Origin of the sequence: Rhizobacter sp. LjRoot28 (assembly GCF_964253025.1) — a bacterium.
Taxonomy (GTDB): Bacteria; Pseudomonadota; Gammaproteobacteria; order Burkholderiales; family Burkholderiaceae_C; genus Rhizobacter.
The window spans coordinates 4,200,937-4,253,651 of record NZ_CAXUQC020000001.1 but is presented as its reverse complement, the minus strand read 5'-3'; the positions used below and the strand labels follow the sequence as shown (position 1 = coordinate 4,253,651).

Genomic DNA, 52,715 nt, shown 5'->3' with positions numbered 1-52,715 from the left:
CCCGCCCCCGCCACCCGGTGCGGGTTCAGGGGTCGGCCGATCCGCGCGGCAGGCGGTCGAATCCGCGCAGCACCCACGCCACGGCGATGGCCGCGACGGGACCTGCCGCGGGGTACAGGATGAAGGCGACGATCGGGACCACCAGGATCAATTGCCTCAGCCCCCAGGCGTAGAGGATGCCGGCCCGGCGCACGTAGGCGGATCCGGCGCTGAACCAGCGGCGCCGCGCCTCGGATCCCACAGGCATTCCGCCGACGAAGCCCGCGTGGTTGAAGTAGCGCACCGCCATCACGGAGGACACCAGCGAGGCGAACAGCAAGGCCAGCAGGATCAGCTCCATGGCGAGGCGCGGCGTGAAGCGCAGCCCCATGCCGCCCGCTGAAAAGCTGGCGTGCAGCGAGGGGGCGGCCAGTGACACGGTGCCCATCAGGGCGAGGACGGCGGTGGACGCCGTCATGGTGGCCGACATCAGCGAGTTGCGCAGCGTCTGCACGGCCAGCACCTCCGTGCCCGGGTGGGCCGAGATGGCGGCGAACCAGTCCTCGCGCAGCGTGGCATGGGCCGAGCGGGCCATTTCGTTCGGGCGTCGACGCTGCGCGATGGCCAGCGAGACCTCGTACGCGACGAGCACGGCCACCGTGGCGGCGGCGAAGATCCAGGCCAGTGCGTCCATGCGCCGACTCAGACTGCGCCCGGCGCGGCCAGCCGGCCCCGCCGCTCGAACCCTTCGAACGCGGCCATGCCGGCCAGCATCGCGGCCACGAAGACCACGGCCTTGCCCTGTCCCATCCCCAGGGCCACCAGGCCCGGACCGGGGCACACGCCCGCCAGACCCCAGCCGATGCCGAACACCAGGCTGCCGCCGATGAGCCGCCGATCCACGTCCCGCGCGGTGGGCAGGCGCATCTCGGCACCGAGCACCGACGCGGTGCGGCCGCGCGCCAGGGTGAAGGCGACCAGCCCGACCGCGATGGCGCCTGCCATCACGAACGCGAGGGACGGGTCCCATGGCCCGGCGAGGTCGAGGAAGCCCTGGACCTTCACCGGGTCGACCATGCCGGAGAGCAGCAGGCCGATCCCGAAGACCAGGCCGGAGAGGAAAGACGCCAAGGTGATCATGGAGACCTCACAAGCCAAGGACGTGCCGGAGCACGAACACCGTTGCGGCACCGGCCGCGATGAAGACCACCGTCGCTACGACGGATCGCGGTGACAGGCGGGAGATGCCGCACACCCCGTGGCCGCTCGTGCAGCCGGACCCATACCGCGTGCCGATGCCCACCAGCAAGCCGGCCAGCACGAGCATGCCGTTGCCCGCTTCGATGCGCGCGGCCGGCAAGGCGTTGAACAACTGGAACAGCAGCGGGGCGGCCACCAGTCCGGCGATGAAGGCGACCCGCCAGGCGATGTCGCGGTGGGCCGGCCGGAGCAGGCCGCCCAGCACACCGCTCACGCCGGCGATGCGCCCGTTGAGCAACACGAACATGGCCGCCGCGAGGCCGATGATGGCCCCGCCGGCGAGGGCGGTCCAGGGAGTGAAGGCATTCCAGTCGATCGTCACGTGTCACTCCTTCGGGCAATAGAGGCGGTACAGCACGGCCAGGATCTCGAGCAGTGCGGGGTCGGACACGCTGTAGTAGATGTTCTTGCCCTGGCGGCGGGTGGCGACCACGCCCTCGTTGCGCAGCACGCCCAGCTGCTGCGACAAGGTGGGCTGGTGGATGCCGAGGCGCGCCTCGAGCTCGCCGACCGAGGCCTCGCCGTGGGCCAGCTGACACAGCAGCAGCAAGCGCCCTTCGTTCGCCAGCACCTTCAGTGCGGCCACGGCGCGCGTGCTCGCGGCGCGCAAGGCTTCGGGGTCGATGAGTTCAGGAAGAGAGTGGGTGTCCATTGCATTCAGTATATGAACACATATAATGTCAGTCAATAGATTGATGAGCCGGAGACCCACCATGACCCCGTCCCCCCGTCCGAGCGCTCCGACCATCGAAGCCTTCTTCGACCCGAGGACCGGGACCGTCTCCTATGTGGTCGCCGACCCGTCGACGTCCCGCGCCGCGGTGATCGACCCAGTGCTCGACTTCGACTTCAAGTCCGGCCACACCGGCACGGCCAGCGTGGACCGCATCCAGACGCACCTCGCCGAACAGGGCCTGACGGTCGACTGGATCCTCGAGACGCATGCCCATGCCGACCACCTTTCCGGCGCGCGCCACCTGCAGGAGCGCGTCGGGGGGCGCATCGCGATCGGCGAGCACATCCGCGAGGTGCAGGCCACCTTCCAGCAGCTCTTCAACCTCGAGCGCGGCTTCTTGCCCGACGGCAGCCAGTTCGACCATCTCTTCAAGGACGGCGAGCGTTTCATGATCGGCGGCATCGAGGCCATGGCGCTGCTGGTGCCGGGGCACACACCCGCGGACATGGCCTATGTGGTGGCCGATGCCGTCTTCGTGGGCGACACGCTCTTCATGCCCGATGTAGGGACGGCACGCGCCGACTTCCCGGGCGGCAACGCGCACACCCTGTACCGGTCGATGCGGCGCCTGCTCGACCTGCCCACCGACACCCGCATCTTCGTGTGCCATGACTACCCGCCGGCCGGTCGCGAGCCGCGCTGGGAAACCACCGTGGCCGCGCAACGGCAGCACAACATCCACGTGCACGACGGCGTGGACGAGGCAAGCTTCGTCGCCATGCGGCAGGCGCGCGACGCCACCCTGGACGTGCCCACCCTGATCCTGCCCTCCATCCAGGTGAACGTCCGTGCCGGGCACATGCCTCCCGCCGAGGACAACGGCGTGGCCTACCTGAAGATTCCGCTGAACGCCTTGCCGGTGCGGCGCTGATCGAGGCGCTGGAGGAGCACCGCTCGGCCAACTCGCGGCGGCGTGCCGGAAACGAAGAAGCCACCTCGAAGGTGGCTTCAGTCGATGATGCGGTTGGCGCGTCCGGCTGGGATCGAACCAGCAACCCCTGCCTTCGGAGGGCAGTACTCTATCCATTGAGCTACGGACGCGAAGACCCGGATTCTATCAGCCTGCGGGCGAGGTTCTGAAGAAGCTGCTTCGAGCACTCTATAATCCCGCGGTTGTGCGCTTCCTTGCGCACGTTCCCCTGATGTCGAGGAATTCATGGCCGACGCCCACCAGACACCCGATCACGACAGCCCGCACGAAGGGCCCATCAAGACACCCAAGCAACTCGTCTGGGCCGTCGTATTCGCCTTCCTGGTGCCCATCATCGGCATCATCCTGTTGGCCAACTTCGTGGCGGCCGGCGACAAGCCGGCGGCCGGCAGCGACGGCATGAGCCCCGAGGCCGTGGCCAAGCGCATTGCGCCGGTTGCCGGCGCACCGGAAGTCAAGGACGCCTCCGACCTCACCACGCTGAAGAGCGGTGAACAGGTCTATACCGCCCAGTGCGCAGCCTGCCATGCCACCGGCGCTGCCGGCGCACCGAAGATCGGTGACGCCGCGGCCTGGGGTCCGCGCGTGGCGCAGGGTTTCGACGTTCTGCTGACCAGCGCCCTCAAGGGCAAGGGCGCCATGTCGCCCCAGGGCGGCGGTGACTTCAGCGATTTCGAGATCGCCCGCGCCGTGGTGCACCTGGCCAACCAGGGTGGTGCCAAGTTCGAAGAACCCAAGGCCCCTGCGGCCGCCGCGTCGGCCGCCCAGTGAGGCCGGGCCGCCTTGGCGGCCGGCCGCGGGGTTCAGCGGCCTGGCGCGTCGAGCGCCGCCCCGCCGGACGCTGAGCGCATGAAAAAAGCCGACCGTTCGCGGTCGGCTTTTTCATGGGCGCTTGCCGGTGGCGGACCGGCCGCGGGCGGTCAGCGATGGTTCATGCCGCAGTAGCCCGGGCGGCCTGCGGGCTGAGCACGTGGCTGAATCGCTCGGCCAGGGCATCGACGGTGCTGTGCTCGGGCGCCCAGTCGCCGTGTTCGACGGCGTCGGCCGCAGCCTCCATGTCCAGCGTGTGCACGATGCCGAGGCCCAGGTCGGTGGCGATGAAGAGCCGGTCGTGCTCGTCGAGCCAGGCCGACTCGAAGCGTGCCTCCCGGCCGGTGTGGCTGTGCAGCGTGGGCGCGGCACCGGCCTGGCCGACCTGCAGGCGCCACACCAATGGCGCTGCTTCGAGTTCGACGTAGACCCGCTGGGGTCCGTTCTGGAAGAACCAGCAGCCCGCCTCGTCGCGCTCATAGTTGCGCTCGATGAACTCGCGCAGTTTGTCGTGCTCGATGCGACTGCCCTTCACGCGCGGGAACGGCCCGGCGGCCTGGATGCGGTCATCACGCATGTACCAGTCGCCGCGCGCATCGAGCGCAAGCCAGCCGTAGCAGTCCGGCACGTTGGGCCACTTCTTCAACGCCGCCTTGACGATGTCGTCCATCACGAGCCTCCGGTCCTGGGGTCCCCATTCTGGCCCGCGGCAATAGCCATCCGGGCATGTCCGGTCATCCAGCCCATGACCTGCTCGGGCAGCGTGAGCACATGGCCCGGCCAACGCCCACGGGGAAAGCCGACGTGGCCGCCGTGCGGCGGCTGCCACAAGGTCACGAACGAGCCGACCTCATCCGGCTTCGGCAGCGAATGGCCCGGGACGAAGGGGTCGTTGCGGGCGTTCACGACCAGGGCCGGCACGCGGATGCAATGCAGGTGCGGCTTGGACGAACCGCGGGCCCAGTAGTCTTCGGTGCTGCGAAAACCGTGCAAGGGTGCGGTGAAGGCGTTGTCGAACTGGTACAGGTCACGCACGCGGCGCAATGCCGTGGCGTCCAGCAGCCCCGGGAACTGGGCGGCCTTGTTCAGCGCCTTCGGCAGCATCGACTTCAGGAACATGCGGGTGTAGATCTGCCGGTTGACGCCGCGCCCGATGGCCTCGCCGCCGGCCGCGAGGTCCAGCGGCGCCGAGACGGCGGCCACGGCCCGAACGCAGGCGCTGGCGGTGCCCCCCGCTTCCTCGGCCCAGCGCAGCAGCGCATTGCCGCCCAGCGACACGCCCACCGCAAGCAGAGGCCCGTCGTGCCGGGCGCGCATGCGTTGCAGGATCCAACCCACCTCTTCATGGTCGCCCGAATGGTAGGCACGTGGCGCGAGGTTCATTTCGCCCGAGCACCCGCGGAAGTGCGGCACGGCGTAGTGCCAGCCGTTCTCGCGCGCCCAGTTGGCAAAGGCCTGTGCATAGTGGCTGCGCGAGGACCCCTCGAGCCCATGGAACATCACCAGCAGCGGTCGCTGCTGCGGCAGTCCGCCTGGCGAGGCGGCTTCGGCCTCCTGCCAGTCGACGTCGATGAAGTCCTGGTCGGGCGTGGTCCAGCGCTCGCGGCGGTAGTGCGGCGCCGGGCCCTGGTAGCGGGCCGAAAAGAGCGCGGGCCAGATGGTCTGCAGGTGACCGCCGAGCGGGCCCTCACCGGCCAGCCAGCCCGGTGACCGGTAGCTCTCCATCAGTGCAGCACCGAGGGCGTGTCGCCGATCTCGGGCAGTTCCTCGGCGGTGCCGGGACTGGCGTGGTGCATGACCAGGCGCCAGCCCTGGGCGGTCTTCACGTAGACGTTGGTGGCGATGACCCAGGCCACCTGGGGCCCGTTCTCGGTCAGCGCCTGGATGCGCTCGACCACGCTGTGCACCGCGCTCGACGCCGTTTCCAGGCGGCGAACCTTCTCTGGCGTGACGTTCACCGAGCCGTTGCTGAACAAGGCCTCGAAGGCCGCGCGGATGGCGCCGGGGCCGATGACCCGCGGGCCGCCGGGGTGCACGCAGGCGATGTCGTCGTCGTCGGACCAGACGGCCATCAGGCGGTCGATGTCCCCGCGCTGCAGGGCCTCGTAGAACTGGTGCTCGATGTCGTCGGGCGAGGCCATCAGGGCGGCGTCGGGCGGCTTGGGTCGGGCCATGGGGGTCTGCCTTGGTTTGTCTTCAGTGGAAGACGACGGTCTTCTGGCCGTTGAGCAGCACGCGGTGCTCGACGTGCCAGCGCACCGCGCGTGCCAGGACCATGCACTCGACATCGCGGCCCACGGCCGTGATGTCTTGCGCGCTGAGCGAGTGATCCACGCGTGCCACGTCCTGCTCGATGATCGGCCCTTCGTCGAGGTCAGCCGTGACGTAGTGGGCCGTGGCCCCGATCAGCTTGACGCCGCGATCGTGGGCCTGGAAGTAGGGCTTGGCGCCCTTGAAGCTGGGCAGGAAGCTGTGGTGGATGTTGATGGCCCGCCCGCGCAGGAAGGCACAGAAGGCGGGGCTCAGGATTTGCATGTACCGGGCAAGCACCACCAGGTCGATCTCGTGCTCGTTCACCAGGGCCTCCACCTGCAGCTCCTGGGCGCGCTTGGCCTCGGCGCTCGCCCCGGCGGCCAGGGGCAGGTGGTGGAACGGGATGTCGTAGCGCTGGGCCAGGTCTTCGAAGGTCGGATGGTTCGACACGATGGCGGGGATGTCCACCTCGAGCTGCCCGGAGTGCCAGCGGTACAGCAGGTCGTTCAGGCAGTGCCCGTGCTGGCTCACCATCAGCAGCAGGCGCGGCCGGCGGGAGGCCGCGTGGAACTGCGCCATCAGGCCGAACTGCTCGCGCACGCTGGTGAAGAGCTTGTCGAGGGTGCCGACGTCGGCCAGATGAGGCGGCGCCTCGAAGTGCACGCGCATGAAGAACAGGCCCGTCGCGTTGCCGTCACCGTCGGTCGGAAGGTCGCCGAACTGCTGTGAGTCCAGGATGTTGCAGCCGGCCTGGTACAGCAGGCCGGACACCGCATAGACGATGCCCTTGGCATCGCGGCACGACAGGGTAAGGATGAATTCTTGCGCGCGGGACATGGTGGCTTTCAAGGAGAGGCCCGATTGTACGGAGGGGGTGGCGGCGGCGCGCCCCCCGCAACGGCGGGGCCCCGCGTCGCGCGCGGATTCAGGCCGCTGCGCCGTCTTGCAGCGCGTCGTCCAGAGCGGCACCCACCCGTTGCGGGCTCATGTCCACCAGGCAACGGGTGTGGCCATAGCGGCAGGTGCGCTCGAAGCACGGGGCGCAATCGAGTTGCAGTTCTTCCTTCAGCCACAGCACGCGCGCACGGGGGTTGAGCGGTGGCGTGTGCTCGGGGCTCGTGCTGCCGAAGGCAGCGACCTGCGGGATGCCGAAGGCCGCGGCGACGTGCATCAAACCCGAATCGTTGCTGACCACGCCCCGGGCCCCGGCGATGATGGCCATGGCGTCGATCAATCGGGTCTTGCCGGCCAGCGGCAGGCAGGCGCCCGGAGCGGCGAGCGCGATCTCCTCGCACAGGCTGGCCTCCTTGCCGGAACCCAGCAGCGCCACGGCAAGCCCGAAGCGCTCGTGCAGCGAACGGGCGAGCGTCGCGTAGTGCGATGCCGGCCAGCATTTGGCCGGCCCGTACTCGGCACCGGGTGCGAAAGCGAAGTACTGGCCCGGAGCGAGCCCCGCGCCGGCCGCGGCCTCTGCGATGCGGGATGGCTCGAAGTGGAGCTTCGGGCGTTCGCTCGCAGCTCCCGTTCCACCCGCGAGGGCACTGTAGAACGCCACCATGGGCGGGCGGCCGCCCGGGTTGGGGAGGCGGCGGTTCAGCAGCCAGGGACGGCCCTCGCCCTGGTAGCCGATGCGCTGCGGAATGCGGGCGAAGAAGGGGGTGAGGGCGGCCTTGATCGAGTTCGGCAGCACGTAGGCCACGTCGAAGCGGCCGCGCAAGGTGGCGGCCACCCGTCGCCGTGCCGACCAGTCGAGCCGGCCGTGTGCGAACGGCAGGTCGATCACCTCCTGCACCTGTGGCATCGCGTGGTAGACCGGCGCCACCCACGGCAGCGCCGCCACGGCGATGCGATCGCCGCGGGCTGCGAGGCGGGCGCACAGCGGCTCGGACATCACCGCGTCGCCGATCCACTGCGGCGCGATGATCAGCGTGCGAGCCATCCGGCGCTCAGTGGTGGCCGTGGACGACCTCGCCCGCCTTCAGGCGGTACAGCGTGCCGCAATAGGGGCACTTCACGCCGGCCGAGATGGCCACGTCGAGGTACACCTTGGGATGGTGGCTCCACAGCGGCATCTTGGGGTTCGGGCAGGCGACGACGCCGGGACCGTGCAGGTCGGACGCCAGCAGTTCGACCGCCTGGGTTGTTTTGGGATTGCTGCTCATGACGTGGGCGTTCCTTGTCAGACCTTGGTCAGCCACTCGGCGTACTTGGCGTTGCGGCCGTTCACGATGTCGAAGAAGGCCGACTGGATCTTCTCGGTGATCGGGCCACGCGAGCCCTGGCCGATCTCGATCCGGTCGAGTTCACGAATCGGCGTGACCTCGGCGGCCGTGCCGGTGAAGAAGGCCTCGTCCGCGATGTAGACCTCGTCGCGGGTGATGCGCTTTTCCACGAGCTTCAGGCCCAGGTCGTTGCAGATCGCGAGGATGGTGTTGCGCGTGATGCCGTTGAGCGCACCGGCCGACAGGTCGGGCGTGTACACGACACCGCCCTTGATGATGAAGATGTTCTCGCCCGCGCCTTCGCTCACGAAGCCGGCGGCGTCGAGCAGCAGGGCTTCGTCGTAGCCGTCGTCCGTGGCTTCCATGTTGGCCAGGATGGAGTTGGTGTAGTTGCTCACCGCCTTGGCCTGCGTCATCGTGATGTTGACGTGGTGGCGGGTGTAGCTGCTGGTCTTGACGCGGATGCCCCGCTTGAGGCCTTCTTCACCGAGGTACGCGCCCCACGACCAGGCCGCGACCATGAGGTGGATCTGGTTGCCCTTGGGGGAGACGCCGAGCTTTTCGGAGCCGATCCAGGTGAGGGGCCGCAGGTAGCAGCTCTCCAGCTTGTTCTCGCGCACCACGTCGAGCTGGGCCTGCATCACCTCCTCGAAGGAGAAGGGGATCTTCATGCGCAGGATCTTGGCGCTGTTGAAGAGCCGCTCGGTGTGCTCGCGCAGGCGGAAGATCGCCGTGCCGTTGACCGTGTTGTAGGCGCGCACGCCCTCGAACGCACCGCACCCATAGTGCAGCGTGTGAGTGAGCACATGGACCTTGGCGTCACGCCAGTCGACCAGTTGCCCGTCCATCCAGATTTTTCCGTCGCGATCGGCCATCGACATGGCAAGGCTCCTGTGGGATTCGGTGCAAAACCCGTGATTTTACGGACTTGGCGGGGCGGCGCCCAATTCTTCGCTGGAAGGCGCCGGCTCCGGTCGCGTCAGACGCCACGATTGGAGCCGGCCCGCGGGCATGTCGAGGGTCACGGTGCTGCCGCCCTCGTCGGTCCAGGTCCAGGTGTCGGTGCCGTCCAGCTGGCGGCCGAGGCTGCGGCTGTGCTGCAGCACCTCCAGCATGGTCATGCCGGGCTTGAGCCGGGCGTTGAGCATCACGGCGCTGGGCACCATGCCGACCGGCGAGCGGCCGGCGTTCTGCATCACGCGCATGGTGCGCCCGAACTGCAGCAGCAGCCAGAAGACCACGACGCTTGCAGCCATCACGATGCCCTGCCAGCCATACAGCTGCCAGCCGGCGGCCACGGCGAGCGCGGCGAGGATCCATCCCATGGTGCGGTTCATGACGGCGATGGTAGGGCGTGCCGGGCCGCGTCCGGCTACGGGGTCACCGCAGGATCAGCGGGGCTTGCGGACGAACTGGACGGGGCGGCTGCCGTCGGGCCGTGCGCCCGGGGGCGCGGCGGCGTCGCAGCCGTCGCAACCGCAACCGGGCGCCGAGCGGGCCAGCTTGCCGAGGCGGGCATGCCACGGCGCCGGCAAGGGCAGGTGCAGTGCGCGTGCGGCCAGCCGGCGGCGCCAGGCGGCCGGCATCAGTACCCAGGCTGCGTAGAAGGCGCAGCCCGCGACGATGAGTCCGACGATGAAGTCCTGCATGGAGTCCCTTTCAGCGTGCGCCGGCTCAGCCGGTGAGCCAGGCGGTGACGCGGTAGGTCACGAAGGAGGCGGCATAGGCCAGCCCGAACAGGTAGGCGGCCATGAGCACCGGGTAGCGCCACGAGTTCGTCTCCCGCCGGACCACGGCCAGCGTGGCGAGGCACTGCGGGGCGAAGACGAACCAGGCGATCAGGGCATAGGCGGTGGCCAGCGACCAGGTCTGGCTCACCACCTGCTGCAGCGACTGGGCCACCTCGTCCTCGTTGCCCGACAAGGCGTACACCGTGCCGAGCGCGCCGACGGCCACTTCCCGGGCCGCGAGGCCGGGCACGAGGGCGATGGAGATCTGCCAGTTGAAGCCGATCGGCTCGAACACAGTCTGCAGCGCCCGGCCCAGTTGCCCGGCGTAGCTCGACTGAATGGCCGTGCCGGGGTCGGCCCCGGGCGACTGCGGATAGCTGGCCAGGAACCACAACAGCACGGTCAGGGCGAAGATGATGCCGCCCACCCGACGCAGGAAGATGGTCGCCCGCTCCCACAGGCCGATCGCCAGGTTGCGCAGGTTCGGCCAGCGGTACGGCGGCAGTTCGAGCATCAACGGCTGGTAGTTGGACGCGCGCCAGATGCGCTTGAAGACCCACGCGACGGCCATGGCCGACACCACCCCGGCCACGTAGAGCCCGAACAGGGTCAGTCCCTGGAGGTTGAAGAGGCCCACGTCGCGCGCCGGCACGAAGGCGGAGATGAGCAGTGCATAGACCGGCAGGCGCGCCGAGCAGGTCATGAGCGGCGCGACCATGATGGTGGCCAGGCGGTCGCGCCAGTTCGGAATCGTGCGGGCCGCCATGATGCCCGGAATGGCGCAGGCGAAGCTCGACAGCAGCGGGATGAAGGCCCGACCCGACAGCCCGACCTTGCCCATCAGCGTGTCGAGGAGGAAGGCGGCGCGCGGCAGGTAGCCGGAGTCCTCGAGCAGCAGGATGAAGAAGAAGAGGATCAGGATCTGGGGCAGGAAGACCAGCACCCCGCCCGCGCCCGCCACCACGCCGTCCACCAGGAGGCTGCGCAGCGGGCCCTCGGCCATGTGCGCGGTGATCCATTCGCCGAGCCCGCCCATGGCGGCCTCGATGGCGTCCATCGGCACGGAGGCCCAGCTGAACACCGCCTGGAACATCAGGAACAACACCACTGCCAGAAGCAGGATGCCCCAGACCGGGTGCATGACGACTGCGTCGATGCGGTGATTGAAGCGCTTGAACTGGCGGGCGTTCGGCGCCACCAACGCCAGCAGCCGCCGCACTTCCGCCTGCAGTCCGGCCGGCGTGGCGGCCTCGGCGGTCGACGCCGGCGGCACCGGCCAGGCAGCCTGGCGTTCGAGTTGAGCCAGCAACGCATCGTGGCCCCGGCTCTTGACGGCCACGGTCTCGACCACGGGGACGCCCAGTTCGGCGGACAAGCGCGCCACGTCGATCGTCAGGCCGCGGCTGCGTGCCACGTCCATCATGTTGATGGAGACGATCATCGGGCGGCCCAGCCGGCGCAGCTCGAGCACGAGGCGCAGGTTCATCGCGAGGTTGGTGGCATCGACCACCGCCACGATGGCATCGGGCGCGGCTTCGCCGGCACGCTGGCCCATGACCATGTCGCGCGTCACCTGCTCATCGGGCGTGGCGGGCGTCAGGCTGTAGGCGCCGGGCAGGTCGATCACCGAGACCGTGCGGCCGTTGGCGAGCCGGGCGGTCCCGACCTTGCGTTCGACCGTCACCCCGGCGTAGTTGGCCACCTTCTGGCGTGCGCCGGTGAGAAGGTTGAAGAGGGCGGTCTTGCCGCAGTTCGGGTTGCCGACCAGGGCGATGCGCAAGGGCGGCGTGAGGGCTTCGGCGTTCATGTGGGCGTGACCTCCACGCACTGGGCTTCGACCAGGCGCAGGGCAAAGAGGCTCTCGCCGACCTGCACGGCGATGGGCTCGCGGCCCCCGGGGCCACGGCGCAACAGGCGCACCGGCTCTCCGGGAAGAAAGCCGAGTTCGGCGAGGCGGTAGAGGGTCAGGGGATCGATGCCGGGCGAGCCTGCACTCACGGCAAGCACGGTGCCCTCGGCACCGTTGGGCAGATCGGAAAGGCGGGGGCTGGACATGATGGCGCGGCGCCGCAGCTCAAGCGCGGCGCTGAATGATAACAACTCGCATTCATTATGCGACCCCGCCGAACGCCGCGGGTTCCTTTTTTTGTCAAAGGCTGCGCATCAGATCAATCGCCTGCTCGATTCGCTCGACCGGGTGGATCACCAAGCCCTCGATGGGCTTCTTCGGCACGTTGGCCTTGGGCACGACGGCCACGCTGAAACCCAGCTTGGCGGCTTCCTTGAGCCGCTCCTGCCCCCGGGGTGCCGGCCGCACTTCCCCGGCCAGACCGACTTCGCCAAAGGCGATGAAGCCCCGCGGCAACGGCTTGCCCCGCAAGCTGCTCTGGATCGCAAGCATCACGGCCAGGTCGCCCGCGGGCTCGCTGATGCGCACGCCACCCACGGCATTCACGAAGACGTCCTGGTCCATGCAGGCGATGCCCGCGTGGCGGTGCATGACGGCCAGCATCATCGCCAGGCGGTCGCGGTCGAGGCCCACGCTCAACCGGCGGGGGCTCGGGCCGCCGCTGTCCACCAGCGCCTGCACCTCCACCAGCAGCGGGCGCGTCCCTTCGAGCGTGACCAGCACGCACGACCCGGGCACCGGATCGCCATGGGTGGACAGGAAGATGGCGCTCGGGTTGGCCACACCCTTCAGCCCCTTCTCGGTCATCGCGAAGACGCCGATCTCATTGACGGCGCCGAAGCGGTTCTTGATGGCGCGCACGAGGCGGAAGCTGGAGTGGGTGTCGCCCTCGAAGTACAGCACCGTGTCGACGATGTGCTCCAGCACGCGGGGGCCGGCCAGTGCGCCTTCCTTGGTCACGTGGCCCACCAGCACGATCGCCGTGCCGGTGCTCTTGGCGATGCGGGTGAGCTGCGCGGCGCATTCGCGCACCTGGGCCACCGAGCCGGGAGCCGAGGTGAGCTGGTCGCTGTAGACGGTCTGGATGGAGTCGATCACGCAGACCGCCGGCTGCTCGGCCGTGATGGTGGCGGCGATCTTCTCGAGCTGGATCTCGGCCACCACCCGCACCCGGGAGCCGTCGAGCCCCAGGCGGCGGGAACGCAGCGCCACCTGCGCACCCGACTCCTCGCCCGTCACGTACAGCGTGCGCATGGATTTCGACAGCGCGTCGAGGGCCTGCAGCAACAGGGTGGACTTGCCGATGCCGGGGTCGCCCCCGATGAGCACCACGCCGCCCGCCACGATGCCGCCGCCGAGCACGCGGTCGAGCTCGTCGAGGCCCGTGGGCTGGCGATCGACGTCGGTCGCTTCGATCTCCGACAGCGTGGCGACCGGCTGGGGGGCGGCGAGCGACTGGTAGCGATTGCGTGAAGGCGCCTCGGCGACCGATTCGGTCAAGGTGTTCCAGGCGCCGCAGCCCGGGCACTTGCCGAGCCACTTGGGGCTGGTGGCACCGCATTCGGTGCAGGTGTAGATGGATTTGTCCTTGGCCATGCGGCGATTGTCGCCGCCCGCCTTCAGTCGACCACCTTGCCGCGCCCCGCCTTCACCTGGGCCCGGATGCCCTTGCTGTCGAGGCGGCGCCGTTTGGAGGCGAGCGTCGGCCGCGTCGGGCGCCGTGGCCGCGGTGGCACGGCCACGCTGTTGACGAGTTCGTTCAGGCGCGCGAGTGCGTCCTGCCGGTTGGCGTCCTGGCTGCGCGAGGTCTGTGCCTTGATGACGACCACGCCCTCCGCGGTGATGCGCTGGTCAGCCAGGGCCAGCAGCCGTTCCTTGACCGGCTCGGGCAGCGACGACCCCCGGATGTCGAAGCGCAGGTGCACCGCGCTCGAGACCTTGTTGACGTTCTGCCCGCCGGCGCCCTGCGCACGGATGGCGGTCAGCTCGACCTCCGCCGGATCGACTTCCAGGCGGTTCATGGGGTCTGGCGCACCGGCACGCGGGGCGCCACCGCGCACATCAGTTCGTAGCCGACCGTGCCGGCGGGCAGGGCAACCTCGTCGATGCCCAGTTGCGCGCCCCCGGGGCCCTGGCCCCACAGCGTGACTTCGCTGCCCACGCCGGCGTTCGGCTGGTCGGTCAGGTCGACCGTCACCATGTCCATCGACACCCGGCCCACGAGGCGGGTGCGCCGACCATCGACGAGCACCGGGGTGCCGGTCGGCGCCGACCGGGGGTAGCCGTCGGCATAGCCGCAGGCCACCACGCCGATGCGCATGGGGCCGGGAGCCACGAACGTGCCCCCGTAGCCCACGGCGTCGCCTTCGGCCAGCGTCTGCGTCGCGATGATGCGGCTGCGCAGGGTCATGGTGGGCTGGAGGTCCCAATGGGTGATGTCGTGCGTCGGGTGATCCGGCGAGGCGCCATACAGCATGATGCCCGGACGAACCCATTCGCCGCGCACCTCCGGTTCGCCGGCCGCGTGGCGCAGCGTGGCGGCGCTGTTGCACAGCGAGCGGTCCCCCGGCAGGTCGGCGGTCGCGGCGGTGAAGCGCGCCATCTGCGCGGTCACGCCCCGAGGGCCATCCGCCTCGGCAAAGTGCGTCATCAGGGACACCGTATCCACCTGCGTCAGACCCGAGAGGCGCAGCCACGCGGAGCGGTAGGCCGCAGGCGTGAAGCCGAGCCGGTTCAGCCCGCTGTTCATCTTCAGGAAGACGTGGTGCGGCCAGGTGGTCTTGTGCTGGGCCAACCAGTCGATCTGCGCTTCGTGGTGCACCACATGCCACAGGCCGAGCCGTGAGCAGGCCTCCAGGTCACGCGCGTCGAAGCAGCCTTCGAGCAGCAGGATGGGTCCGCGCCAACCGAGGCGCCGCAGCACCTCGGCCTCGGCGATGTCGAGCAGCGCAAAGCCGTCGGCGCCGCGCAATCCCTCGAAGGCAAGCGGAATCCGGTGGCCATAGGCGTCCGCCTTGACCACGGCCCACACCTTGGCGTCGGGTGCCATCCGGCGCGCCTGCACCAGGTTGTGGGCGAGTGCCTCCGTGTGGATCAGGGCTTCGATGGGGCGCGGCATGAGCGAATTCTGCCAGTCCGGGGCGGGGTCGGGGCCCTGCCCCGGAGGGAGGCGACGCAGGGGCGCGTGCTATAACGCCGCCGCAGGAACCAGCACCACCGTCAACCGACGCCGCACGACAACTGACCGGGCCCACCCGGCCGACCTGAAGCGCATCAGCAGAGCGAATGAAAAAAGGCTTCTACACCATCATGTCGGCGCAGTTCTTCAGCTCGCTGGCGGATCAGGCGCTGCTGGTCGCCGCCATCGAGATGCTGAGGACCACGGCATCCCCCGCATGGATGACCCCGGCGCTCGGCCCGATGTTCGCCCTGTTCTACGTGATCCTCGCCCCCTTCGTCGGCGCCTTCGCCGACGCGATACCGAAGGGCAAGGTGATGTTCTACTCGAACCTCGTCAAGCTGGTGGGCTGCGGCATGATGCTGTTCGGCGTGCATCCGCTGCTGGCCTACACCGTCGTCGGCCTGGGGGCTGCCGCCTACTCCCCGGCCAAGTACGGCATCCTCACCGAGCTGCTGCCGAACTCCCAGCTGGTCAAGGCCAATGGCTGGATCGAGGGCCTCACCATCGGCTCCATCATCCTCGGCCTGCTGCTCGGCGGGCAATTGGTCGGGCCGGTGCTCTCGGGCTACCTGCTGCAGTTCGACCTGCCGGTGCTGCAGACCGGCATCGACTCCGCGCCGGAAGTCGCGATCACCGTGCTGATCGCCGTCTACATCCTGGCTGCGATCCTGAACCTCTACATCCCGCGCACCGATGCGCCGCTGCAGCCGCTCGCCCACGGCGCCGTCGGCCTGGTGCGCGACTTTGCCGCCTGCAATGCCCGGCTGTGGGGTGACAAGCTCGGCCAGATCTCCCTGTCGACGACCACGCTCTTCTGGGGTGTGGCCGGCAACCTGCGCATCATCGTGTTCGCCTGGGCGGCCGTGGCGCTCGGCTATGACACCACCAAGGCCTCCTCGCTGGTCGGCGTGGTGGTGGTGGGCACGGCACTCGGTGCGGTGGCGGCGTCCATGAAGATGCGCCTTGACCAGGCGACCAAGGTGATCCCGCTGGGCATTGCGATGGGCGTGCTGGTCATCGCGCTGAACGTGATCGACAGTCCCTGGGTGGCCGCGCCTTTCCTCATCGTGCTGGGCGGCCTGGGCGGTTTCCTCGTCGTGCCGATGAATGCCCTGCTCCAGCACCGCGGCCACAACCTGATGGGGGCAGGACGCTCCATCGCCGTGCAGAACTTCAACGAGCAGGCCTGCATCCTGGCGCTCGGCGCCTTCTATGCCGGCATGACCAAGCTCGGCTTGTCAGCCTTCGTCGCCATCTCGGTGTTCGGCCTGGTGGTGGCGGGCATCATGTGGATCATCGGTCGCTGGCACAAGCGCAACCTGGTCCAGCACCGTGACGAGGTCGAGCACCTGCTGGCGCTGGCGCGCAGCGACAAGCACTAGGCGCGTGGCAACAGAGCGCGCGCGCTTCTCTCTGCTGCCCACGCGCCGGGCCGGCGGCCGCGGCGACAATCACCCCGTGCCGCACGCCCCGACCCTGCTTCCCGTTCTCGCCCTCGTCTGCAACGCCTTCATCTGGGGCACGTCCTGGTGGCCGTTCCGCTGGCTCGAGAGCCAGGGCCTGCACCCGCTGTGGACCACCGTGGCGGTGCATTCGCTCTCCGTGCTGATCATCACGCTGTGGCGCCCCCGCACGGTCTGGCACGTGCTGCGCCACCCGACCCTGTGGGTGCTGGTGCTGGCGGCCGGCGTCACCAATGCAGCGTTCAACTGGGGCGTGGTGGCCGGCGATGTCGTGCGGGTGGTGCTGCTCTTCTACCTGATGCCGCTGTGGGCAGTCTTCCTGGCCCGGCTGCTGCTGAACGAGCCCATCACACCGCACGGCGGAGTGCGCGTCGCCCTGGCGTTGGCGGGTGCCGTCATCGTGCTGTGGCCACCCGGCGGCCTGCGTGCCGACAACCTGCCCTGGCCGCGCAGCATGCCGGACTGGCTCGGCGTGATCGGTGGAATGGCCTTCGCCTTGAACAACGTGATGCTGCGCCGCGAGACCGCGCATCCGCCCGAGGCCCGCGCCCTCGCGATGTTCCTCGGTGGGGTGACCGTCGCCGCCAGCCTGGCCACCGTTCTTGCGGTGCAGGGCACGGTGCCCTGGCCGCCGGTCCCCGCGTGGGGATGGGTCGTCCTGGCGGCCGCCCTCGGCCTGCTGTTCCTGACGAGCAACGTGGCGCTGCAGTACGGCGCAGGCCGCCTGCCTTCCAACGTGACGTCGGTCGTCATGCTGACCGAAGTGCTGTTCGCCTCCGTCTCGGCCGTCTGGTGGGGCGGGGGCGTCATCACTGCCCAGCTGGTCGGCGGGGGCCTGTGCATCGTGGCCGCGGCGGTGCTGGCCTCGATGGCGCCGTCGCCGGCGCACTGAGGCGCATCACTGCAGCATGCGGGCGGCGCCGAAGGCCGGCGCCACCTCCGCGACCACGTGCTCGGGCTCGGCCGCATCCGTCGTGCAATGGGCCATGACGGCCCAGCGGTCGCACAGTGCGGCCAGCACCGACCGGCAGTCTGCAGACAGGTCGGGATGCTCGGCCAGCAGCGCCAGGTTGGCCGTGATCTTCTCGCCCATGCCCAACCGGTGGGCCGGATGCGTCTCGGCTTGCAGGTACTGGCTGTACCCCGTCATGAGCGCCAGCGTTCCGGCGAGCACCGCTTCGAGGTAGGGCATGTGGTGGTCTTTGGTCAATCGGTCCATGGCGACTCCGGTCGGGTCCAGCGATGAGTCATCCTATTGCAAATGCGAGCCATTCGCAATTGAACGTCGGCGACCGGGGCATTGCAGCCGCGCGGGGCCAGCGCCGCGCGCCGGCAAGCGCTACGATGCGCCCCCGTCCTTCCTCAAGGTGCCCCATGGCCGACGCATCCTCCTCGATCCACGATTTCGAAGCCGTTTCGATCGACGGCCGCCCCGTCGCCCTCGCGGACCACCGCGGCAAGGTGATGCTCATCGTGAACACTGCCAGTGCCTGCGGCTTCACGCCCCAGTTCGGCGGCCTCGAATCGCTGTGGCAGACGTACCGCGAGCGCGGCCTCGTCATCGTCGGCTTCCCGAGCAACCAGTTCGGGCACCAGGACCCGGGCACCGACACCGAAATCGCCTCCTTCTGCCAGGTCAACTACGGCGTCACCTTCCCCATGATGAGCAAGGTGGACGTCAACGGCGCCAACGCCCATCCGCTGTGGAAGTGGCTCACCGCCGAGGCCCCGGGCATCCTGGGCACCAAGGCGATCAAGTGGAACTTCACCAAGTTCCTGGTCGGCCGGGACGGACAGGTGCTCAAGCGCTACGCACCGACCGACAAGCCCGAGCAGCTGGCCAGCGACATCGAGGCCGCCCTGGCCGACTGAGCTAGGCGCCGGGCCGATAATCCATCCTTCTTCGCAGGAGCTGATCCATGTTCGAGCACGTCGATGCCTACGCTGGCGACCCCATCCTCACCCTGAACGAGGCCTTCGGGCGCGACCCGCGTGCGCACAAGATCAACCTCAGCATCGGCATCTACTTCGACGACGCAGGACGGCTGCCGGTGATGAAGTCCGTCCTCGAGGCCGAGACCGCGATGCTGCAAACGCTCGGCCCGCGGCCCTACCAGCCGATGGAGGGCGCGGCCAACTACCGGGAGGCTGTCCAGCACCTGCTGTTCGGCTCGGACCACGAAGCCGTTCGCAGCGGCCGCATCGCCACCATCCAGACCCTCGGCGGTTCGGGCGGCCTCAAGGTGGGCGGCGACTTCCTCAAGCGGTATTTCCCCGACTCCGGCGTCTGGGTGAGCGACCCCACCTGGGACAACCACCGCGCCATGTTCGAGGGCGCCGGCTTCCCGGTCAGCACCTACCCGTACTACGACCCGGCCACCGGCGGCCTGCGCTTCGAGGCCATGCTGCAAGCGTTCGAATCGCTGCCCGCGCGCAGCATCGTGCTGCTGCATGCCTGCTGCCACAACCCCACCGGCGTCGACCTCACCCGTGCCCAGTGGGACCGGTTGATCCCGGTGATCGCTGCACGCCAGCTGATCCCGTATGTCGACATCGCCTACCAGGGCTTCGGCGATGGCCTGGAGGCCGACACCTTCGCCATCCGCGCGTTGGCCGACGCCGGCATCAGCTTCTTCTGCGCCAACTCGTTTTCCAAGAGCTTCTCCCTCTACGGCGAGCGCTGCGGCGGTTTGAGCGTGGTGTGTCCCAACCCGGCCGAGGCTGCCCTCGTGCTGGGCCAGCTCAAGGCCACCATCCGCAAGAACTACTCCAGCCCGCCCACCCACGGCGGCCAGATCGTCGCGCGCGTGCTGCAGACGCCCGCCCTGCGGGCCCAGTGGGCGGCGGAGCTCGACGCGATGCGCGTGCGGATCGCCCAGATGCGGCAGAAGCTGCACGACGTGCTCTCGGCCAAGCTGCCCGGGCGCGACTTCAGCTACTTCCTGACCCAGCGCGGCATGTTCAGCTACACCGGCCTGACCGCAGAGCAGGTCGACCGGCTGCGCGAAGACCATGCGGTGTACCTGGTGCGGTCGGGCCGGATGTGCGTCGCGGGGCTGAACTCCGGCAACGTCGAAGCCACCGCCGTGGCCATGGCGGCCGTGCTCGCCTGAGCGTTCACCGCAGGGCGAGACGCGCGCTGGCCGTTTCGATCTGCCGGAGGTTGCCGCAGCGGCCCTGGTAGACGAAGGGGCGGCTCGGGCTGGCGGGCGCGTGGCCATCCCGTTCCAGGGTGACGCCGAAACCGATTGCTGTCGCCAGCACTTCTTCCGCCGGTGCGGGTAGCGCCAACCGCGCCGTCGGGCCGCTCGCCAACCGGCCGAGCGGTCTTGCGACGCCCGCCCCATCCACCTGCCACAACGCCAGCGAATGACCGGCGGGCAGGCCGAGCGGCACCGTCTGGGCGACGTCCAGGGCGCGCGCCTGGCGGCGCGCCGACACCACCAGGCCGACCCGGCCTTCGGGCCCGGTGAGCACGCCGACATAGCTGTCGACAGGCGGCGGAGACCCTGCGACATCCGGGCGCCACGGCAGGCACAAGGGCGCCAGCAGGCCGAATGCGAGGCCTGCGGCAAGCGCGCCGGCCGGCACCGGAAGCGTCAGGTGGCGAAAGGAGATGGCCATGAGAGGGACGGACGAGTCGCTCGATTGTTCGACCGGCGTCGCGTCCTGGCAACCGGAGCCCGCATGCGCGCGCGGGTTGTCACGGCCCGGGACCGCCTGCCGCCGTGGTGAAATGCGCGGTTCGCGCACTCACGGGTGCGCCCGCCCCTGACGCAGGACTCACCATGCTGAACTGGTTGCTCAAGAAGAAGACGCCGACGACCGTCGCGCCGGCCCCCGCCATCCCACCGGCTGCGCCGTCCGTGGCCGACATCGCCGCCCGCGAAGCCGAGACGGCGGCCTGGGCCACGCGGCTAGAAGCCGCCCGCGGCCAGGATGCCGCGCTGCTGGCGCTGGCGCGCGAAGCGCCGTCGGTGGACATCAAGCTCGCCGCCGTCGAAGCCCTGGCGGACGAAGCCTCGCTGAAGTCCGCCGAGCGCGAATTCCGCACCCACGACCGCCGTGTGTACCGGGCGGCGAAACAGCGCCTGGCCGCGGCCGTGGGCCGGCGCGAGGCCCGCGAGGCCGCGCAGCGCCTGATCCAATCGGCCGAGGCCCTGCAGACTGCGGACCTGATTCCCGCCAACCGCCTCGTGGCCCTGGACCGCGATTGGCAGGCACTCGACGGCACCCTCGTCGAGCCGGCCCAGGCCACGCGGTTTGCCGCCTTGCGCGACAACCTCACCGCGCTGATGCGCGAGCGCGCCGAGCTGGAGGCGGCCATCGCCCGCTGGACCGCCGCCAGCCGGCAGGCACTCGCCCACCTGCACACGGTGTCACTCGCCGTTGCGCAGGGTGTGGAAGACCGCACCCACCTCGCGCAGGCGGTGCAGGCGGTGGAGTCATTGGAGGCGGCCCTGCCGGCCGGCCATGTGGATGGCGCGCTCACGGCCGAACTGCATGCCGCCCGCCTGGTGGCGGCGCAGATCGATGCCAGGCTCAGCCTGCTGGCCGCGTTCGAGGCGGCCGCGGTGGCTTCGGCGCAAGCCGCGGCCGAGGCCACTGCCGCGGCTGCGGCGACTCCCACCGTGTCGCCGGACACGCCACCTGCATCCACTGCAGAAACGACGGTGACGACCGAGACGGCTCCCGCGGTCGCACCTGAACCCATGCCGGACGCCGGCCTCGCCGCTGGCTCCGCGCCGGCGAGCGCGGACGCGGTGCCGCAGGTACCGGGCACCCCGACCGAAGGCGAGGCGGCCACGGTCACCGTGCCGGCCGTTCCCACGCCGGTCGCAACGGATGACGGCCCCACGGATCGGCCCATGCCCGCGCCCCAGCCCTTCAATGTCGCCGGGCCGACGGCCCAATGGCAGGCCATGCCGCCGATCGATGCCCAGCCGGTCGCGCGGGCACTCGAGCAGCGCTGGCAAACCTGGCTGCGAGCCCATGCGACGCCGGCGCGGGCCGTGGCCCCCAAGGCCGACAAGCGGGCCGAACGGCCGGCCCGTCCGCGCCCCGCGGCGCCCGACGCTGCAGCGGTGGCGCAGGCCGAAAGCGTGCTGCTGCAGGCCGAAACCGCGCTGGCCGATGGCCACCTCGCCGTCGCGCACCAGCACCTCACGGCCCTCGACGCGCTGGCCCTCCCGGTGCAACGCGGCCGCTTGCAGGCCCTCTGGGCCGAGCATGCCCGCCTCAAGGGGTGGCAGCAATGGGGCGGCGCCCGGGCCCGCGAAGACCTGGTCGAGGAAGCGGAAGCCCTCGCCGCGGCCACCGTCGTGCCGGACGCCAAGATCGCTCCGCGCCAGCAGGCCGCCGCCATCGATGCGCTGCGCAAGCGATGGAAGGAGCTCGACCGACTGGGCGGTCCGTCGACCCAGCCCCTGTGGCTGCGCTTCGATGCGGCCCTCACCACCGCGCATGGGCCGGTCGCGGCCGAGCAGGCCCGCGTGGACGCCGAGCGTCGCGCCAACCTGGAAGCCCGGGAAGCCCTGCTGGCCGCGCTCGAAGCGACGCCGGATGCCGAGGCCACGGGTTGGCGGGAGCAGGCGCGCGCCCTCGAGACCTTCCGTGCCGCCTGGCGCAAGCTGGGTCCGCCCGAGCACACCGTGCCCCACAAGTCGCGCGACGCCCTGCTCGCACGTTGGCGCGCCGTGGTCGATCGCATCGAGGCGCCGCTCGAAGCGGCCCGCCGTGAGGCAGAGGCCGCGCGCGAGGTCTTCATCGCCCGCGCACGGGAACTGGCCGCCGAAGGCGCCTCCGGTCTCGGCCGAGACCTTGTCGCCCGGGTCCGCGACCTGCAAGCGCAGTGGCAGGAGCATGCCAAGGCGCTGCCCCTGTCGCGCGGCGCGGAGAACTCCCTCTGGGCCCGCTTCAAGGCCGAAACGGATGCGGTGTTCGCCCAGCGCGAAGCCGCCTTCAGCGCGCGCGACAACGAGCTGAAGGTGAACCAGCTCGCCCGCGAGGCGCTCATCGAACGGCTCCAGGCCGTGCCGGCCGACGCGCCGGCGCACGAGCTCAAGCGGACGCTGGCCGAGGCGGATGCGGAATGGCGCCGTGGCGGCGAGGTGCCCCGTGCGGAGGTGCACCGTCTCGAGACGGCGTGGCGCGACGCCCGCGAGCAGGTCCAGTCGCACCTGTCGAGCAGCGCACAGCGCAGCTGGCAGGCGGCGCTCGACGTGGTGCAGGAGCGCCGCACGCTGTGCGAACGCCGTGAGCGCGAGGGCGAGGCGCAGGCATTGCTCGCGGCCTGGCCCGCCCATCCTTCCCTGCTGCCGGCCAGTTGGGATGCGGCCCTGCAGCAGCGCTTCGAGCGTGGTCCGGCGGCCGATGTGGACGCGGCGACCATCAACGCCTGGCTGCTGCAGCTGGAGATGGCGCTCGACATGCCGTCGCCGGAGGCGCATCAGGGTGAGCGACGCGAGCTGAAGCTGCGGGCCATGAAGATGGCTCTGGAGAGCCGTCAGACCACCGGCGCCGACCTGCTCGATGTCGACTCGGCGGTGGCACGCCTGCTGCCGCTGGCGGCGCTCGATGCAGACCAGCGTGCGCGTTTCGATGCGGTGCTCGACGTCTTGCGCCGCCGCCCCGCCGGTTCACTCCGGGCGACGGCGCTCGCGGCCTGAGGCCAGCGCGGCATTCACCTGCGCGACGCGCTCGGCCAGCGAGCCGGTCGCGTCGATCCACGGGATGCCGCGCTCGCCAAGTGCCTGGCGGTACCACGCTTGCTGTCGCGCGCGAAACGCCGCATCGCGGCGCGTGCCGTCCTGCACGAACGGGATCTCGTCGCCGCACAGCACCGTCAACGCATAGGGCCGGCGAGCCAGGGCCGCGAGCCGCGGGTCGGCCTCCCCATGCGTCCACAGCGCGTAGCCCAGGGTCGTGAGGGGCGAGGTGTCACAGGCCAGCGCGGGAAAGGCCGACCGTGCGCCGAGGTCCTCGCGCCGGCATTGCTCCACGGCGATGGCCAACAGGTCGTGCGCCTCCAGGTGGCCGCCCCTGGCCTCCCAGTGTTCCCGGCCGTACTCGGCGACCGCTTCGCCGCCCCAGGCCGCGGCCAACGCCAGCGCCAGCGACGACTTGCCGCTCGACTCGCCGCCGAGCAGGGCGACGCGCGGCACGAAGTCGGCCCGCACCGCGGGCGGCATCCAGCACAGGCCGGCCGGCGGATCGGCACGCAGGCGGGTCGCGCTGATCGGCACGCGTCGACGCTCGGCGTCGAACATCACGGGCGCCACGGTGTGCCCGAACATCTCCGCCATCACCGCGGCACAGGGCGCCGCATACGGCTCGCTGGCAAAGAGCGCATCGGGCCGGCGGCCGAGCCGTCCGGCCAGCCGGGTGTCGAGCAGGTGCGCGAGGAAGCGCTGGTGCGTGGCATCGTCCGCGTCGTTGGGCGGCACCTGTCGAGCTTCGAGCACCTCCACCTCGGCGAACGGAAAGGTCTCCTGGAGCCAGCGACGGCGGCGCTCGGGCCCGCAATCCGCGAACTCGGGCCGGGAGTAGCTGAGCACCAGCACCCGGTGGCAGTGCGCCGCGGCGTGCTCGACCAGCGCCACATGCCCGAGGTGCAAGGGCGCGAACTTGCCCACCACCAGGCCCAGGCGAAACCGGCTCATGAGGCGCTCGCAGCAGCGCTTGCCCGCCATGCGCGCCACCACGTCCAGCCACCCCACCAGGCATTGCACCAGTACAGCGCGTACAGCCCGGCCGTCAGCATCAGGCCGCGCGAGGCGAACAGCGGCACGGCGATCGTGTTGACCAGCAGCCACAACGCCCAGGTCTCGAGCCGCCGCTGCATCAGGAGCCACTGGGCGGCAACGCTGAAGGCGAGCACCGCGGAGTCGGCGAACGGCGCGTGCGCATCGGTGAAGTGACGCAGCATTGCGCCGTAGCCTGCCGTCACCACGGCGGCCACCACCGCCATCGCCATGAAGGTCGCGGCACGAACCCGGCGCACCGGTGCCGGCCGGGCCGTGCCGCGCCCTCGCCACTCCCACCAGCCCCAGGCGCTGGTCAGCACGAAGAACACCTGCAGCAGGGCGTCGGCGTAGAGCTGCGCACCATGAAACACGAACCCGAAGAGCGCGCAGCCGATGATGCCCGTGGGCCAGGTGGCCACATGGTTGCGCGCCGCGAGAACGATGGACAGTGCCGTGACCAGGTTGGCGGCGATCTCGAGAAACGGTGGCATCAGCAGGTCGGGTCGTGCCCAGGCAGGTCGCTGGTGTACTGGCGCAGCTTGTCGTCCGTCACCAGCGGCACGAGGCTGAGCGGCAGCGGCTCGCCAAAGCGATCCTCCAGGGCGTCGCGGAGGCGGGAGGCGATGGAGTCGAGCGGTTCAAGGGCATCGACCGCGAGCACCAGGTTGCCATCGGCCTGCTGGTGCAGGGCAAACCGCACCAGGCTCAACGGGGCCAGCGCCTGGCTGATCTCCACGTTGTTGAGCCATTCGCCCGAAGGACTGCGGAAGCGCACGGGCGCGCGACCGACGAGCCCGCGCAGCACCGGTCCGCGCGGGCTCATTTCCAGGCGCGCATGATCGCCGGTGGCGTAGCGCAGCAGCGGCAGGCAGGGATTGAAGCCGCCGCTCACGACAACCTCGCCGTGTGCGCCATAGGGCAGCGGCAGCCCCTGCGCATCGACGATCTCCACATGCAGCCGCGGCTGCAGCAGCAGATGGCCGTCCAGCTGCGGGTCGAACACCCCGATGGGGCCCACTTCGTTCATCGAATACAGGTCCAGCACCGGGCAGCGGAACCGCCATTCGAGTTCGCGCCTCAGGCCGTCACTGAGGGCCATGGACGTCGACAACAGGGCACGCGGCCGGTGCCGCAGTCCGAGCCGGGTCAGCTCGGCGAGCGAAATGGGGTCGCCGGAGATGAGTTCCGGCGCCAGGTCGTCCAGGTAGCGCGCACGGTCGCAGGCGTCCTGCCATTCCGTGGGCGCCAGGTTCAGCTTGGCCAGGCCGCACTCTCCCTGCAGGGGATTCACCGAGACGTAGGTGAAGCAGCGTTGCTGGAAGCCGGCCAGCACGATGCCCACGTCCCCTCGCCCCGCACGCGGCTCGATGCCGAAGTGCCGCAGGGCGCGTCGATGGAACGCCTGGTAGTCGGCGGCCACCCTGGGCAGCGATGGCACCTTGAGGGGGTGACCGGTGGTGCCGCTGGTCGAAAAGCAGATCAGCCGGTCCACGGGGGCGTCGCCCGGCATGTACCGGTGCAGCGCGGCAGAAAGGTCGGCCCGTCGAACCAGCGGGATCTCGGCCCACCGCCGGCCGGCAAGGCCCCGGGCCGCCGGCACCGTCGCCGCCATCGCGGCCACCCAGGCGTCGCCCCAGGCCGGGGGCAGCCGCGCATCCAGCGGCCATGGCATCTCGGCCCGCTGGATGCCCCAATGGCGCATGCGTGCCTGCCAGATGTCCAGGCGTCCCAGGCGGTGCCCGCTGCGGTCGCGGTAGCGAGGGGCGCCCGGGTGGTCGACCAGGCGACGCAGCATGGCGCGGCCGGCCGCGCCGAGCACCGGGAAGCGGCGCGGCGAGAACAGCTCGTCGTCAGGCAGCGGGGCGTTCATTCGCGGGTGTACTTGTCGGCCGCCTCGTTGGCCTCGTCGCTGGCCAGGCGGTCCTGGAGTTCGTTCGGCGGTACGGGCGCGGGCGCTGCTGGTGGCGCGAGGGGCGCCGGGGAAAGACGGCCGAGCGCCAGGGCGACGGCGAGTGCGCCGGCGCCGGCGACGAGCGCAAGGCCGGTGGCCACCTGCACGTCGCCCACCCAGCTCACGCCCGTGGCCAGGGCCATGGCGAGGCAGAGGAAGAAGAGCATCGCCGCCACGCCGCCCAGGCGGCTGCTGCGCACGAAGACGGGCAGCACGAGCAGGCCCAGGGCCCACTGCCACAGCGGCAGAAGCGGGGGCGGACCCATCAATCCCAGTCCCAGGCGCAACAGCAGGCCCAGTCCCAAGGCGAGGGCGGCCAGGCCGGCGATGCGTCGCACGCGTCGCGTCCGGGCCTCGTCCGCCCACACGTACAGCGCCCACAGCGCCGCCACCGCCCCGGGCAGGGCAATGAACAGCGCCGAAGCGCCGCCCACGGCCCGCAGGCCGGCCAGCAACTCGGCGATCGGCTCAGGCATCGGGAAGCTCAGGTGTGCGAATGACCACGGCCCGCACTATAGGCCGCCCCGGCGCGGCCCGCCCGCCGCGATAATCGAAGGTTTTGACGCGCCTCGCCCCATGTCGACCGACCTCACGCCCCAGGTGCGCCGCCGCCGCACCTTCGCCATCATCTCCCACCCCGACGCGGGCAAGACCACGCTCACGGAAAAGCTGCTGCTCTTCTCGGGCGCGATCCAGATCGCGGGCAGCGTGAAGGCGCGCAAGGCCTCGCGCCATGCGACGTCCGACTGGATGGAGATCGAGAAGCAGCGCGGCATCTCGGTGGCCTCCAGCGTGATGCAGATGGAGTACCGCGACTGCGTCATCAACCTGCTCGACACCCCGGGCCACCAGGACTTCTCGGAAGACACCTACCGCGTGCTGACGGCGGTCGATGCGGCCCTCATGGTGATCGACGCGGCCAATGGCGTGGAGCCGCAGACCCGCCGGCTGCTGCAGGTCTGCCGGGCGCGCAACACGCCCATCCTCACCTTCGTCAACAAGATGGACCGCGAGGTGCAGGAGCCGCTCGCGCTGATGGACGAGATCGAGCGCGAGCTCGGCATGGAAGTCGTGCCGTTCACCTGGCCGGTCGGCATGGGCAAGCAGTTCCACGGCGTGATGGACCTGCGCGAGAAGCGCATGCGGGTGTTCACGCCCGGCGAGGACCGCAACCACAACGACGACGAGATCCTCGACGGGCTGGACAACCCCGCCTATGCCGAGCGCTTCGGCATGCCCTACGAGCAGGCGCAGGGCGAGATCGAACTGCTGGGCGATGCCGCCCCGCCGTTCGACGAGGCGGCCTTCATCGCCGGCCGGCAGACCCCGATGTTCTTCGGCTCGGCCGTCAACAACTTCGGCGTGCGCGAGGTGCTGGACGCCCTGGTCGACCTGGCCCCGGCGCCGGGCGCGCGCGCGGCGCTGCAGCGCGAGGTGGCCCCGGACGAGCGCAAGTTCAGCGGGGTCGTGTTCAAGATCCAGGCCAACATGGACCCGGCCCACCGCGACCGCATTGCCTTCGTCCGGGTGGCGAGCGGCCACTTCGAGCGCGGCATGCGCTTGAAGGTCGTGCGTTCGGGCAAGGAACTGCGACCCAACACCGTGGTCAGCTTCCTCAGCCAGCGGCGCGAACTGCTCGACGAGGCCTTTGCCGGCGACATCATCGGCATTCCGAACCACGGCGTGCTGCAGCTCGGCGATACGCTCACCGAAGGTGAAGCACTGCAGTTCACCGGCCTGCCTTTCTTCGCACCCGAGATGTTCCGCACGGTGGAGGTGGCCGATCCCCTGCGCAGCAAGCAGCTGCGCGCCGGCCTCACCCAGCTCGGCGAGGAAGGCGCGATCCAGGTGTTCCGCCCGGTGGCGAGCGCCATGCTGCTGCTCGGGGCCGTCGGGCAACTGCAGTTCGAAGTCGTGGCCCACCGCCTCGAGCACGAGTACGGCGTCAAGGCGCGCATCATGCCGAGCCGGTTCCAGGTCGCCCGATGGGTGACCTGCGACGAGGCGGACGGCGGTGAGCGGGAACTGAAGCGGTTCATCGATGCGAACTCCCACCGCGTCGCCTATGACGCGGTCGACGCGCCGACGGTGCTGGTCGAGTTCGCCCCCGAGCTGCGGGCCATTGAGGAGAACTGGCCCAAGATCAAGTTCCATGCGCTGCGCGAGCACGCCGGCCTCGTGTTCCAGCGCCGTCTCGAAGGCTGAACCATGCAGGTCGGCGGGTCCGCACCGGCGCCCTCGCGGCTGTCCCTCTACCTCGACCTGATCCGCTGGAGTCGGCCGGCGGGCACCTACCTGCTGCTGTGGCCCACCTTGGCGGCCCTCTGGCTGGCGGCCGACGGGTTCCCCGGCTGGCACCTGCTGGCCGTGTTCGCCCTCGGCACGTTCCTGATGCGAAGTGCAGGCTGCGCCGTGAACGATGTGGCCGATCGCGACTTCGACCGCCACGTCAAGCGCACCGCAGAGCGCCCGGTGACGAGCGGGCGGCTGTCCGTGCGCCGGGCGCTGCTCGCGGGCGCCGTGCTGGCGCTGGTCGCCTTCGGCCTCGTGCTCACCACCAACCCGCTCACCATCGGCATGAGCTTCGCGGCCCTCGCCGTGGCGATCGTGTACCCGTTCACCAAGCGCTTCTTCTCCATGCCGCAGGCGGTGCTGGGGGTGGCCTTCAGCTTCGGCATCCCGATGGCTTTCGCGGCGGTGCAGGGTCGCGTGCCCGCCGCGGCGTGGTGGCTGCTGCTCGGCAACCTGTTCTGGGTGCTTGCCTACGACACCGAGTACGCCATGGTGGACCGTGACGACGACCTGCGCATCGGCATCCAGACGTCCGCCATCACGCTCGGCCGGTTCGACGTCGCCGGGGTCATGGCGTTCTACCTGGCGGCGTTGGCCCTGTGGACCTGGATCGGCTGGCGAGCCGGGCTGGGTGGCTGGGCGATGGCCGGGGTGGCCGTCGCGGCCGCGCAGGTCGCGTGGCACTTCGCGCTGATCCGCCGGCGCACGAGGGAGGGTTGCTTCCGGGCCTTCCGGATCAACCACTGGGTGGGATTTTCGGTCTTTGTGGGCGTCGTGATCGATCTTGCCCTGGGCTGAGCTTGCACGGTCATGCGGCGACCCGTACTGTCCGCACCGCATGCCGCCCCCGAGTTCGTCGATCTCCCCGCTTTTCGCACCCTCGTCCTACCGAGGGCGCTCCTACTGGCAGGTCATCGCGCACGTCGCACCGCTCGCGGTCGCCATCCATGCGGCCTTTGCGCTCATGCTGCAACTGGTGGGCGCCGACACGCTGGCCGTGGCGAACGTGGCCATCGTGGCGTTGTGGGGCGTCTTTGCCTGGCTGCTGCGCACCCGCCGCAACCGACTGGCCGTCTCGCTGGTCTGGTTCATCATCCCCACCCATGCGGTCTTTGCGACCGTTGTCGTGGGCTGGGACGCCGGCTTCCACTACTACCTGGTGCTGGTCCCGCCCCTGCTCTTCCTGAGCCCGGGCAGCCGGCTCGCCAGCAAGGTGGTGCTGGCCCTGGTGCTCACGGCGTTCTACATCACCCTCGATCTCTTCGGGCGCCACAACCTGCCGTCCCATCCCCTGCCGCCCGGGCTCCAGGCGGCAGTGTGGATCTTCAACGTCGCGGCCACCTTCGGCATGCTGGCCTACTTCGCCCACATGTACTTCGCGGTAGTGGGCGAAGCGGAAGCACGCCTGCGGGTGCTGGCCACCAGCGACCCCCTCACCGGCCTGGCGAACCGGCGTCGCATGCTGGAACTCGCGACGGGTGAAGTGGCTCGCGGACGCCGCGATGGCACTGCACCGTGCTTCATTCTCGGGGACGTCGACCACTTCAAGCGCATCAACGACGGCAGCGGCCACGAGACCGGCGACCAGGTGCTGATGATCCTGGCCTCCGCGCTGTGCAGCTCGCTGCGGGAAGTCGACGCCGTGGCGCGCTGGGGCGGCGAGGAGTTCCTCATGCTGTTGCCCGACACCTCGCTCGAGGCGGCGCTCGAGGTCACCGACCGGGTGCGCGAGCGCATCGCCAGCGCGGTGTGGCCCACGCCCCAACCGGTCACCATGACCTTCGGTGTCAGCCGCTTGCGCCCGGGGGAGAACGTGGCCGAAGCGGTGGCGCGCGCCGACGAGGCGCTCTACCGCGGCAAGTTGTCCGGCCGCAACTGCTGCGTGCCGGAGCGCCCGCCAGTTCAGCCGAACTCGTTGCCCAGCTCGTTGGCCCGGCGCTGAGCGGCCTTGAGGGCCTTCACGAAGGCCGCTTTCACGCCGCTGGCCTCCAGCGTGCTGAGCGCAGCGTACGTGGTGCCGCCCTTCGACGTGACACGTTCGCGCAGCACGGCCGGGCTGTCGGTCGAGGCCTGCGCCAGGGCCGTGGCACCGGAGAACGTCGCGAGTGCGAGCTGCTTGCCCTGCTCGGCCGTCAGCCCCATGTCCTCGGCCGCCTGCACCATCGCCTCCACGAAATAGAACACGTAGGCAGGGCCCGAGCCCGACAGGGCCGTGACGGCGTCGAGATCGACCTCGTTGTCGACCCACAGGGTGCGACCGGTCGGTGCCAGCAGGCGCTCGGCGTCCCGGCGCTCGTCGGCGGAGACGGCAGGGCGGGCATACAGGCCGGCGATGCCTTGGCCGATCAGGGCCGGCGTATTCGGCATGGCGCGAACGATGCGCTCCGAGCCGATGGCGGCCGCAATGGCGTCACTGCGAATGCCGGCCATCACGCTGAACTGGAGACCACGCTCGACGTGCGCGCGGCAGGCTTCGGCGGCCTCCTTGAAGCTCTGCGGTTTGACGGCCCAGACGACCACGTCGGCGCGTTGCAGCACCGATCCCGGGGCCTCGAGCGTGATGACGCCGAGCTCGCGCTGCAACCGGGAACGCTGGTCCGCATTGGGCTCCAGCACGAGGATGTCCGCAGGGGCTCGGCCGCTCTTGAGCAGCCCGCCGATGATGGCGCTGGCCATGTTGCCGCCGCCGATGAATGCGATCGTGTTCATGCGTCGAGTTTAGCTGTCGCTCCCGGGCGTGCCCAGCGTGCAAGGGCGCGGGCGGCCTCCTCCAGCTCGGGCCGGGCGTGCAGGTAGAACGACAGCCGGCCGGGACTCGGCCACCCGCGAGGGTCGGTGCTGGCGAGCCGGTGCAGGTCTTCCGGAATGGCCGCGTCATTGAGGCAGCCGACGCCCCAGCCGGCACGGAGTGCCGCAATGGCGCCATGGGCGCCGCTGCAGCCGAGCTGCAAGTGGTGGGCACGGCCGCGGCGCTGCAGCGAGTCGATGGCGATCTGCCGCACCGGGCAGCCGGGGCCCAGCAGCACGAGCGGCACAGACAGGTCGGGCCCGGGCGGTCGGCCGGCCCCGGCCACCCATGCGAGCGGTTCGCGGCGGAGCAGCCGCGCCTCCGGTCGCGGCGAGGTGCTCGTGATGACGGCGAGGTCAACCTCGCCTTGCTGCCACAGCTGCTCGAGGTGGGCGGACGCACTCCAGAGCACCTCCATGCCGGCCGGCCCGGTGTGGTGACGCAGCAGCCCGAGCAGCGCCGACAGCCGGGCGGGCACGAAATACTCGCTCAGCCCGATGCGCCACGGCCGTGCCGGGCCTTGGGAGCGCACGGTGGCGCGCGCCTCGTCCTGCAAGCCGAGCAGGCGGCGAGCCACCGGCAGAAGCCGCTCACCTTCCGCCGTGAGGGCCAGTTGCCGGGTGGTGCGCGTGGCCAGCGCGGCGCCCAGGCTTGACTCGAGCTGCTTCAGGTGCCCGCTCACCGCTGACTGGGTCCGGTGCACCTTGCGCGCCGCTGCGGTCACGGAGCCGCACTCGGCGATGGCCACGAAGCTGCGCAGCCAGAGGGGGTCGAGGTCATTCATTCGGGCTGTCGATGAATCGCATGAATTCATCGCGATTGTTGGCGGAGGGTGCCAAGCCTACAGTGCCTTCAGCCCTGTGAGTCGCATGGGGCACTCACCCAAGGAGTCGACATGCCCTACCTGCACATCCAGCTTTCCGGCGAACCGGATGACCACCTTGCCGCCGAGGTGGCATCCGAGGCGGTCGCATTGACATCCCGACTGCTTGGCAAGGATGCCGCGCTGACCGCCGTCGTGGTCGACTTCATTGCCCCGGCGCGCTGGTTCGTCGCCGGACGCGCATTGTCAGGCGGCCCCGAGCGCAGCTACCACTGGCTCGTGTCCATCACCGATGAGACCAACACCAAGGCGGAGAAGGCGGCCTACCTGGCCGCGGTGCACCAGAGCATGGCCCGCTTGCTGGGGCCGGTGGCCGAACATTCCTACGTGCACGTCGCCGATCTGCGCGCGGCCGCCTATGGCTACGGCGGACGCACCCAGGAAGCGCGCTATCAGCGGGCGGCCTGAGGCCGCGGCCCGAAGATGGCGGTGCCGACCCGCACGATGGTGGCGCCTTCGAGGATGGCGGACTCCAGGTCGGCCGTCATGCCCATGGACAGGGTGTCCAGCGGCAGCCCGTCGGCGACCAGTGCCGCCATCAGGTCGTGCAGATGCCGATGCGCGCGCCGCTGCGCCGCCACGTCATCCGTGGGCTCCGGTATGGCCATCAGGCCGCGCAGCCGCAGCCGCGGCAGGGCCGCAACCGCGTGGGCCACGGCCGGCAGTTCGTCCGGTGTGAGGCCGTGCTTGGCAGCTTCGCCGCTGGTGTTGACCTGCAGACAGACCTGAAGCGGCAGCAACTCGGCGGGGCGCTGCTCCGACAGGCGCTGCGCGATCTTCAGGCGGTCCACGGTGTGGACCCAGTCGAATTGGGAGGCGACCAGCCGCGTCTTGTTGCTCTGCAGCGGCCCGATGAGGTGCCATTCCAGTTGTTCGCGCAGCTCGATGAGTGCGTCGATCTTGTCGAGCCCCTCCTGCACGTAGTTTTCGCCGAACCGGTGCTCGCCGGCGGCAACGGCTTCGCGAACCGCGTCCGCGCTGTAAGTTTTGCTTACGGTTAGCAACGTGACGCTTTGCACGGGCCGTTGTGCCAGTGCACAGGCGCGTGTGATGCGCCTGTGCACTTGTTGTATGTTCTCTGCAATCGTCGCCATAATCCCGCGAGCCTATCTCATCGGACGGGCGTACGCCCCCCTCCGCTGCACCACCCCTTCGGCTCCCAGAGACACATGGACATCACCCAACTGCTGGCGTTCTCGGTCAAGAACAAGGCCTCCGACCTTCACCTCTCCGCCGGACTGCCCCCGATGATCCGTGTGCACGGTGACGTGCGTCGCATCAACGTCGATCCCCTCGAGCACAAGCAGGTGCACGAGATGGTCTACGACATCATGAACGACTCCCAGCGCAAGGCCTACGAAGAAACGCTGGAAGTCGACTTCTCGTTCGAGATCCAGGGCCTGGCCCGCTTCCGAGTCAACGCGTTCAACCAGAACCGGGGTGCCGGCGCGGTGTTCCGGACCATTCCCTCGAAGATCCTGACGCTCGAGCAGCTCAATGCGCCCAAGATCTTCGCCGAGCTGTCGTTGAAGCCGCGCGGGCTCGTGCTCGTGACCGGCCCCACCGGCTCGGGCAAGTCGACCACCCTCGCGGGCATGGTGAACCACCTCAACGAGAACGAGTACGGCCACGTGCTCACCGTCGAGGACCCGATCGAGTTCGTGCACGAATCGAAGAAGTGCCTGGTCAACCAGCGCGAGGTCGGCCCCCACACCCTGAGCTTCGCCAACGCGCTGCGCTCGGCGCTGCGGGAAGACCCGGACGCCATCCTCGTGGGCGAAATGCGGGACCTGGAAACCATCCGCCTCGCGCTGACCGCGGCCGAGACGGGCCACCTGGTGTTCGGCACCCTGCACACCTCGAGCGCCGCCAAGACGGTCGACCGGATCGTCGACGTGTTCCCGGCGGCCGAAAAGGAGATGGTGCGTGCGATGCTGTCGGAGTCGCTCGTGGCCGTGATCTCGCAGACCTTGTGCAAGCTGAAGGACGGCAGCGGCCGCGTGGCCGCGCACGAGATCATGCTGGGCTCCCCGGCCATCCGCAACCTGATCCGCGAGAACAAGATCGCCCAGATGTACTCGTCCATCCAGACGGGCAACAGCATGGGCATGCAGACGCTCGACCAGAACCTCTCCGAGCTGGTGCGTCGCAACATCATTTCGCCCGCCGAAGCGCGCGGCAAGGCCAAGACGCCGGAGAACTTCCCCGGCTGACGCCCGGCGGGAGGCGGGCGCCTGGCGCGACGACGGCAGTGGGAATCGGACCGATGGCGCTGAAGAACCTGCTCGACCGCCTGAAGCGCAGCCCCGACAAGGGCGGCCCGGGCGAGCTCGACTCCGTTGCCGACTCGGGCTTCTTCTCGACGCAGTTCGAGCGGGGCGACGACAGCCAGCAACTCGCCACCTGGGCGGCCCGTGCGCAACAGGTCGGCGCCCAGCCGCTCGACCGTGCCGAGGCCGAGCCGCTCTTCACCCGGTTGTGGAGCGCCGATCGTCATGTGGCGGCGCTGTCCCGGGACGAACTCCTCAAGATGAGCCGCTACCTGCAGTTCGTCACCGTGGCGGCTGGCCAGGAAGTCATCGGCCAGGACGAGCAGGGCGACTACATGCTGATCGTGCTCGATGGCGCGCTCGCCGTCGATCGGGTGCAGCCGTGGGGCGGTCGGGCCCGCCTCGCTGAAGCGCGCGCCGGCGACATGCTCGGCGAGATGTCGCTGCTCGACGCCGGCTCCCGCTTTTCCGCCTGCACCACCCTCACGCCCTGCGCGCTCGCGGTCGTGGATGCGCAGCGCCTCGATGAGATGATCGTGAACGATCCGCGACTGGGCCTGGCCTTGCTGGCCTCGCTGTCGCGGCGGCTTTCGCTTCGGCTGCGCCAGGTGAGCGCGCGGCTCAGCGCCTTGCTGTCCAGCAATTGAACATTCCCAGGAAACACCATGGAAAGAGACCAGGCCTCCAAATTCGTCAATGACCTGCTGCGGCTGATGGTCTCGCGCAACGGCTCCGACCTGTTCCTGACGGCCGACTTCCCGCCCGCCATCAAGGTGGACGGCAAGGTCACCAAGGTGTCCCCGCAGCCCTTGACGGGCCAGCACACCATCGCGCTCGCGCGCTCGGTGATGAACGACAAGCAGGCGGCCGAATTCGAGCGGACCAAGGAGTGCAACTTCGCGATTTCCCCGCAGGGCATCGGCCGCTTCCGGGTGAACGCCTTCGTGCAGCAGGGCAACATCGGCCTCGTGCTGCGGACCATCCCGCAGACGCTGCCCACCATCGACGGCCTGAACCTGCCGCAGGTGCTCAAGGACGTCACGATGACCAAGCGGGGCCTGGTGATCTTCGTCGGCGCCACCGGCTCCGGCAAGAGCACGTCGCTCGCCGCGATGGTCGACTACCGCAACGAGAACACCTACGGCCACATCATCACCATCGAGGACCCGGTGGAGTTCGTGCACCCGCACAAGAACTGCATCGTGACGCAGCGCGAGGTGGGCCTCGACACCGAAGGTTGGGCTCAGGCCCTGAAGAACACGCTTCGTCAGGCACCCGACGTCATTCTGATGGGCGAGATCCGCGACCGCGAGACCATGGAGCACGCGGTGGCCTTCGCCGAGACCGGCCACCTGTGCATGGCCACCTTGCACGCCAACAGCGCCAACCAGGCCCTCGACCGGATCATCAACTTCTTCCCCGAAGAGCGCCGCGCCCAGCTGCTGATGGACCTCTCGCTGAACCTGAAGTCGCTCGTCTCGCAGCGCCTGCTGCCGCGCCAGGAAGGCAAGGGCCGGATCGCTGCCGTGGAGATCCTGCTCAACACGCCGCTGATTTCCGACCTGATCTTCAAGGGCGAGGTCAGCGAGATCAAGGAGATCATGAAGAAGTCGCGCGAGCTGGGCATGCAGACCTTCGACCAGGCCCTGTTCGACCTCTACGAGAACCAGCTCGTCACCTACGAAGACGCGTTGCGCAACGCCGACTCGGTGAACGACCTGCGCCTGCAGATCAAGCTCAACAGCAACCGCGCCCGCTCGAGCGACCTCGCCGCCGGCACCGAACACCTGACGATCGTCTGATGAGCACCCGCACGTACGACTCCGTTCCCGCGCGCCGCGTGGCCTTCCTCGGCCTGGGCGTCATGGGCTATCCGATGGCCGGCCACCTCGCCCGCGCCGGCCACCAGGTCACCGTCTACAACCGCACGCCAGCCAAGGCGGCCCAATGGGTCGCCGAATACGGCGGGCAGCAGGCCGCTACCCCCGAAGCGGCCGCTCGCGGCGCGGAGATCGTCTTCGCCTGCGTGGGCAACGACGCCGACCTTCGCCAGGTGGTCGCTGGCCCGGAAGGCGCCTTCGCGGGCATGGCCGCCGGCAGCATCTTCGTGGACCACACCACCGCCTCGGCTGAAGTCGCACGGGAGCTGTCGACCGCGGGTCGCGCGCGAGGCGTCGTCTTCATCGACGCGCCGGTGTCCGGCGGCAATGTGGGCGCCATCAATGGTGCGCTCACGGTGATGTGCGGCGGTGAGGCCGCGGCCTTCGACAGCGTCCGGCCGGTGGTGCTGGCGTTTGCCAAGGCCGTCACCTTGCTGGGCGAGAGCGGCGCCGGGCAACTGGCGAAGATGGTGAACCAGATCTGCATCGCCGGTCTCGTCCAGGGCCTGGCCGAGGCCATTGCCTTCGGGCAGAAGTCCGGCCTCGACATGAAGGCCGTGCTGGAGGTGATCGGCAAGGGTGCCGCCCAGAGCTGGCAGATGGACAACCGCGGCCCGACCATGGTCGACGGCAAGTTCGACTTCGGCTTCGCGGTCGACTGGATGCGCAAGGACCTGGGTCTCGTGCTGGCGGAAGCCCAGCGCAACGGCGCGCGCCTGCCGGTGACGGCGCTCGTCGACCAGTTCTATGGGGATGTGCAGGCCCTCGGGGGCGGGCGCTGGGACACCTCGAGCCTGATCAAGCGGCTCGGCTGAGCGTCGCGCCGGCGCCCAAAGCAGGCGCCGCGGCCCCGGCCCGATCCATTCGGGCTGTCGCCCGGCGCTTCCATGCCGCATCCTGAGCGGCCCGGCCTCCCGGCCGGTGCCGCCCTCGTGCCTCAGGGCTTGTTGCTGGCCGGCTTGGCGTTGTTGCTCGGTGCGCCTTGCGGCTGCAAGGTCGCCAGATCGGTTTCGCTGACGATCTCGAACACGCGGACCACCTTCTGCACCCCACGGATGCGGCTCGTCAGGTCGACGGCGCGATTGGCTTCCGCCTCGGTCACGCGGCCCATCAGGTAGACGATGCCCCGCTCGGTCACGACCTTGAAGGCATTTGCCGAGAGGTCGCCGGCGTCTGCGAACGTGGCCTTGACCTTGGTGGCCAGCAGCACGTCGTTCGACCGGTTGGTGAGCGAGCTCGAGAAGGTGACGGCGAGTTCGTTGACGGTCGAGCGCACGTTGTCGAGGCGGGCCACGGCCTGCTCGGCGGCGGCGCGATCGGTCTCGTTGGGCACCTCGCCGGTGATGAGGGCCACCCGGTTGTAGCTCGTCACGTTCACGTGGCCGCGGTTGCCGATGGCGTCACGCACCACCGTGGAGGCCTTCATCTCGATGGTCTGGTCGTCGATCTGGGTGCCGGAGCTGCGCCGGTCGACCGCCACGAGCGTACCGCCGACCACGGCGCCGCCCACCAGGATCGCGGCACAGCCGGACAGGGTGGTGGTGGCGATGAGGGCCGAGGTGATCAGTGCGAGGCGGAACGAAGTTCCCGTCATGTATTTTCCTGTTCTCCGAGCAATTGCAGATCGACGGCGTCGCACAGGCAGTGCAGCGCAAGGATGTGAACTTCTTGAATGCGCGCCGTGCGCTCATGCGGGACGCAGATGTGCACGTCGGTCTCGCCGAGGTGCTGGTTCATCTTGCCGCCGCCGCGTCCGGTGAGCGCGATGACGGTCATTTCCTTCGCATGGGCGGCTTCCACGGCGGCCAGCACGTTGGCCGAGTTGCCGCTGGTGGTGATGGCCAGCAGCACGTCGCCGGGCTGGCCGAGTGCCTGCACCTGCTTGGAGAACACCTGGTTGAAGTCGTAGTCGTTGCCGATGGCCGTGAGGATCGAGGTGTCGACCGTCAGGGCGATGGCCGCGAGGCCGGGGCGCTCGCGCTCGAAGCGGCCGATGAACTCGGCCGCGAAATGCTGTGCATCGCTGGCCGACCCTCCGTTGCCGCAGGCCAGCACCTTGCCCCCGCTGGTGATGCAACCCACCACCGCGTTGACCGCGTCGGCAATGGGGCGCGACAGGATTTCGGCCGCGGCCGACTTGAGGTCGGCGCTGTCGAAGAATTGTTGCTGGATGCGTTGTTCGAGCATGGACATGGATTTTATGACACGGGGGCAGGGTGAAGGTTCCCGAAGGCGTGTGGGCGGCGCGAGCCCTGCTCCGTGCCGCGCACACGCCGTGTATTGTCAGTCGTCCGCGAACGCCGCGGGAATCCATGTGAGCACATCGCCTTCGATGACCACCACGTCGAAACGGCAGGCCGGGGGCGATGCGAAGCGCTGCAGGTAGCGCCGGGCCGCGAACAGCACCCGGCGTTGCTTGGCCGCCGTGACGCTGGCGGCCGCGCCGCCGTGGCGTTCGTCGCGCCGCACCCGTACCTCCACGAACACGAGCGTGCCCTCGCGGTCGCGCACAATCAGGTCCACTTCGCCGCCGAATGCGCGCGGCCCCGCCGCCACCCGGTAGTTGCGCTCGACCAGCCTCAGGCCCTGGCGCAACAGGTGGGCCAGGGCCCGTGCCTCGCCTTCATCGCCTTTTCCCTTCGTGGTGGACACCATGGATTCACCGAACCGTCCTTCCTTGCTGTTGCAGGCCGCCGAGGCCGCTGCGGGCACGCAGCAGTATCCGGCCAGCACGCTCTACGTCGTCGCCACACCGATCGGGAATCTCGCCGACATGAGCTTGAGGGCGATCCACGTGCTCGCGCGTGCCGACGCGGTCGCCTGCGAGGACACCCGGCACAGCAGCCCGCTGCTGCGCCATCTCGGCCTCGACAAGCCCCTGATTCCGCTGCACGAGCACAACGAGCGTGAGGCCGCTGCTGGCGTGCTGGCCCGCCTGGCGGCCGGCGAGCGGGTGGCCTATGTGAGCGACGCCGGAACGCCGGCCGTGAGCGACCCGGGCGCCGCCCTGGTCGCCGCCTGCCAGGCGGCAGGCTATCGCACCGTGCCGGTCCCCGGGGCCAGCAGTGCCCTGGCGGCCGTGTGCGTGGCGGGCGACACGGTCGGGCGGGGCTTCGCCTTCATCGGCTTCCTGCCTCCGAAGGGCAACGAGCGTTCGCTCGCCTTCAAGGCGGCCGCGGCCCGGAGCGAGACGCTGGTGCTGTTCGAGGCCCCGCACCGGATCGACAGCCTGCTGGCGGGCCTGGCGGAGGTGTGTCCGGACCGCAAGCTGACACTCTGCCGCGAGCTCACCAAGCAGTTCGAGACCGTGGTCACCGTGCCGGCGGGCGATGCCCCGGCCTGGCTGGCGGCCGACCCGAATCGCTCGCGCGGGGAGTTCGTGCTGGTGCTGCACGGGCTGGCGGCCCAGGCGGCGGACGACGGCGCCGGCGCCCATGATGCCGTCCTGCGCACGTTGATGGCAGCCTTGCCGTTGAAGCAGGCCGTGAGTTTGGCCGCCGAGTTGACCGCGGCGCCCCGCAACGCGCTGTACGCGCGGGCGCTCGCGTTGAAGCAGGAGGGTCAGGGGCAGGAAGGTCAGGGCGAGGCGGACTGAGCGCCGGGGGCAGCGCCGCGTCGTGCGCGCGCCGCCCCAGGGTCGTCACCAGGTCTGGTGGTCTCGCAGCTGGCGGTCGATGTCCTGGCGGGCACGGTCCTGCAGGGACTCGAGGCGTTCGCGTTCGCGCCAGGACACATGGCCATCGGCCCGAGCCTGCGCCTCGAAACGACGGATCTCCGATTGCTGGCGCATCAGGCGCCGGGTCTCGTGCGGCGTCAGGCGGCCGGACTGGGCGCCGTCGCGGATGCGGTCCATCTGGCGGTCCTGGCGCAGGTCGACGCGGGTGTCGGCGCGCACTTCGTGGCGGTGGGACGGCCCGCGGTACCGGTCTTCCCGGTGTCCGTCGTGGGCGGATGCGGCGCCGGCCAGGCCGGCGACGCCCGCGGCGGCAAGCAGGGTGCGAAGGGCAAAACGATGGAGTCGGTTCATGATGATTCCTGTTCGGTGAGGTGAAGGGCGATCTCGTCGTGCAGCACGCCGGTTCAACGCCGACCGCAGCCTCTTGCGCCGACCGTGCCTTGGTAAAGCCCCGGTAAAGAACTGTGAAAGGCAACCCTGTCGCCCGGCGAGACCCTGCCCGCCACAGACCCTGGCCCCGCTCCTACAATCTGCCCATGATCTCCCGCGAACCCACCCTCGAACGCCTGGCGATCGCCCGGTCCCTGCTGCTCGAACCCTTCGGGCTGACCGACGCCACGGTGTCCCGGGCGCTGCAGACCATCGCGGCCCACCGAATCGACGACGCCGACCTGTACTTCCAGTACACCCGCAGCGAGGGCTGGAGCCTTGAGGAAGGCATCGTCAAGTCGGGCAGCTTCGGCATCGACCAGGGCGTCGGCGTGCGCGCCGTGGCAGGGGAGAAGACCGCTTTCGCCTACTCCGACGACATTTCGGAGGCCGCCTTGCTCGACGCGGCGCGCACGGTCCGCACCATCGCTGCGGCCGGTCAGAGCGCTTCGGTGAAGGTGCCCTCGAAGCCCACCATCGTCGGCAGCCGCGTGCTCTATGCACCCACCGACCCCATCGCCACGCTCGACAGCACGCAGAAGGTCGCGCTCCTCGAGCGGGTGGAAAAGCTCGCCCGCGCCAAGGACCCGCGGGTCAAGCAGGTGATGGCAGGCGTCGCCTCGGAGTACGACGTCGTGCTCATTGCCCGCGCCGACGGCACGATGGCCGCGGACGTCCGTCCGCTCGTGCGCCTGTCGGTCACGGTGATCGCCGAGCAGACGATCGGTGGCGAGGTGCGGCGCGAGATCGGCTCGGGCGGCGGTGGCGGCCGCTTCGGCCTCGGCTACTTCCAGCAGGATGTCATCGAGCAGTACGTGGACGATGCCGTTCATGCGGCCCTGACGAACCTCGAGGCGCGACCGGCCAAGGCGGGCGAGATGAGCGTCGTCCTGGGGCCGGGCTGGCCCGGCGTGCTGCTGCACGAGGCCATCGGCCACGGCCTGGAAGGCGACTTCAATCGCAAGGGGTCGAGCGCCTTCACCGGCCGCATCGGCCAGCGGGTGGCCGCCAAGGGCGTCACCGTGCTCGACGACGGCACCTTGCCTGACCGCCGCGGCTCGCTCAACGTCGACGACGAGGGCAACCCGAGCCAGCGCAACGTGCTGATCGAGGACGGCATCCTCAAGGGCTACATCCAGGACAGCATGAACGCCCGCCTGATGGGCGTCGCCCCCACCGGCAACGGCCGTCGCGAGAGCTACGCCGCGGTGCCCATGCCCCGCATGACCAACACCTACATGCTGGGCGGTGACAAGACCCGCGAGGAGATCATCGCCGGCCTCAAGCGTGGCCTTTACGCCACGAACTTCGGCGGCGGGCAGGTGGACATCACGAGCGGCAAGTTCGTGTTCTCCGCCTCCGAGGCGTTCTGGGTCGAGAACGGCAAGATCCAGTATCCCGTGAAGGGCGCCACCATCATCGGCAACGGGCCCGACGCGCTCACCCGGGTGAGCATGATCGGCAACGACATGAAGCTCGACAGCGGCGTGGGCGTCTGCGGCAAGGAAGGGCAGAGTGTGCCGGTCGGCGTGGGCCAGCCCACCTTGCGCATCGACCGCCTGACCGTTGGCGGAACCGCTTGACGCCGGCTCGGGCCCCCGTGCTACATTAGACCCATGCGTCTCGTTGCCTCTTACTTTGGCTACTTCTTTTGGATCTTGCCCATACCCGGCGGAGAGAGAAGCGCGTAGCCCGAAGAAACGCACCAGACTCAAAAAACCGCCGGAATCACGGCGGTTTTTTTTCGCCCGCGCATCCCGACGCCACTCGACGTACATCCCCTCAAGGAGTTTCTCTCGATGAATGCCAACGCCACCAGTGCTGCCGAAGGATGGACGGCGCCCGTCGACCGCACGGGCCCGACCGACGATGAGCGCATCCGCAACGTGACGCCCCTGCCCCCGCCCGAACACCTGGTGCGCTTCTTCCCCATCCGTGGCACGGCCGCGGAGACGCTCATTGCCAGCACCCGCCAGAGCATCAAGGACATCATGAAGGGCCGGGACGATCGCCTGCTCGTCATCATGGGTCCCTGCTCCATCCACGACCCGGTGGCCGCCATCGAGTACGCCCGTCGCCTGCTCGCCGAGCGCCGCAAGTACAAGGGCACGCTCGAGATCGTCATGCGGGTGTACTTCGAGAAGCCCCGCACCACGGTCGGCTGGAAGGGCCTCATCAACGACCCGTACCTCGACGAGAGCTTCAAGATCGACGAGGGCCTGCGCATCGCGCGGCAGTTGCTCACCGAGATCAACAAGCTGGGCGTGCCGGCCGGCAGCGAGTTCCTGGACGTGATCTCCCCGCAGTACATCGGTGACCTGATCTCCTGGGGTGCCATCGGCGCGCGCACTACCGAAAGCCAGGTGCACCGGGAACTGTCGTCCGGCCTGTCGGCCCCCATCGGGTTCAAGAACGGCACCGATGGCAACATCCGCATCGCCACGGACGCCATCCAGGCGGCGGCCCGCCCGCACCATTTCCTGTCCGTCCACAAAAACGGCCAGGTCGCCATCGTCGAGACCAGCGGCAACCCGGACTGCCACGTGATCCTCCGCGGCGGCAAGACGCCGAACTACGATGCGACCCATGTCGAGGCGGCCTGCAAGGACCTGGAGGCGTCCAAGCTGCACCCGTCGCTGATGGTCGACTGCTCGCACGCGAACAGCAGCAAGCAGCATGAGCGCCAGCTCGAGGTCGCCCGCGACATCGCGGGCCAGGTGGCCCATGGTTCGCGTCGCATCTTCGGGGTGATGGTGGAAAGCCATCTGCAGGGCGGCGCGCAGAAGTTCAGCGCCGGCAAGGACGATCCGAGCTGCCTGACCTACGGCCAGAGCATCACTGACGCCTGCCTCGGATGGGACGACTCGCTGGCCGTGCTCGACGTGCTGAGCGAGGCGGTGAAGGCCCGCCGCGGCTGACGTCCGGTTGCCCGCCCAAGCGGCGGAGCGGGCAACATTTTGTGAGTCGGGCAAGCGGCGGCAATAAGTCTGGCCGGCTTCACGATGTGGGAGTTGAATGGTCTCTTTTCACGAAAGAACGAGGACCTTCGATGAACCGCCCCTTCCGCCGCGACACGCCTTCGATCCGCGAAGCCGCCCGCAAGGTGATCGGCATCACGCTCGCCAGCATGGCGGCCGGCGCCGCGGCCCAGCCCCCGGCGAACGAGCCCCCGGCCCGGCGCGCCGCCATCACGGCGGAGGCGGTGTTCGCGCGTGCCGACGCCAACCGTGACGGCCACCTCTCACGCGCCGAAGTGGCCCGCTTCCCCGTCTTCACCGAGCGTTTCGACCAGCTCGACACCGACCGCGACGGGCGCTTGAGTCCCGATGAGTTTGCTGTCGGCTTCAATGCGCCTGTGTGAGCCCCCCACGTCGCTGACGCTCCTGCCCCCCCGAGGGGGGCGCCCCGGGTCGCCCGGGAAACCCGGGCTCGCGGGTGGCTTGATGCGCGCCTCGCTTCGCTTGCTGGGCTCGGCGGCACGGCCTTGGCACGACGGCCGGCTGGCGCGGCGCGGCGGTGTTGGCGCCTGAGCGCCTGAGCGCCTGAACACAAGCGCTTCTGATCAAGCAGACCTGGAGAGACGTCCTGGCTTGGGCAAGTCCTCGGCGTTCACCGAGCGTAAGACCTTCACATTACCAACGATACGAATAAGCTGAAGCTGGTGTTCAAGCGTTCTTTGGTGACTTTCTGGCGCGCCAGAAAGTTACTCGGCTGCCGGGCCGAGACCCGGCGCGGCAGGGCCACCGAGACACCCTCGCGTAGCCCCCGGCTCTCGGCAGGAGGCACTGGCGCGGCAGTCCACTCCGTCGCTGTCGCGTCGCGCGGCGAGAACGGGTCAGCGGGTGGAGAAGAGCTTGGCCGCGCGGCCCTTGAGTTCGAGGAGTTCGCTCGGTGTCACGGAGTAGCGGCCGGTGAGGACGTCGACGTCGACGCGGAATTCGACGTCACGGGAGCCGTTGGTGAGCAGCCCGGACGTGAACTCGTAGTCCTCGCTCTCGGCGGGCAGGCCCAGGCGGTTGCGGTCGTAGTCCTCGTATTCGACGTTGCGGATCTCGCCGCTGGCCAGGTCGAGGATGCCCGAGGACTTGACGATGGTCTCGGTGAGTTCGTCGACGATCGTGATCGGCAGTTTGAGGTCCACAGGCGGCTCCGGGGCGAAGGCAAGGCGCGGATTCTAAGGCCGTGCCGCTGCCGTGCAGGTGGCGTTGCGCGACGCCCACGTTCCCGTCCCGGGTCAATTCGGCGGCGACGCGTTCCATTCGGCCGCCTCGCACTCGACGGCGCGGAACAGGTCGGCCAGGGTCTTGCCCGGCTCGTCGCGGAAGGTTTGCTCGAGAACGTCCAGCTGCTGGATGCGATCGACGCGGAAGTTGCGGAACGCACCCCGGGTCTCGCACCAGGCGGCCAGGGTCCAGACGGCGCCCCAGTAGAAGCAGCCGAGCGGGCGCAGGCGGCGCTGTGACTCGCGATCTTGCAGGTCCAGGTAGCGCACGCTGACCGTGCGACGGCCTTCCGCCGCGAGGCGAAGGGCTTCGACCCGCTGACGGGTCGGCAGGTCGAAGTGGACCGGTGGCGCATAGACGGCCAGGCTCTCCGCCGCGGCCCTCGCAGCCGCGGGCAGCACGGCCAGGATCTTGGACAGCGCGGCTTCGGCCTGGCTCGCGAGCGCCGGGTCCAGGCGCGGCTGCGCCACGCGGACCGAGGCCACCAGCGCCTGGGCTTCCTCATGCGTGAACATGAGGGGAGGCAGGTCGAAGCCCGGCCGCATGCGGTAGCCCACGCCCGCTTCGCCCTCGATGGGCACACCTTGGGCCATCAGGTCCGCCACGTCGCGGTACACGGTGCGCTCCGACACCTCCAGCCGCTGCGCGAGGAACTGCGCCGTGCTGAGGCGTCGACCGCGGATCAGCTGGACGATCTGGAAGAGGCGGTCGGCTCGGCGCATGGCAGGCAGCGGGGGACGGTCGGATGAGGAGGTCGACGCGCGCCATTGTGCGGCGGCGAGCAGCGGGGGCCAAGCGGGCCATGAACGGGCCGTTCCGAACACGGTCAGACGAGGGAGTGCAGGCCGACGCGGTTGCCTTCCGTGTCGGTGATGTGTGCGCAGTAGCCCCATTCGGCGGGCAACGCCGTCTTGGCCACGGCCACCCGGCCGCCTGCCCTCGGCACGCGGGCCAGCACGTCGTCAATCGATGGGGTGCTCAGGTAGACGACCGTGCCCGTTGGCGCTGGCGGCGTGCCGTCGCAGTTCACCGACAGGCAGCCCCCGACGCCATCACCATCCCTCGGGAACAGCGCCATCGCGCCGCGGCCCTGGCCCTCGCGCTGCAGCGGCTGGCCGAGCACGGCTTCGTAGAAGCGCTGTGCCCGGTCGAGGTCCACGACCGGAATCTCGAACCAGTGCAGTGCGTGGACCGCCTGGGCGACAGGTGCGCTTCGCACGGTACGTGGCGCGTGCGACGGTCGAATGTCGAGTTCCTGGGGTGCGAGCATGATGGCCTCCTCTTGCTGGGACAGGAGGCCATGCTGCGCGGGCGCTGCTGACAACGTGGTGTCAGCAGCCTAGTGTCCTGTCCTACTCCAGCGTGGTCTGACGCACCGCGTGCTCCCAGCGTGCCATCAGTTCCTCGGCCCGAGGGCGGGGCATCACCGGGTGGAAGCGCCGCTCCACCTGCCATTGGGCCGAGAGCTGGTCGAGGTCGGTGTACACGCCGCTGCTCAGGCCGGCCAGGTAGGCCGCACCGAGCGCCGTGGTTTCGATCACCTTCGGCCGCACGACCGGGATGCCGAGCAGGTCGGCCTGGAACTGCATCAGCAGGTCGTTGACGCAGGCGCCACCATCCACGCGCAGCTCGCTGACCGGAGAGCCGCCCGCGGCCACGGCGTCGCGGCTCATGGCGGTCAGCAGGGCGGCACTCTGGAACGCGATGCTCTCCAGTGCGGCCCGCGCGATGTGGGCCACCGTGCTGCCGCGGGTCAAGCCGACGATGGCGCCTCGGGCGTCGGCCTTCCAGTAGGGCGCACCCAGGCCGGTGAAGGCCGGCACGAACATCACGCCGCCGCTGTCCGGCACCGACTCGGCCAGTTGCTGCACCTCGCTGCTGCCCTTGATGGCCTGCAGGCCGTCGCGTAGCCATTGCACCACCGCGCCGGCGATGAAGACGCTGCCCTCGAGCGCGAACTCGGGTGTGGTGGTCGACTGGGCCGCGCTGGTGGTGATGAGGCCGTTGGCCGAGGACTGGAAGGCGCGGCCGGTGTGCATGAGCATGAAGCAGCCGGTGCCATAGGTGTTCTTCGCGAGGCCCGCCCGGAAGCAGGCCTGTCCGAAGAGGGCGCTCTGCTGGTCACCCGCCACGCCGCCGATCGGCAACGATGCGCCGAGCAGGTCGGCCTCGGTATGCCCGAACACATGGCTGGAGGGGTGCACCTCCGGCAGCATCTCGCGGGGCACGTCGAGCAGCTTGAGCAGTTCCGGATCCCAGCTGTTGTCGTGCACGTTGAGCAGCATCGTGCGTGAGGCGTTGCTCACGTCGGTCGCGTGGAGGCGCCCGCCGGTGAGGTGCCACATGAGCCAGGAGTCCACCGTGCCGAAGGCCAGTTCGCCGCGGGCCCCGGCCTCGCGGGCGCCGGGCACGTGGTCAAGAATCCACTTCAGCTTGGTGCCGGAGAAGTAGGCATCGATGATGAGGCCGGTGCGTTCGCGGAAGATGGGTTCCAGCCCCGCGTCCCGCATGGCCGCGCAGGTCGGCTCCGCGCGGCGGTCCTGCCACACGATGGCGTTGTGGATGGGCTCGCCGGTTCGCCGGTTCCACACCACGGTGGTCTCGCGCTGGTTGGTGATGCCCACCGAGGCGATGTCGGTCGCCTTGAGACCCGCCTTGGCGAGGGCTTCACGCGCGGTGGCGAGCTGCGTCGTCCACAGCTCCTTCGGGTCGTGTTCGACCCAACCGGGTTGCGGGTAGATCTGGCGGAACTCCTGCTGGGCCATCGAGACGATGCGGCCCTGGCCGTCGAAGACGATGCTGCGCGAGCTGGAGGTTCCCTGGTCAAGGGCAAGCAGGTATTTCATCGGGCGACTTCGCACTGGACGCCGGCGTTGGCCAGCAACTTGGGGAAGGGATCCGGCGGCGGCGCGTCGGTGAAGACGCGATCGAGCTCGTCGAAACGGGCGAGCTGCACCATCGCCGGGCGGTTGAACTTGCTGTGGTCGGTGGCCAGCCACACCTCGCGTGAGTGCTCGATGATCGCCCGGGCGACCTTGACCTCGCGGTAGTCGAAGTCCCGCAGGGTGCCGTCGTCCTCGATGCCCGAGATGCCGATCAGCCCGATGTCCACCTTGAACTGGCTGATGAAGTCGACGGTCACCTCGCCCACGATGCCGCGGTCACGCGAGCGCACCACGCCGCCGGCCACGATGACCTCGCAGTCCGGGTTGTCCGACAGGATGGCCGCCACGTTGAGGTTGTTCGTGATGACGCGCAGGCCCTTGTGGTGCAGCAACTCGCGGGCGATGGCTTCGGTGGTGGTGCCGATGTTGATGATGAGCGAGCAACCATGGGGCACGGCATGCGCCACGGCGCGGGCGATGCGTTGCTTGGCGGCTTCGTTCAGCTGCTGGCGCTGGCGGTAGGCGATGTTCTCGGTCGTCGACGTCGGCAGGCGCACGCCGCCATGGAAACGCGCCAGCAACCCGGCTTCGGAAAGCAGCTTGACGTCGCGCCGCACGGTCTGCAGCGTCACTCCGAACTGGTCGGCCAGCGCCTCGACGGTCATGGATCCGCGGGTCCGCAACTCTTCCATCAGCTGGGCTTGTCGAGGGTTCGGTGTCATGCGAAAGCGGTTCTGGCCAGGTCGTGGTCCGGTGTGGAGTGGCGAGCGTACCGAAAGTCGGGAGAAGCCAGACCGTGGTTTCCCACCCTTGCGCAATGTTCGTTGCTCCGCTAAAAAGAAAAAAGAAGAACACAAACGAACATGAACCGCTCACAGAGCCCTTCGGCACCGTGATGCATTCCGCAACGGCGTTCGCGCCGTCACCCTTTGCTATGCCTTTGACCGACCAAGGAGTTGGCTTGAACCCTTCGCTGACCGGCTGTGACGTGCTCATCGTGGGCGGCGGCATCAATGGGGCCGGCATTGCGCGCGACCTGGCGGGCCGCGGGCTCAAGGTCGTGCTCTGCGAGAAGGACGACCTCGCCGCGCACACCTCGTCCTCGTCCACCAAGCTCATCCATGGCGGGCTCCGCTACCTCGAGTACTACGAGTTCTCGCTGGTTCGCAAGGCGCTGGGGGAGCGTGAAGTGCTGCTGCGCAGTGCGCCGCACATCATGTGGCCCCTGCGCTTCGTGATGCCGCACGATCCCAGCATGCGGCCGGCGTGGATGATCCGCGCCGGCCTGTTCCTGTACGACCACCTTGCACGGCGCGAGGTGCTGCCAGGCTCCCACGGCATCCGGTTGCATGACCACGTCGCCGGCCAGTCGCTCAAGCCGCAGTTCACCCGCGGGTTCGTGTACTCCGACGGCTGGGTGGACGACGCCCGACTCGTCGTGCTGAACGCGATCGACGCGGCCAGCCGCGGCGCCACCGTGCTGACCGGCTGGCGTTGCGTCGACGCGCAACGTTCGGCCAGTGGCTGGACGGTCAAGCTCGAGGACGGCTCCGGTGGCAGCCGGACGGTGCAGGCCAAGGCGCTCGTGAATGCCGCCGGACCCTGGGCCGCGCAGTTCCTGCAGGCCCATGCCCACGTGGCCGGGTCCAAGAGCCTGCGACTGGTGAAGGGCAGCCACATCGTGGTGAAGAAGCTGTTCGACCACGACCACGCCTACATCTTCCAGAACCCCGATCGGCGCATCATCTTCGCCATCCCCTACGAAGGCGAGTACACGCTCATCGGCACCACCGATGTGGAGCATCACGGCGCGGTGGGCGAGGCTCGCATCGAGGAGAGCGAGATCGCCTACCTGTGCGAGCAGGCGAGCCGCTACTTCGCCCGGCCGGTCGTGCCGGCCGACGTGGTGTGGACCTATGCCGGCGTGCGCCCACTGCTGGGAGACGAACGCAGCGACGCGTCCGCCGTCACGCGCGACTACCTCCTCGACCTCGAGGCCGGCCCGGCCCCGCTGCTCACGGTCTGGGGCGGCAAGATCACCACCTTCCGCAAGCTGGCCGAGGAAGCGGCCGACACCGTGTGCCGTCACCTCGGCGTGCCGGCCGCGGCATGGACGGCCCAGGCCTTTCTGCCGGGCGGCGACCTGTCCGCCTGGATCGGCCCGCCGGTGCGGCCCGACACCGACTTCGAGCGTTTCGATGCGGCCCTCGGGCAGCGTTACCCGCAGTGGCCTGCCTCGCTGCGTCGCCGCCTCGCCCGGGCCTACGGCTCGCGCATCGACCTGGTCGTGCGCGCCGACGGGCTGGGTCCGGAGGTGGTGCCGGGCATCCATGAAGCCGAGCTCGACTACCTGCACGAGCACGAATGGGCCCGTAACGCGGATGACGTCCTCTGGCGCCGCTCCAAGCTGGGCCTGCACCTGAGTGCCGACAACCGGGCGCGCGTGGCCGCCTGGTGCCAGTCGCGCTGGTCGTCCGCGGCCTGATCACCTTTCTTTCCTTCGAAGTCCAAGATGCAACTGACCCTGGAGAAGCTCAGCAAGCAGGTCGGGCCCACGCCCTACCTGTACCCGCTGGACCTGACCCTCGTACCCGGCGCCGTCACGGTGCTGCTGGGCGCTACCCAATCGGGCAAGACGACCCTCATGCGCCTGATGGCCGGGCTCGACAAGCCGAGCGAGGGCACCGTGCGCGTGGACGGCGCCGATGTCACCGGCGTCCCGGTTCGGCAGCGCAACGTGGCGATGGTCTACCAGCAGTTCATCAACTACCCCTCGATGACGGTGTTCGACAACATCGCCTCCCCGTTGAAGCTGCGTGGCGAGGAGGGCATCGACGGCCGCGTCCGGAGCCTTGCCGCCCGTCTGCACATCGAACCCTTCCTGCAGCGGCTGCCGGCCGAGCTTTCCGGGGGGCAACAACAGCGCGTGGCCCTGGCCCGCGCGCTGGCCAAGAACGCGCCCCTGATGCTGCTCGACGAGCCGCTCGTCAACCTCGACTACAAGCTGCGCGAGGGACTGCGCGACGAACTCACGCAGCTCTTTGCGGCGGGCGACTCCACCGTCGTCTACGCCACGACGGAGCCCACCGAGGCGCTGCTGCTCGGCGGCTACACCGCCGTGCTCGACGCGGGCGAGCTCCTGCAGTACGGGCCGACCGCGGAGGTGTTCCATCGGCCGAAGTCCATCCGCGTGGCACGTGCCTTCAGCGACCCGCCGATGAACCTCATCGCCGCGCGTGCCGACGCCCAGGGCCTGACCTTGCCGTCCGGAGCGGTGCTCCCGGCACCGGGCGTGGTGGCCCAGCCGTCCTCGGTGACCATCGGACTGCGGGCGAGCGCCCTTCGCGTGGACCCGCGACCCGGCGACATGGCCTTGCGGGGCAAGGTGGAGCTGGCCGAGATCTCGGGCTCCGACACCTTCGTGCACGTGGACACGGCCGAGGGCGAACTGGTGGCGCAGTTGACGGGCGTGCACCGGTTCGGGCTCGGCGAAGCCGTGACGCTGCACGTCAGTCCCGGCCAGGTCTATGTGTTCGATCCGGCCGGCGCACTCGCCCGCGCCCCCGAAGCGAGGAGCGCCTGACATGGCCCGCATCGATCTCGACCTGGCGCATGCCTATCGCCCCAACCCGCAGCGGGACGAGGACTACGCCCTGCTGCCGCTGAAGATGAGCTTCCGAGATGGCGGCGCCTACGCGTTGCTGGGTCCGTCTGGCTGCGGCAAGACCACGCTGCTGAACATCATCTCGGGCCTGGTGTCGCCCTCGCAGGGTGGCGTCGCCTTCGATGGCGTCGACGTGACGCGCAAGACGCCGCAGCAACGCAACATCGCTCAGGTGTTCCAGTTCCCGGTCATCTACGACACGATGACGGTCGCAGAGAACCTGGCTTTCCCTCTGCGCAATCGGGGGGTGGCCCCGGACCGCATTCGCCAGCGGGTGGGACAGATCGCCGAGATGCTCGAGATGAGCGGGCAGCTCGACATCCGGGCCGCAGGCCTGGCGGCCGATGCCAAGCAGAAGATCTCCCTTGGCCGTGGCCTGGTGCGTGACGACGTCTCGGCTGTGTTGTTCGATGAACCGCTCACGGTGATCGATCCGCACCTGAAATGGCAACTGCGGCGCAAGCTCAAGCAGATCCACCACGAGCTCAAGCTGACGCTGGTGTACGTGACCCACGACCAGGTCGAGGCGCTGACCTTCGCCGACGAAGTCGTCGTCATGACCCGCGGCCGGGCCGTGCAGATCGGTGCGGCGGACGCGCTCTTCGAGCGGCCGGCCCACACCTTCGTCGGTCACTTCATCGGTTCACCTGGGATGAACTTCCTGCCGGCGCGCTGGCAAGGCGGACTGGAAGTCGCCGGCCGGCCGCTGCAAGGCAGCGTGCCCCAAGCGCTGGCCTCCGTCGGCGAGTTCAAGCTTGGCGTTCGCCCCGAGTACGTCGCCCTCGCCCAACCCAACGACCCCCACGCGCTGCCAGCGGAGGTCACGCTGGTGCAGGACGTCGGGACGTATTGGCTCGTCACCGCGCGCTGCGCCGACACCGTGTTGCGCGCACGCCTGCGCCCGGACGTGCAGCCGCCCAAGGTCGGTGAAACGGCCTGGTTCTCGGTGCTGGGCCCGCACACCTGTTTCTACAACGCCAAAGAGGAGCTGATCGCATGAAGCCGGTCAACCAGAAGGCCTGGCTGTTGATCCTGCCGGTCGTGTTGTGCGTGGCGTTCTCCGCCGTGCTGCCGCTGATGACGGTGGTGAACTACTCCGTGCAGGACATCATCTCGCCGGAGCGCCGGGTGTTCGTCGGCACCGAGTGGTTCAAGCTGGTGATGCGCGACGAGGAGTTGCACGGCGCGCTGCTCCGTCAGATCGGCTTCTCGTTTGCCGTCCTGGCGGTGGAGATTCCGCTCGGCATCGCGCTCGCGCTCTCGATGCCGGCCGCAGGCTGGCGGTCTTCCGCGGTGCTGGTGCTGGTGGCCATCTCGTTGCTCATTCCCTGGAACGTGGTGGGCACCATCTGGCAGATCTACGGCCGCACGGACATCGGCCTCATGGGCGCAGCACTCGCCTGGCTCGGGGTCGACTACAGCTACACCGGCAACGCGACGGATGCCTGGCTCACCGTGCTGGTGATGGACGTGTGGCACTGGACGCCGCTGGTGGCACTGCTGTGCTTCGCCGGGCTCCGCGCCATTCCGGACGCCTACTACCAGGCGGCCCGCA

59 protein-coding genes and 1 tRNA gene (1 of these 60 running past the window's edge) are annotated in these 52,715 nt (G+C 69.5%); 23 read left to right on the top strand and 37 right to left on the bottom strand.

All coding sequences use genetic code 11. The annotated features are described in order from the left end of the window. Nucleotides 1-25: 25 nt before the first annotated feature. The 4 genes from ACSQ2F_RS19505 to ACSQ2F_RS19490 are packed head-to-tail and all read right to left on the bottom strand — an operon-like array spanning nt 26 to nt 1,891. Nucleotides 26-673: a DUF599 domain-containing protein gene (locus ACSQ2F_RS19505; RefSeq protein ID WP_436025878.1), complete on the bottom strand. Its 648-nt coding sequence runs from the start codon at nt 671-673 to the stop codon at nt 26-28. Between the two features lie 8 nt (nt 674-681). Then, a complete protein-coding gene (locus tag ACSQ2F_RS19500) occupies nt 682-1,119 on the bottom strand; it encodes a DUF6691 family protein (protein ID WP_436025876.1) in 438 nt (145 codons plus the stop codon). A 7-nt stretch (nt 1,120-1,126) separates the two neighbouring features. Then, on the bottom strand, nt 1,127-1,561 hold the full coding sequence (locus ACSQ2F_RS19495) for a YeeE/YedE family protein (protein ID WP_436025874.1): 435 nt from the start codon (nt 1,559-1,561) through the stop codon (nt 1,127-1,129). A gap of 3 nt (nt 1,562-1,564) precedes the next feature. Then, nucleotides 1,565-1,891, bottom strand: coding sequence for a metalloregulator ArsR/SmtB family transcription factor (locus ACSQ2F_RS19490; RefSeq protein WP_436025872.1), 327 nt, complete (start codon nt 1,889-1,891; stop codon nt 1,565-1,567). 61 nt (nt 1,892-1,952) lie between these two features. Between ACSQ2F_RS19490 and ACSQ2F_RS19485 the strand changes: the two genes are divergently transcribed. Then, complete coding sequence (locus tag ACSQ2F_RS19485) at nt 1,953-2,846, top strand: MBL fold metallo-hydrolase (protein WP_436025870.1); 894 nt, start codon at nt 1,953-1,955, stop codon at nt 2,844-2,846. A 94-nt stretch (nt 2,847-2,940) separates the two neighbouring features. Here the strand turns inward: ACSQ2F_RS19485 and ACSQ2F_RS19480 are convergent. Further along, a tRNA-Arg gene (locus tag ACSQ2F_RS19480) sits at nt 2,941-3,016 on the bottom strand. Between the two features lie 115 nt (nt 3,017-3,131). Here ACSQ2F_RS19480 and ACSQ2F_RS19475 point away from each other — a divergent pair. Continuing rightward, complete coding sequence (locus tag ACSQ2F_RS19475; protein WP_436025868.1) at nt 3,132-3,677, top strand: c-type cytochrome; 546 nt, start codon at nt 3,132-3,134, stop codon at nt 3,675-3,677. Nucleotides 3,678-3,837: 160 nt separating this feature from the next. On the opposite strand, the gene ACSQ2F_RS19470 is transcribed toward ACSQ2F_RS19475, so the two are convergent. From ACSQ2F_RS19470 to alr, 14 genes are all read right to left on the bottom strand, one after another. Beyond that, entirely contained in the window at nt 3,838-4,386 is a 549-nt protein-coding gene (locus tag ACSQ2F_RS19470; RefSeq protein WP_436025866.1) for a DUF2946 family protein, read from the bottom strand. Beyond that, nucleotides 4,386-5,441: a YheT family hydrolase gene (locus tag ACSQ2F_RS19465; protein ID WP_436025864.1), complete on the bottom strand. Its 1,056-nt coding sequence runs from the start codon at nt 5,439-5,441 to the stop codon at nt 4,386-4,388. Before ACSQ2F_RS19465 ends, ACSQ2F_RS19470 begins: the two co-directional genes overlap by 1 nt. Further along, on the bottom strand, nt 5,441-5,890 hold the full coding sequence (locus ACSQ2F_RS19460; protein ID WP_436025862.1) for a YybH family protein: 450 nt from the start codon (nt 5,888-5,890) through the stop codon (nt 5,441-5,443). Before ACSQ2F_RS19460 ends, ACSQ2F_RS19465 begins: the two co-directional genes overlap by 1 nt. Nucleotides 5,891-5,912: 22 nt before the next feature. Next, on the bottom strand, nt 5,913-6,806 hold the full coding sequence (purU, locus tag ACSQ2F_RS19455) for a formyltetrahydrofolate deformylase (protein ID WP_436025860.1): 894 nt from the start codon (nt 6,804-6,806) through the stop codon (nt 5,913-5,915). An 88-nt stretch (nt 6,807-6,894) separates the two neighbouring features. After that, a complete protein-coding gene (waaF, locus tag ACSQ2F_RS19450) occupies nt 6,895-7,908 on the bottom strand; it encodes a lipopolysaccharide heptosyltransferase II (RefSeq protein ID WP_436025858.1) in 1,014 nt (337 codons plus the stop codon). A gap of 7 nt (nt 7,909-7,915) precedes the next feature. Beyond that, on the bottom strand, nt 7,916-8,131 hold the full coding sequence (locus ACSQ2F_RS19445) for a zinc-finger domain-containing protein (protein WP_436025856.1): 216 nt from the start codon (nt 8,129-8,131) through the stop codon (nt 7,916-7,918). Nucleotides 8,132-8,148: 17 nt separating this feature from the next. After that, a complete protein-coding gene (locus tag ACSQ2F_RS19440) occupies nt 8,149-9,072 on the bottom strand; it encodes a branched-chain amino acid transaminase (protein WP_436025854.1) in 924 nt (307 codons plus the stop codon). A gap of 39 nt (nt 9,073-9,111) precedes the next feature. After that, complete coding sequence (locus ACSQ2F_RS19435; RefSeq protein ID WP_436025852.1) at nt 9,112-9,528, bottom strand: hypothetical protein; 417 nt, start codon at nt 9,526-9,528, stop codon at nt 9,112-9,114. Between the two features lie 54 nt (nt 9,529-9,582). Then, the gene (locus ACSQ2F_RS19430) at nt 9,583-9,840 is read right to left on the bottom strand and encodes a DUF6587 family protein (protein WP_436025850.1); all 258 of its coding nucleotides are present in this window, start codon (nt 9,838-9,840) and stop codon (nt 9,583-9,585) included. A 25-nt stretch (nt 9,841-9,865) separates the two neighbouring features. Next, complete coding sequence (feoB, locus tag ACSQ2F_RS19425) at nt 9,866-11,728, bottom strand: ferrous iron transporter B (RefSeq protein ID WP_436025848.1); 1,863 nt, start codon at nt 11,726-11,728, stop codon at nt 9,866-9,868. After that, nucleotides 11,725-11,976, bottom strand: coding sequence for a FeoA family protein (locus ACSQ2F_RS19420; RefSeq protein ID WP_436025846.1), 252 nt, complete (start codon nt 11,974-11,976; stop codon nt 11,725-11,727). The genes feoB and ACSQ2F_RS19420 overlap by 4 nt, the downstream gene beginning before the upstream one ends. 94 nt (nt 11,977-12,070) lie before the next feature. Continuing rightward, nucleotides 12,071-13,426, bottom strand: coding sequence for a DNA repair protein RadA (radA, locus tag ACSQ2F_RS19415; protein WP_436025844.1), 1,356 nt, complete (start codon nt 13,424-13,426; stop codon nt 12,071-12,073). Between the two features lie 23 nt (nt 13,427-13,449). Next, complete coding sequence (gene arfB, locus ACSQ2F_RS19410) at nt 13,450-13,851, bottom strand: alternative ribosome rescue aminoacyl-tRNA hydrolase ArfB (RefSeq protein ID WP_436025842.1); 402 nt, start codon at nt 13,849-13,851, stop codon at nt 13,450-13,452. Beyond that, nucleotides 13,848-14,948, bottom strand: coding sequence for an alanine racemase (alr, locus tag ACSQ2F_RS19405; RefSeq protein ID WP_436025840.1), 1,101 nt, complete (start codon nt 14,946-14,948; stop codon nt 13,848-13,850). Before alr ends, arfB begins: the two co-directional genes overlap by 4 nt. Nucleotides 14,949-15,115: 167 nt before the next feature. Here alr and lplT point away from each other — a divergent pair, with 167 nt between their 5' ends. Beyond that, nucleotides 15,116-16,393 carry a lysophospholipid transporter LplT gene (lplT, locus tag ACSQ2F_RS19400; RefSeq protein WP_436025838.1) on the top strand — a complete coding sequence of 426 codons (1,278 nt, stop codon included), beginning with the start codon at nt 15,116-15,118 and terminating at the stop codon, nt 16,391-16,393. Nucleotides 16,394-16,469: 76 nt separating this feature from the next. Beyond that, entirely contained in the window at nt 16,470-17,366 is an 897-nt protein-coding gene (locus tag ACSQ2F_RS19395) for a DMT family transporter (protein ID WP_436025836.1), read from the top strand. 6 nt (nt 17,367-17,372) lie between these two features. On the opposite strand, the gene ACSQ2F_RS19390 is transcribed toward ACSQ2F_RS19395, so the two are convergent. Continuing rightward, nucleotides 17,373-17,693: a hypothetical protein gene (locus ACSQ2F_RS19390; protein ID WP_436025834.1), complete on the bottom strand. Its 321-nt coding sequence runs from the start codon at nt 17,691-17,693 to the stop codon at nt 17,373-17,375. Nucleotides 17,694-17,848: 155 nt separating this feature from the next. Between ACSQ2F_RS19390 and ACSQ2F_RS19385 the strand changes: the two genes are divergently transcribed. Together ACSQ2F_RS19385 and ACSQ2F_RS19380 are read left to right on the top strand one after the other, a co-directional pair. After that, complete coding sequence (locus tag ACSQ2F_RS19385; protein WP_436025832.1) at nt 17,849-18,346, top strand: glutathione peroxidase; 498 nt, start codon at nt 17,849-17,851, stop codon at nt 18,344-18,346. Nucleotides 18,347-18,393: 47 nt separating this feature from the next. Continuing rightward, nucleotides 18,394-19,587, top strand: coding sequence for an aromatic amino acid transaminase (locus ACSQ2F_RS19380; protein WP_436025830.1), 1,194 nt, complete (start codon nt 18,394-18,396; stop codon nt 19,585-19,587). Between the two features lie 4 nt (nt 19,588-19,591). Here ACSQ2F_RS19380 and ACSQ2F_RS19375 read toward each other — a convergent pair whose 3' ends face one another. Then, nucleotides 19,592-20,098, bottom strand: a complete 507-nt coding sequence (locus tag ACSQ2F_RS19375; protein WP_436025828.1) for an anti-sigma factor domain-containing protein — start codon at nt 20,096-20,098, stop codon at nt 19,592-19,594. A gap of 164 nt (nt 20,099-20,262) precedes the next feature. Between ACSQ2F_RS19375 and ACSQ2F_RS19370 the strand changes: the two genes are divergently transcribed. Next, a complete protein-coding gene (locus ACSQ2F_RS19370; protein WP_436025826.1) occupies nt 20,263-23,142 on the top strand; it encodes a DUF349 domain-containing protein in 2,880 nt (959 codons plus the stop codon). Here ACSQ2F_RS19370 and ACSQ2F_RS19365 read toward each other — a convergent pair. From ACSQ2F_RS19365 to ACSQ2F_RS19350, 4 genes are read right to left on the bottom strand one after another with little or no spacing between them, the layout of a single operon-like run. Continuing rightward, on the bottom strand, nt 23,113-24,192 hold the full coding sequence (locus tag ACSQ2F_RS19365) for an AAA family ATPase (protein ID WP_436025824.1): 1,080 nt from the start codon (nt 24,190-24,192) through the stop codon (nt 23,113-23,115). The two genes, ACSQ2F_RS19370 and ACSQ2F_RS19365, sit on opposite strands and share 30 nt — an antisense overlap. Next, nucleotides 24,132-24,710 (bottom strand): nicotinamide riboside transporter PnuC, encoded by a 579-nt coding sequence (gene pnuC / locus ACSQ2F_RS19360; protein WP_436025822.1) that lies wholly within the window; start codon nt 24,708-24,710, stop codon nt 24,132-24,134. Before pnuC ends, ACSQ2F_RS19365 begins: the two co-directional genes overlap by 61 nt. Continuing rightward, a complete protein-coding gene (locus ACSQ2F_RS19355) occupies nt 24,710-26,089 on the bottom strand; it encodes a capsule biosynthesis protein CapK (protein ID WP_436025820.1) in 1,380 nt (459 codons plus the stop codon). The genes pnuC and ACSQ2F_RS19355 overlap by 1 nt, the downstream gene beginning before the upstream one ends. Then, nucleotides 26,086-26,646 (bottom strand): hypothetical protein, encoded by a 561-nt coding sequence (locus ACSQ2F_RS19350; protein WP_436025818.1) that lies wholly within the window; start codon nt 26,644-26,646, stop codon nt 26,086-26,088. The genes ACSQ2F_RS19355 and ACSQ2F_RS19350 overlap by 4 nt, the downstream gene beginning before the upstream one ends. A gap of 100 nt (nt 26,647-26,746) precedes the next feature. Between ACSQ2F_RS19350 and ACSQ2F_RS19345 the strand changes: the two genes are divergently transcribed. Genes ACSQ2F_RS19345 through ACSQ2F_RS19335 form a run of 3 tightly spaced genes read left to right on the top strand, consistent with a single transcriptional unit; the run spans nt 26,747 to nt 30,404 of the window. Then, nucleotides 26,747-28,375 (top strand): peptide chain release factor 3, encoded by a 1,629-nt coding sequence (locus tag ACSQ2F_RS19345; protein WP_436025816.1) that lies wholly within the window; start codon nt 26,747-26,749, stop codon nt 28,373-28,375. A 3-nt stretch (nt 28,376-28,378) separates the two neighbouring features. After that, nucleotides 28,379-29,260: a 4-hydroxybenzoate octaprenyltransferase gene (gene ubiA / locus ACSQ2F_RS19340; RefSeq protein ID WP_436025814.1), complete on the top strand. Its 882-nt coding sequence runs from the start codon at nt 28,379-28,381 to the stop codon at nt 29,258-29,260. Between the two features lie 40 nt (nt 29,261-29,300). Then, the gene (locus ACSQ2F_RS19335; RefSeq protein WP_436025812.1) at nt 29,301-30,404 is read left to right on the top strand and encodes a diguanylate cyclase; all 1,104 of its coding nucleotides are present in this window, start codon (nt 29,301-29,303) and stop codon (nt 30,402-30,404) included. On the opposite strand, the gene proC is transcribed toward ACSQ2F_RS19335, so the two are convergent. Together proC and ACSQ2F_RS19325 are read right to left on the bottom strand one after the other, a co-directional pair. Continuing rightward, entirely contained in the window at nt 30,365-31,171 is an 807-nt protein-coding gene (gene proC, locus ACSQ2F_RS19330) for a pyrroline-5-carboxylate reductase (RefSeq protein WP_436025810.1), read from the bottom strand. The genes ACSQ2F_RS19335 and proC overlap by 40 nt on opposite strands. After that, nucleotides 31,168-32,034: a LysR family transcriptional regulator gene (locus tag ACSQ2F_RS19325; RefSeq protein WP_436025808.1), complete on the bottom strand. Its 867-nt coding sequence runs from the start codon at nt 32,032-32,034 to the stop codon at nt 31,168-31,170. Before ACSQ2F_RS19325 ends, proC begins: the two co-directional genes overlap by 4 nt. 111 nt (nt 32,035-32,145) lie before the next feature. Here ACSQ2F_RS19325 and ACSQ2F_RS19320 point away from each other — a divergent pair, with 111 nt between their 5' ends. Beyond that, nucleotides 32,146-32,541, top strand: coding sequence for a tautomerase family protein (locus ACSQ2F_RS19320; protein ID WP_436025806.1), 396 nt, complete (start codon nt 32,146-32,148; stop codon nt 32,539-32,541). Here the strand turns inward: ACSQ2F_RS19320 and ACSQ2F_RS19315 are convergent. Next, a complete protein-coding gene (locus ACSQ2F_RS19315; protein WP_436025804.1) occupies nt 32,526-33,227 on the bottom strand; it encodes a YggS family pyridoxal phosphate-dependent enzyme in 702 nt (233 codons plus the stop codon). The two genes, ACSQ2F_RS19320 and ACSQ2F_RS19315, sit on opposite strands and share 16 nt — an antisense overlap. A gap of 75 nt (nt 33,228-33,302) precedes the next feature. On the opposite strand from ACSQ2F_RS19315, the gene ACSQ2F_RS19310 reads away from it, so the two are divergent. The 4 genes from ACSQ2F_RS19310 to ACSQ2F_RS19295 are packed head-to-tail and all read left to right on the top strand — an operon-like array spanning nt 33,303 to nt 37,098. After that, entirely contained in the window at nt 33,303-34,346 is a 1,044-nt protein-coding gene (locus tag ACSQ2F_RS19310) for a type IV pilus twitching motility protein PilT (RefSeq protein ID WP_436025802.1), read from the top strand. Nucleotides 34,347-34,399: 53 nt separating this feature from the next. Beyond that, nucleotides 34,400-35,050 (top strand): cyclic nucleotide-binding domain-containing protein, encoded by a 651-nt coding sequence (locus ACSQ2F_RS19305; protein ID WP_436025800.1) that lies wholly within the window; start codon nt 34,400-34,402, stop codon nt 35,048-35,050. Nucleotides 35,051-35,068: 18 nt separating this feature from the next. Next, on the top strand, nt 35,069-36,205 hold the full coding sequence (locus ACSQ2F_RS19300) for a PilT/PilU family type 4a pilus ATPase (protein ID WP_436025798.1): 1,137 nt from the start codon (nt 35,069-35,071) through the stop codon (nt 36,203-36,205). Continuing rightward, complete coding sequence (locus ACSQ2F_RS19295) at nt 36,205-37,098, top strand: NAD(P)-dependent oxidoreductase (protein WP_436025796.1); 894 nt, start codon at nt 36,205-36,207, stop codon at nt 37,096-37,098. The genes ACSQ2F_RS19300 and ACSQ2F_RS19295 overlap by 1 nt, the downstream gene beginning before the upstream one ends. Before the next feature lie 122 nt (nt 37,099-37,220). Here the strand turns inward: ACSQ2F_RS19295 and ACSQ2F_RS19290 are convergent, their stop codons facing one another. The 3 genes from ACSQ2F_RS19290 to ACSQ2F_RS19280 form a co-directional block, all read right to left on the bottom strand. Continuing rightward, complete coding sequence (locus ACSQ2F_RS19290) at nt 37,221-37,877, bottom strand: BON domain-containing protein (RefSeq protein ID WP_436025794.1); 657 nt, start codon at nt 37,875-37,877, stop codon at nt 37,221-37,223. Continuing rightward, nucleotides 37,874-38,470 (bottom strand): phosphoheptose isomerase, encoded by a 597-nt coding sequence (locus tag ACSQ2F_RS19285; RefSeq protein WP_436025792.1) that lies wholly within the window; start codon nt 38,468-38,470, stop codon nt 37,874-37,876. The genes ACSQ2F_RS19290 and ACSQ2F_RS19285 overlap by 4 nt, the downstream gene beginning before the upstream one ends. Nucleotides 38,471-38,566: 96 nt before the next feature. After that, nucleotides 38,567-38,938 (bottom strand): YraN family protein, encoded by a 372-nt coding sequence (locus ACSQ2F_RS19280; RefSeq protein ID WP_436025790.1) that lies wholly within the window; start codon nt 38,936-38,938, stop codon nt 38,567-38,569. Here ACSQ2F_RS19280 and rsmI point away from each other — a divergent pair. Continuing rightward, nucleotides 38,937-39,878 carry a 16S rRNA (cytidine(1402)-2'-O)-methyltransferase gene (rsmI, locus tag ACSQ2F_RS19275; RefSeq protein WP_436025788.1) on the top strand — a complete coding sequence of 314 codons (942 nt, stop codon included), beginning with the start codon at nt 38,937-38,939 and terminating at the stop codon, nt 39,876-39,878. The two genes, ACSQ2F_RS19280 and rsmI, sit on opposite strands and share 2 nt — an antisense overlap. Nucleotides 39,879-39,923: 45 nt before the next feature. Here rsmI and ACSQ2F_RS19270 read toward each other — a convergent pair whose 3' ends face one another. Then, nucleotides 39,924-40,310 carry a hypothetical protein gene (locus ACSQ2F_RS19270; RefSeq protein ID WP_436025786.1) on the bottom strand — a complete coding sequence of 129 codons (387 nt, stop codon included), beginning with the start codon at nt 40,308-40,310 and terminating at the stop codon, nt 39,924-39,926. A 185-nt stretch (nt 40,311-40,495) separates the two neighbouring features. Between ACSQ2F_RS19270 and tldD the strand changes: the two genes are divergently transcribed. The 3 genes from tldD to ACSQ2F_RS19255 all read left to right on the top strand — a co-directional run bounded on the left by tldD (nt 40,496) and on the right by ACSQ2F_RS19255 (nt 43,749). Continuing rightward, on the top strand, nt 40,496-41,971 hold the full coding sequence (gene tldD, locus ACSQ2F_RS19265) for a metalloprotease TldD (RefSeq protein WP_436025784.1): 1,476 nt from the start codon (nt 40,496-40,498) through the stop codon (nt 41,969-41,971). A 216-nt stretch (nt 41,972-42,187) separates the two neighbouring features. After that, entirely contained in the window at nt 42,188-43,306 is a 1,119-nt protein-coding gene (locus ACSQ2F_RS19260; protein ID WP_436025782.1) for a 3-deoxy-7-phosphoheptulonate synthase, read from the top strand. 131 nt (nt 43,307-43,437) lie between these two features. Beyond that, nucleotides 43,438-43,749 (top strand): hypothetical protein, encoded by a 312-nt coding sequence (locus tag ACSQ2F_RS19255; protein ID WP_436025780.1) that lies wholly within the window; start codon nt 43,438-43,440, stop codon nt 43,747-43,749. A gap of 474 nt (nt 43,750-44,223) precedes the next feature. Here the strand turns inward: ACSQ2F_RS19255 and ACSQ2F_RS19250 are convergent, their stop codons facing one another. The 5 genes from ACSQ2F_RS19250 to ACSQ2F_RS19230 form a co-directional block, all read right to left on the bottom strand. Next, on the bottom strand, nt 44,224-44,529 hold the full coding sequence (locus tag ACSQ2F_RS19250) for a hypothetical protein (RefSeq protein ID WP_436025778.1): 306 nt from the start codon (nt 44,527-44,529) through the stop codon (nt 44,224-44,226). 93 nt (nt 44,530-44,622) lie between these two features. After that, nucleotides 44,623-45,333 (bottom strand): helix-turn-helix transcriptional regulator, encoded by a 711-nt coding sequence (locus tag ACSQ2F_RS19245; RefSeq protein WP_436025776.1) that lies wholly within the window; start codon nt 45,331-45,333, stop codon nt 44,623-44,625. A 104-nt stretch (nt 45,334-45,437) separates the two neighbouring features. Beyond that, on the bottom strand, nt 45,438-45,881 hold the full coding sequence (locus ACSQ2F_RS19240; RefSeq protein WP_436025774.1) for a VOC family protein: 444 nt from the start codon (nt 45,879-45,881) through the stop codon (nt 45,438-45,440). A gap of 82 nt (nt 45,882-45,963) precedes the next feature. Continuing rightward, nucleotides 45,964-47,457, bottom strand: a complete 1,494-nt coding sequence (glpK, locus tag ACSQ2F_RS19235) for a glycerol kinase GlpK (protein ID WP_436025772.1) — start codon at nt 47,455-47,457, stop codon at nt 45,964-45,966. Beyond that, nucleotides 47,454-48,218 carry a DeoR/GlpR family DNA-binding transcription regulator gene (locus ACSQ2F_RS19230; protein WP_436025770.1) on the bottom strand — a complete coding sequence of 255 codons (765 nt, stop codon included), beginning with the start codon at nt 48,216-48,218 and terminating at the stop codon, nt 47,454-47,456. Before ACSQ2F_RS19230 ends, glpK begins: the two co-directional genes overlap by 4 nt. A gap of 212 nt (nt 48,219-48,430) precedes the next feature. Here ACSQ2F_RS19230 and glpD point away from each other — a divergent pair, with 212 nt between their 5' ends. The 4 genes in view from glpD to ACSQ2F_RS19210 are tightly spaced (at most 27 nt apart) and all read left to right on the top strand, a layout consistent with a single transcriptional unit that may run on beyond the window. Next, entirely contained in the window at nt 48,431-49,981 is a 1,551-nt protein-coding gene (gene glpD, locus ACSQ2F_RS19225) for a glycerol-3-phosphate dehydrogenase (protein WP_436025768.1), read from the top strand. 27 nt (nt 49,982-50,008) lie between these two features. Further along, nucleotides 50,009-51,079, top strand: coding sequence for an ABC transporter ATP-binding protein (locus ACSQ2F_RS19220; RefSeq protein ID WP_436025766.1), 1,071 nt, complete (start codon nt 50,009-50,011; stop codon nt 51,077-51,079). A 1-nt stretch (nt 51,080) separates the two neighbouring features. Beyond that, a complete protein-coding gene (locus tag ACSQ2F_RS19215; protein WP_436025764.1) occupies nt 51,081-52,160 on the top strand; it encodes an ABC transporter ATP-binding protein in 1,080 nt (359 codons plus the stop codon). After that, nucleotides 52,157-52,715, top strand: the 5' portion of a protein-coding gene (locus ACSQ2F_RS19210) for a carbohydrate ABC transporter permease (protein WP_436025762.1). 326 nt of this gene lie beyond the right edge of the window; only the first 559 of its 885 coding nucleotides appear in the window; it begins with the start codon at nt 52,157-52,159; its stop codon lies beyond the right edge, outside the window. Before ACSQ2F_RS19215 ends, ACSQ2F_RS19210 begins: the two co-directional genes overlap by 4 nt.

Excerpts from the sequence above, each read along its gene's own strand:
- ACSQ2F_RS19505 (WP_436025878.1), bottom strand. The coding sequence starts at position 673 with ATGGACGCACTGGCCTGGATCTTCGCCGCCGCCACGGTGGCCGTGCTC.
- ACSQ2F_RS19500 (WP_436025876.1), bottom strand. The coding sequence starts at position 1,119 with ATGATCACCTTGGCGTCTTTCCTCTCCGGCCTGGTCTTCGGGATCGGC.
- ACSQ2F_RS19490 (WP_436025872.1), bottom strand. The coding sequence starts at position 1,891 with ATGGACACCCACTCTCTTCCTGAACTCATCGACCCCGAAGCCTTGCGC.
- ACSQ2F_RS19485 (WP_436025870.1), top strand. The coding sequence starts at position 1,953 with ATGACCCCGTCCCCCCGTCCGAGCGCTCCGACCATCGAAGCCTTCTTC.
- ACSQ2F_RS19475 (WP_436025868.1), top strand. The coding sequence starts at position 3,132 with ATGGCCGACGCCCACCAGACACCCGATCACGACAGCCCGCACGAAGGG.
- ACSQ2F_RS19470 (WP_436025866.1), bottom strand. The coding sequence starts at position 4,386 with ATGGACGACATCGTCAAGGCGGCGTTGAAGAAGTGGCCCAACGTGCCG.
- ACSQ2F_RS19465 (WP_436025864.1), bottom strand. The coding sequence starts at position 5,441 with ATGGAGAGCTACCGGTCACCGGGCTGGCTGGCCGGTGAGGGCCCGCTC.
- ACSQ2F_RS19460 (WP_436025862.1), bottom strand. The coding sequence starts at position 5,890 with ATGGCCCGACCCAAGCCGCCCGACGCCGCCCTGATGGCCTCGCCCGAC.
- purU (WP_436025860.1), bottom strand. The coding sequence starts at position 6,806 with ATGTCCCGCGCGCAAGAATTCATCCTTACCCTGTCGTGCCGCGATGCC.
- waaF (WP_436025858.1), bottom strand. The coding sequence starts at position 7,908 with ATGGCTCGCACGCTGATCATCGCGCCGCAGTGGATCGGCGACGCGGTG.
- ACSQ2F_RS19445 (WP_436025856.1), bottom strand. The coding sequence starts at position 8,131 with ATGAGCAGCAATCCCAAAACAACCCAGGCGGTCGAACTGCTGGCGTCC.
- ACSQ2F_RS19440 (WP_436025854.1), bottom strand. The coding sequence starts at position 9,072 with ATGTCGATGGCCGATCGCGACGGAAAAATCTGGATGGACGGGCAACTG.
- ACSQ2F_RS19435 (WP_436025852.1), bottom strand. The coding sequence starts at position 9,528 with ATGAACCGCACCATGGGATGGATCCTCGCCGCGCTCGCCGTGGCCGCC.
- ACSQ2F_RS19430 (WP_436025850.1), bottom strand. The coding sequence starts at position 9,840 with ATGCAGGACTTCATCGTCGGACTCATCGTCGCGGGCTGCGCCTTCTAC.
- feoB (WP_436025848.1), bottom strand. The coding sequence starts at position 11,728 with ATGAACGCCGAAGCCCTCACGCCGCCCTTGCGCATCGCCCTGGTCGGC.
- ACSQ2F_RS19420 (WP_436025846.1), bottom strand. The coding sequence starts at position 11,976 with ATGTCCAGCCCCCGCCTTTCCGATCTGCCCAACGGTGCCGAGGGCACC.
- radA (WP_436025844.1), bottom strand. The coding sequence starts at position 13,426 with ATGGCCAAGGACAAATCCATCTACACCTGCACCGAATGCGGTGCCACC.
- arfB (WP_436025842.1), bottom strand. The coding sequence starts at position 13,851 with ATGAACCGCCTGGAAGTCGATCCGGCGGAGGTCGAGCTGACCGCCATC.
- alr (WP_436025840.1), bottom strand. The coding sequence starts at position 14,948 with ATGCCGCGCCCCATCGAAGCCCTGATCCACACGGAGGCACTCGCCCAC.
- lplT (WP_436025838.1), top strand. The coding sequence starts at position 15,116 with ATGAAAAAAGGCTTCTACACCATCATGTCGGCGCAGTTCTTCAGCTCG.
- ACSQ2F_RS19390 (WP_436025834.1), bottom strand. The coding sequence starts at position 17,693 with ATGGACCGATTGACCAAAGACCACCACATGCCCTACCTCGAAGCGGTG.
- ACSQ2F_RS19385 (WP_436025832.1), top strand. The coding sequence starts at position 17,849 with ATGGCCGACGCATCCTCCTCGATCCACGATTTCGAAGCCGTTTCGATC.
- ACSQ2F_RS19380 (WP_436025830.1), top strand. The coding sequence starts at position 18,394 with ATGTTCGAGCACGTCGATGCCTACGCTGGCGACCCCATCCTCACCCTG.
- ACSQ2F_RS19375 (WP_436025828.1), bottom strand. The coding sequence starts at position 20,098 with ATGGCCATCTCCTTTCGCCACCTGACGCTTCCGGTGCCGGCCGGCGCG.
- ACSQ2F_RS19370 (WP_436025826.1), top strand. The coding sequence starts at position 20,263 with ATGCTGAACTGGTTGCTCAAGAAGAAGACGCCGACGACCGTCGCGCCG.
- pnuC (WP_436025822.1), bottom strand. The coding sequence starts at position 24,710 with ATGCCACCGTTTCTCGAGATCGCCGCCAACCTGGTCACGGCACTGTCC.
- ACSQ2F_RS19355 (WP_436025820.1), bottom strand. The coding sequence starts at position 26,089 with ATGAACGCCCCGCTGCCTGACGACGAGCTGTTCTCGCCGCGCCGCTTC.
- ACSQ2F_RS19350 (WP_436025818.1), bottom strand. The coding sequence starts at position 26,646 with ATGCCTGAGCCGATCGCCGAGTTGCTGGCCGGCCTGCGGGCCGTGGGC.
- ACSQ2F_RS19345 (WP_436025816.1), top strand. The coding sequence starts at position 26,747 with ATGTCGACCGACCTCACGCCCCAGGTGCGCCGCCGCCGCACCTTCGCC.
- ubiA (WP_436025814.1), top strand. The coding sequence starts at position 28,379 with ATGCAGGTCGGCGGGTCCGCACCGGCGCCCTCGCGGCTGTCCCTCTAC.
- ACSQ2F_RS19335 (WP_436025812.1), top strand. The coding sequence starts at position 29,301 with ATGCCGCCCCCGAGTTCGTCGATCTCCCCGCTTTTCGCACCCTCGTCC.
- proC (WP_436025810.1), bottom strand. The coding sequence starts at position 31,171 with ATGAACACGATCGCATTCATCGGCGGCGGCAACATGGCCAGCGCCATC.
- ACSQ2F_RS19325 (WP_436025808.1), bottom strand. The coding sequence starts at position 32,034 with ATGAATGACCTCGACCCCCTCTGGCTGCGCAGCTTCGTGGCCATCGCC.
- ACSQ2F_RS19320 (WP_436025806.1), top strand. The coding sequence starts at position 32,146 with ATGCCCTACCTGCACATCCAGCTTTCCGGCGAACCGGATGACCACCTT.
- ACSQ2F_RS19315 (WP_436025804.1), bottom strand. The coding sequence starts at position 33,227 with ATGGCGACGATTGCAGAGAACATACAACAAGTGCACAGGCGCATCACA.
- ACSQ2F_RS19310 (WP_436025802.1), top strand. The coding sequence starts at position 33,303 with ATGGACATCACCCAACTGCTGGCGTTCTCGGTCAAGAACAAGGCCTCC.
- ACSQ2F_RS19305 (WP_436025800.1), top strand. The coding sequence starts at position 34,400 with ATGGCGCTGAAGAACCTGCTCGACCGCCTGAAGCGCAGCCCCGACAAG.
- ACSQ2F_RS19300 (WP_436025798.1), top strand. The coding sequence starts at position 35,069 with ATGGAAAGAGACCAGGCCTCCAAATTCGTCAATGACCTGCTGCGGCTG.
- ACSQ2F_RS19295 (WP_436025796.1), top strand. The coding sequence starts at position 36,205 with ATGAGCACCCGCACGTACGACTCCGTTCCCGCGCGCCGCGTGGCCTTC.
- ACSQ2F_RS19290 (WP_436025794.1), bottom strand. The coding sequence starts at position 37,877 with ATGACGGGAACTTCGTTCCGCCTCGCACTGATCACCTCGGCCCTCATC.
- ACSQ2F_RS19285 (WP_436025792.1), bottom strand. The coding sequence starts at position 38,470 with ATGCTCGAACAACGCATCCAGCAACAATTCTTCGACAGCGCCGACCTC.
- rsmI (WP_436025788.1), top strand. The coding sequence starts at position 38,937 with ATGGATTCACCGAACCGTCCTTCCTTGCTGTTGCAGGCCGCCGAGGCC.
- ACSQ2F_RS19280 (WP_436025790.1), bottom strand. The coding sequence starts at position 38,938 with ATGGTGTCCACCACGAAGGGAAAAGGCGATGAAGGCGAGGCACGGGCC.
- ACSQ2F_RS19270 (WP_436025786.1), bottom strand. The coding sequence starts at position 40,310 with ATGAACCGACTCCATCGTTTTGCCCTTCGCACCCTGCTTGCCGCCGCG.
- tldD (WP_436025784.1), top strand. The coding sequence starts at position 40,496 with ATGATCTCCCGCGAACCCACCCTCGAACGCCTGGCGATCGCCCGGTCC.
- ACSQ2F_RS19260 (WP_436025782.1), top strand. The coding sequence starts at position 42,188 with ATGAATGCCAACGCCACCAGTGCTGCCGAAGGATGGACGGCGCCCGTC.
- ACSQ2F_RS19255 (WP_436025780.1), top strand. The coding sequence starts at position 43,438 with ATGAACCGCCCCTTCCGCCGCGACACGCCTTCGATCCGCGAAGCCGCC.
- ACSQ2F_RS19245 (WP_436025776.1), bottom strand. The coding sequence starts at position 45,333 with ATGCGCCGAGCCGACCGCCTCTTCCAGATCGTCCAGCTGATCCGCGGT.
- ACSQ2F_RS19240 (WP_436025774.1), bottom strand. The coding sequence starts at position 45,881 with ATGCTCGCACCCCAGGAACTCGACATTCGACCGTCGCACGCGCCACGT.
- glpK (WP_436025772.1), bottom strand. The coding sequence starts at position 47,457 with ATGAAATACCTGCTTGCCCTTGACCAGGGAACCTCCAGCTCGCGCAGC.
- ACSQ2F_RS19230 (WP_436025770.1), bottom strand. The coding sequence starts at position 48,218 with ATGACACCGAACCCTCGACAAGCCCAGCTGATGGAAGAGTTGCGGACC.
- glpD (WP_436025768.1), top strand. The coding sequence starts at position 48,431 with ATGCCTTTGACCGACCAAGGAGTTGGCTTGAACCCTTCGCTGACCGGC.
- ACSQ2F_RS19220 (WP_436025766.1), top strand. The coding sequence starts at position 50,009 with ATGCAACTGACCCTGGAGAAGCTCAGCAAGCAGGTCGGGCCCACGCCC.
- ACSQ2F_RS19215 (WP_436025764.1), top strand. The coding sequence starts at position 51,081 with ATGGCCCGCATCGATCTCGACCTGGCGCATGCCTATCGCCCCAACCCG.